The organism is Pseudomonas gingeri (genome assembly GCF_013385425.1).
GTDB classification, from domain to species: Bacteria; Pseudomonadota; Gammaproteobacteria; order Pseudomonadales; family Pseudomonadaceae; genus Aquipseudomonas; species Aquipseudomonas gingeri_D.
Genome location: NZ_JACAQA010000020.1, coordinates 57,672 through 115,342 on the forward strand (window position 1 = coordinate 57,672; position 57,671 = coordinate 115,342).

General features: G+C 63.4%; 47 protein-coding genes (2 of these 47 cut by a window edge). 29 read left to right on the plus strand and 18 right to left on the minus strand.

The features are described from left to right. Both HX830_RS23330 and xthA read right to left on the minus strand, forming a co-directional pair. Nucleotides 1-403 carry the beginning of a substrate-binding domain-containing protein gene (locus HX830_RS23330; protein WP_177102891.1) on the minus strand. It extends 932 nt beyond the left edge of the window, so the window shows 403 of its 1,335 coding nt (coding positions 1-403); the start codon lies at nucleotides 401-403; its stop codon lies beyond the left edge, outside the window. A 75-nt stretch (nucleotides 404-478) separates the two neighbouring features. Next, nucleotides 479-1,291 carry an exodeoxyribonuclease III gene (xthA, locus tag HX830_RS23335; RefSeq protein WP_103497093.1) on the minus strand — a complete coding sequence of 271 codons (813 nt, stop codon included), beginning with the start codon at nucleotides 1,289-1,291 and terminating at the stop codon, nucleotides 479-481. 135 nt (nucleotides 1,292-1,426) lie between these two features. Between xthA and HX830_RS23340 the strand changes: the two genes are divergently transcribed. The 3 genes from HX830_RS23340 to HX830_RS23350 all read left to right on the plus strand — a co-directional run bounded on the left by HX830_RS23340 (nucleotide 1,427) and on the right by HX830_RS23350 (nucleotide 7,543). Beyond that, nucleotides 1,427-2,077, plus strand: a complete 651-nt coding sequence (locus HX830_RS23340) for a GNAT family N-acetyltransferase (RefSeq protein ID WP_103497092.1) — start codon at nucleotides 1,427-1,429, stop codon at nucleotides 2,075-2,077. A gap of 70 nt (nucleotides 2,078-2,147) precedes the next feature. After that, on the plus strand, nucleotides 2,148-3,875 hold the full coding sequence (locus HX830_RS23345; protein ID WP_177102893.1) for an autotransporter assembly complex protein TamA: 1,728 nt from the start codon (nucleotides 2,148-2,150) through the stop codon (nucleotides 3,873-3,875). Beyond that, entirely contained in the window at nucleotides 3,872-7,543 is a 3,672-nt protein-coding gene (locus HX830_RS23350; RefSeq protein ID WP_177102894.1) for a translocation/assembly module TamB domain-containing protein, read from the plus strand. Before HX830_RS23345 ends, HX830_RS23350 begins: the two co-directional genes overlap by 4 nt. A gap of 151 nt (nucleotides 7,544-7,694) precedes the next feature. On the opposite strand, the gene HX830_RS23355 is transcribed toward HX830_RS23350, so the two are convergent. Then, complete coding sequence (locus tag HX830_RS23355) at nucleotides 7,695-8,690, minus strand: aldo/keto reductase (RefSeq protein ID WP_103494823.1); 996 nt, start codon at nucleotides 8,688-8,690, stop codon at nucleotides 7,695-7,697. Nucleotides 8,691-8,795: 105 nt separating this feature from the next. Here HX830_RS23355 and HX830_RS23360 point away from each other — a divergent pair, with 105 nt between their 5' ends. After that, complete coding sequence (locus HX830_RS23360) at nucleotides 8,796-9,707, plus strand: LysR family transcriptional regulator (protein WP_103494822.1); 912 nt, start codon at nucleotides 8,796-8,798, stop codon at nucleotides 9,705-9,707. 340 nt (nucleotides 9,708-10,047) lie between these two features. Next, complete coding sequence (locus HX830_RS23365) at nucleotides 10,048-10,236, plus strand: hypothetical protein (RefSeq protein WP_100943910.1); 189 nt, start codon at nucleotides 10,048-10,050, stop codon at nucleotides 10,234-10,236. A gap of 2 nt (nucleotides 10,237-10,238) precedes the next feature. On the opposite strand, the gene HX830_RS23370 is transcribed toward HX830_RS23365, so the two are convergent. Then, the gene (locus HX830_RS23370) at nucleotides 10,239-10,646 is read right to left on the minus strand and encodes a fe2+ zn2+ uptake regulation protein (protein WP_103494821.1); all 408 of its coding nucleotides are present in this window, start codon (nucleotides 10,644-10,646) and stop codon (nucleotides 10,239-10,241) included. Between the two features lie 320 nt (nucleotides 10,647-10,966). Here HX830_RS23370 and pvdQ point away from each other — a divergent pair, with 320 nt between their 5' ends. Beyond that, nucleotides 10,967-13,291 carry a bifunctional acylase PvdQ gene (gene pvdQ, locus HX830_RS23375; protein ID WP_177102896.1) on the plus strand — a complete coding sequence of 775 codons (2,325 nt, stop codon included), beginning with the start codon at nucleotides 10,967-10,969 and terminating at the stop codon, nucleotides 13,289-13,291. A gap of 128 nt (nucleotides 13,292-13,419) precedes the next feature. Here the strand turns inward: pvdQ and HX830_RS23380 are convergent, their stop codons facing one another. Next, on the minus strand, nucleotides 13,420-14,421 hold the full coding sequence (locus HX830_RS23380) for a FecR family protein (protein WP_177102898.1): 1,002 nt from the start codon (nucleotides 14,419-14,421) through the stop codon (nucleotides 13,420-13,422). Between the two features lie 230 nt (nucleotides 14,422-14,651). Here HX830_RS23380 and HX830_RS23385 point away from each other — a divergent pair, with 230 nt between their 5' ends. Beyond that, nucleotides 14,652-15,578 (plus strand): carbon-nitrogen hydrolase family protein, encoded by a 927-nt coding sequence (locus HX830_RS23385; protein WP_152736924.1) that lies wholly within the window; start codon nucleotides 14,652-14,654, stop codon nucleotides 15,576-15,578. On the opposite strand, the gene HX830_RS23390 is transcribed toward HX830_RS23385, so the two are convergent. Beyond that, nucleotides 15,579-16,121, minus strand: coding sequence for a GNAT family N-acetyltransferase (locus HX830_RS23390; protein ID WP_177102900.1), 543 nt, complete (start codon nucleotides 16,119-16,121; stop codon nucleotides 15,579-15,581). 158 nt (nucleotides 16,122-16,279) lie between these two features. On the opposite strand from HX830_RS23390, the gene HX830_RS23395 reads away from it, so the two are divergent. The 5 genes from HX830_RS23395 to zapE all read left to right on the plus strand — a co-directional run bounded on the left by HX830_RS23395 (nucleotide 16,280) and on the right by zapE (nucleotide 20,238). Then, nucleotides 16,280-17,053 (plus strand): OmpA family protein, encoded by a 774-nt coding sequence (locus tag HX830_RS23395; RefSeq protein ID WP_177102902.1) that lies wholly within the window; start codon nucleotides 16,280-16,282, stop codon nucleotides 17,051-17,053. Nucleotides 17,054-17,068: 15 nt separating this feature from the next. Then, nucleotides 17,069-17,710, plus strand: a complete 642-nt coding sequence (locus HX830_RS23400; RefSeq protein ID WP_177102904.1) for a hypothetical protein — start codon at nucleotides 17,069-17,071, stop codon at nucleotides 17,708-17,710. A 233-nt stretch (nucleotides 17,711-17,943) separates the two neighbouring features. Continuing rightward, a complete protein-coding gene (locus tag HX830_RS23405; RefSeq protein WP_103494815.1) occupies nucleotides 17,944-18,660 on the plus strand; it encodes a helix-turn-helix transcriptional regulator in 717 nt (238 codons plus the stop codon). 55 nt (nucleotides 18,661-18,715) lie between these two features. Beyond that, nucleotides 18,716-19,057 carry a nuclear transport factor 2 family protein gene (locus HX830_RS23410; protein ID WP_177102906.1) on the plus strand — a complete coding sequence of 114 codons (342 nt, stop codon included), beginning with the start codon at nucleotides 18,716-18,718 and terminating at the stop codon, nucleotides 19,055-19,057. 50 nt (nucleotides 19,058-19,107) lie between these two features. Then, the gene (zapE, locus tag HX830_RS23415; RefSeq protein ID WP_177102908.1) at nucleotides 19,108-20,238 is read left to right on the plus strand and encodes a cell division protein ZapE; all 1,131 of its coding nucleotides are present in this window, start codon (nucleotides 19,108-19,110) and stop codon (nucleotides 20,236-20,238) included. On the opposite strand, the gene HX830_RS23420 is transcribed toward zapE, so the two are convergent. After that, nucleotides 20,210-21,463, minus strand: a complete 1,254-nt coding sequence (locus HX830_RS23420; protein ID WP_177102910.1) for an MgtC/SapB family protein — start codon at nucleotides 21,461-21,463, stop codon at nucleotides 20,210-20,212. The genes zapE and HX830_RS23420 overlap by 29 nt on opposite strands. Before the next feature lie 257 nt (nucleotides 21,464-21,720). On the opposite strand from HX830_RS23420, the gene HX830_RS23425 reads away from it, so the two are divergent. Then, nucleotides 21,721-22,635 carry a universal stress protein gene (locus HX830_RS23425; protein WP_177102912.1) on the plus strand — a complete coding sequence of 305 codons (915 nt, stop codon included), beginning with the start codon at nucleotides 21,721-21,723 and terminating at the stop codon, nucleotides 22,633-22,635. Nucleotides 22,636-22,692: 57 nt separating this feature from the next. Here the strand turns inward: HX830_RS23425 and HX830_RS23430 are convergent, their stop codons facing one another. Both HX830_RS23430 and fnr read right to left on the minus strand, forming a co-directional pair. After that, the gene (locus HX830_RS23430; RefSeq protein WP_103494812.1) at nucleotides 22,693-23,256 is read right to left on the minus strand and encodes a GNAT family N-acetyltransferase; all 564 of its coding nucleotides are present in this window, start codon (nucleotides 23,254-23,256) and stop codon (nucleotides 22,693-22,695) included. A gap of 111 nt (nucleotides 23,257-23,367) precedes the next feature. Continuing rightward, nucleotides 23,368-24,123, minus strand: coding sequence for a fumarate/nitrate reduction transcriptional regulator Fnr (gene fnr, locus HX830_RS23435; protein ID WP_103494811.1), 756 nt, complete (start codon nucleotides 24,121-24,123; stop codon nucleotides 23,368-23,370). A 183-nt stretch (nucleotides 24,124-24,306) separates the two neighbouring features. On the opposite strand from fnr, the gene HX830_RS23440 reads away from it, so the two are divergent. Further along, entirely contained in the window at nucleotides 24,307-25,209 is a 903-nt protein-coding gene (locus HX830_RS23440) for a universal stress protein (RefSeq protein ID WP_152736919.1), read from the plus strand. 54 nt (nucleotides 25,210-25,263) lie between these two features. Here HX830_RS23440 and HX830_RS23445 read toward each other — a convergent pair whose 3' ends face one another. Further along, on the minus strand, nucleotides 25,264-26,337 hold the full coding sequence (locus HX830_RS23445) for an NAD(P)-dependent alcohol dehydrogenase (RefSeq protein WP_103494809.1): 1,074 nt from the start codon (nucleotides 26,335-26,337) through the stop codon (nucleotides 25,264-25,266). A gap of 281 nt (nucleotides 26,338-26,618) precedes the next feature. Here HX830_RS23445 and HX830_RS23450 point away from each other — a divergent pair, with 281 nt between their 5' ends. After that, nucleotides 26,619-27,539, plus strand: a complete 921-nt coding sequence (locus tag HX830_RS23450) for a universal stress protein (RefSeq protein ID WP_177102914.1) — start codon at nucleotides 26,619-26,621, stop codon at nucleotides 27,537-27,539. Between the two features lie 60 nt (nucleotides 27,540-27,599). Further along, nucleotides 27,600-28,487, plus strand: coding sequence for a universal stress protein (locus HX830_RS23455; protein WP_152736917.1), 888 nt, complete (start codon nucleotides 27,600-27,602; stop codon nucleotides 28,485-28,487). A gap of 73 nt (nucleotides 28,488-28,560) precedes the next feature. Here HX830_RS23455 and HX830_RS23460 read toward each other — a convergent pair whose 3' ends face one another. Next, entirely contained in the window at nucleotides 28,561-30,036 is a 1,476-nt protein-coding gene (locus tag HX830_RS23460; RefSeq protein ID WP_218171374.1) for a basic amino acid/polyamine antiporter, read from the minus strand. 260 nt (nucleotides 30,037-30,296) lie between these two features. Here HX830_RS23460 and HX830_RS23465 point away from each other — a divergent pair, with 260 nt between their 5' ends. From HX830_RS23465 to nudC, 8 genes are all read left to right on the plus strand, one after another. Next, complete coding sequence (locus tag HX830_RS23465; protein WP_177102916.1) at nucleotides 30,297-30,788, plus strand: GNAT family N-acetyltransferase; 492 nt, start codon at nucleotides 30,297-30,299, stop codon at nucleotides 30,786-30,788. A 156-nt stretch (nucleotides 30,789-30,944) separates the two neighbouring features. Beyond that, nucleotides 30,945-35,780 (plus strand): dermonecrotic toxin domain-containing protein, encoded by a 4,836-nt coding sequence (locus HX830_RS23470; protein WP_177102918.1) that lies wholly within the window; start codon nucleotides 30,945-30,947, stop codon nucleotides 35,778-35,780. 89 nt (nucleotides 35,781-35,869) lie between these two features. Continuing rightward, nucleotides 35,870-40,660: a hypothetical protein gene (locus HX830_RS23475; RefSeq protein WP_177102920.1), complete on the plus strand. Its 4,791-nt coding sequence runs from the start codon at nucleotides 35,870-35,872 to the stop codon at nucleotides 40,658-40,660. 115 nt (nucleotides 40,661-40,775) lie between these two features. Next, nucleotides 40,776-41,756 (plus strand): phosphogluconate dehydrogenase (NAD(+)-dependent, decarboxylating), encoded by a 981-nt coding sequence (gene gnd / locus HX830_RS23480; protein WP_103494802.1) that lies wholly within the window; start codon nucleotides 40,776-40,778, stop codon nucleotides 41,754-41,756. Beyond that, on the plus strand, nucleotides 41,753-43,276 hold the full coding sequence (gene zwf / locus HX830_RS23485) for a glucose-6-phosphate dehydrogenase (RefSeq protein ID WP_177102922.1): 1,524 nt from the start codon (nucleotides 41,753-41,755) through the stop codon (nucleotides 43,274-43,276). The genes gnd and zwf overlap by 4 nt, the downstream gene beginning before the upstream one ends. After that, the gene (locus HX830_RS23490; protein ID WP_152736912.1) at nucleotides 43,273-44,097 is read left to right on the plus strand and encodes an HAD family hydrolase; all 825 of its coding nucleotides are present in this window, start codon (nucleotides 43,273-43,275) and stop codon (nucleotides 44,095-44,097) included. The genes zwf and HX830_RS23490 overlap by 4 nt, the downstream gene beginning before the upstream one ends. 253 nt (nucleotides 44,098-44,350) lie before the next feature. After that, entirely contained in the window at nucleotides 44,351-45,163 is an 813-nt protein-coding gene (locus tag HX830_RS23495) for a crotonase/enoyl-CoA hydratase family protein (protein ID WP_152736911.1), read from the plus strand. A gap of 17 nt (nucleotides 45,164-45,180) precedes the next feature. Then, entirely contained in the window at nucleotides 45,181-46,011 is an 831-nt protein-coding gene (gene nudC / locus HX830_RS23500) for an NAD(+) diphosphatase (protein ID WP_103494798.1), read from the plus strand. Between the two features lie 147 nt (nucleotides 46,012-46,158). Here nudC and HX830_RS23505 read toward each other — a convergent pair whose 3' ends face one another. Both HX830_RS23505 and HX830_RS23510 read right to left on the minus strand, forming a co-directional pair. Then, the gene (locus HX830_RS23505) at nucleotides 46,159-46,938 is read right to left on the minus strand and encodes a TSUP family transporter (protein WP_177102924.1); all 780 of its coding nucleotides are present in this window, start codon (nucleotides 46,936-46,938) and stop codon (nucleotides 46,159-46,161) included. 148 nt (nucleotides 46,939-47,086) lie between these two features. Further along, the gene (locus HX830_RS23510) at nucleotides 47,087-48,328 is read right to left on the minus strand and encodes an acyl-CoA dehydrogenase family protein (RefSeq protein WP_177102926.1); all 1,242 of its coding nucleotides are present in this window, start codon (nucleotides 48,326-48,328) and stop codon (nucleotides 47,087-47,089) included. A 402-nt stretch (nucleotides 48,329-48,730) separates the two neighbouring features. On the opposite strand from HX830_RS23510, the gene sfnG reads away from it, so the two are divergent. The 4 genes from sfnG (at nucleotide 48,731) to HX830_RS23530 (ending at nucleotide 52,742) form a co-directional block, all read left to right on the plus strand. Beyond that, the gene (sfnG, locus tag HX830_RS23515) at nucleotides 48,731-49,831 is read left to right on the plus strand and encodes a dimethylsulfone monooxygenase SfnG (RefSeq protein ID WP_103494795.1); all 1,101 of its coding nucleotides are present in this window, start codon (nucleotides 48,731-48,733) and stop codon (nucleotides 49,829-49,831) included. 167 nt (nucleotides 49,832-49,998) lie between these two features. Beyond that, nucleotides 49,999-51,222: an SfnB family sulfur acquisition oxidoreductase gene (locus HX830_RS23520; RefSeq protein ID WP_177102929.1), complete on the plus strand. Its 1,224-nt coding sequence runs from the start codon at nucleotides 49,999-50,001 to the stop codon at nucleotides 51,220-51,222. A gap of 4 nt (nucleotides 51,223-51,226) precedes the next feature. Then, nucleotides 51,227-51,892 carry a methionine ABC transporter permease gene (locus HX830_RS23525; protein ID WP_177102931.1) on the plus strand — a complete coding sequence of 222 codons (666 nt, stop codon included), beginning with the start codon at nucleotides 51,227-51,229 and terminating at the stop codon, nucleotides 51,890-51,892. 79 nt (nucleotides 51,893-51,971) lie between these two features. Then, nucleotides 51,972-52,742, plus strand: a complete 771-nt coding sequence (locus HX830_RS23530; protein WP_103494792.1) for a MetQ/NlpA family ABC transporter substrate-binding protein — start codon at nucleotides 51,972-51,974, stop codon at nucleotides 52,740-52,742. Nucleotides 52,743-52,755: 13 nt separating this feature from the next. Here the strand turns inward: HX830_RS23530 and soxR are convergent, their stop codons facing one another. Next, entirely contained in the window at nucleotides 52,756-53,217 is a 462-nt protein-coding gene (soxR, locus tag HX830_RS23535; RefSeq protein WP_103494791.1) for a redox-sensitive transcriptional activator SoxR, read from the minus strand. A 94-nt stretch (nucleotides 53,218-53,311) separates the two neighbouring features. Between soxR and HX830_RS23540 the strand changes: the two genes are divergently transcribed. Next, complete coding sequence (locus HX830_RS23540) at nucleotides 53,312-53,677, plus strand: antibiotic biosynthesis monooxygenase (protein ID WP_103494824.1); 366 nt, start codon at nucleotides 53,312-53,314, stop codon at nucleotides 53,675-53,677. Here HX830_RS23540 and HX830_RS23545 read toward each other — a convergent pair. The 4 genes in view from HX830_RS23545 to msuE are tightly spaced (at most 9 nt apart) and all read right to left on the minus strand, a layout consistent with a single transcriptional unit that may run on beyond the window. After that, nucleotides 53,674-54,777 carry a sigma-54 interaction domain-containing protein gene (locus HX830_RS23545; RefSeq protein WP_103494790.1) on the minus strand — a complete coding sequence of 368 codons (1,104 nt, stop codon included), beginning with the start codon at nucleotides 54,775-54,777 and terminating at the stop codon, nucleotides 53,674-53,676. The genes HX830_RS23540 and HX830_RS23545 overlap by 4 nt on opposite strands. 8 nt (nucleotides 54,778-54,785) lie before the next feature. After that, nucleotides 54,786-55,973 carry an acyl-CoA dehydrogenase family protein gene (locus HX830_RS23550; RefSeq protein ID WP_177102933.1) on the minus strand — a complete coding sequence of 396 codons (1,188 nt, stop codon included), beginning with the start codon at nucleotides 55,971-55,973 and terminating at the stop codon, nucleotides 54,786-54,788. A gap of 3 nt (nucleotides 55,974-55,976) precedes the next feature. Next, nucleotides 55,977-57,125, minus strand: a complete 1,149-nt coding sequence (gene ssuD / locus HX830_RS23555) for an FMNH2-dependent alkanesulfonate monooxygenase (protein ID WP_152736906.1) — start codon at nucleotides 57,123-57,125, stop codon at nucleotides 55,977-55,979. A gap of 9 nt (nucleotides 57,126-57,134) precedes the next feature. Continuing rightward, nucleotides 57,135-57,671 carry the 3' portion of an FMN reductase gene (gene msuE / locus HX830_RS23560; protein WP_103494787.1) on the minus strand. 27 nt of this gene lie beyond the right edge of the window, so 537 of the gene's 564 nt are visible here — the last part of the coding sequence; its start codon lies off the right edge, out of view; the stop codon is at nucleotides 57,135-57,137.

Here is a 57,671-nt window from a genome sequence, read left to right on the forward strand (position 1 = left end):
CTTGCTCGGCGTCGGGGCTTTTCAGATCGCCGAGGCTGGCGAGGTCCGCCAGTTCGGCGTCCTTGATCGGACGGGAAGAAGCGGCGAGGTCGGCGGTACCGGCTTTCAGGGCGCTGAAGCCGGTGCTGGAACCATGGGCGGCGACTTCGATCCGGACCCGGCGGCCTTGCTCGGTGGTGGCGAGCACGCGCTGCTCGTTGTCCTTGCCGGTGTTGGCCAGGTGCACGCCGTGCAGGCCCTGTTCCTCGAGCCAGCCCTTGACCAGCGCCGGTCCGAGGTCGGCACCGATGGTGTTGGAACCCTGGATGCGCAGCGCCGGGCCGTCATCGGGCGGCGCGGGCAGGGCCGCCAGGGTCAGGGCGGGGAGGCCGCAGAGGATCAACAGTGAGAGTGCGCGCAGCATGGGGCCTGCACCTTTTGTGGGCCGGAGTGCTGCAAGAATAAGTCAGTCAGGTTTCAGTTAAATGACGGCGCGTGATCAGCCCAGCTCCAGCCAGATCGGTGCATGGTCGGAAGGCTTTTCCATGCCGCGCAATTCATAGTCGACCCCACCGGCCTTGACCCGTGGCAGCAAGCCATTCGAGGCCATGATCACATCGATCCGCAGGCCACGCTTGGGCTCGTCTTCAAAGCCACGGCTGCGGTAATCGAACCAGCTGAAACGGTCATTCACCTCAGGGTGCAGATGCCGGAAGCTGTCCACCAGCCCCCAGTTCTTCAGGCGTGCCAGCCATTCGCGCTCTTCCGGCAGAAAGCTGCACTTGCCGGTTTTCAGCCAGCGCTTGGCATTGTCGGCGCCGATACCGATATCGCAGTCCTCCGGGGAAATATTGATATCGCCCATCACCACCAGCGGCTGGTCGTGCTGGAACCGGCTTTCCAGCAACTGCTGCAGGTCCTGGTAGAAGCGTTCCTTGGCCGGAAACTTGGTCGGATGGTCGCGGCTTTCGCCCTGGGGGAAATAGCCGTTCATGATGGTTACCGGCGTGCCGTTTTCATCGGCGAAGGTGCCCCAGATAAAGCGCTTCTGGGCTTCCTCATCGTCGCCCTCGAACCCCTTGTGCAGGCTCAGTGGTGCCTGGCGCGACAGCAGCGCCACGCCGTAATGGCCTTTCTGACCGTGGAAATGCACGTGGTAACCCAGGGCTTCGACTTCAGCCTGTGGAAACTGGTCGTCGGAGACCTTGGTTTCCTGCAGGCCGATCACATCCGGCTGGTGCTTCTCGATCAGCGCCGCCAACTGATGGGGCCGGGCGCGCAGGCCGTTGATGTTGAACGAGACGATTTTCATGGGCGGCAATCCTGGCAAAACAGCGATGCTAGCCGACAAGTCCGGCGACGGCCAGCGTGGCGGGAGTGTCGATGCACTGCTAACGTTCTCTCAGATCGTTGCGGCAACGCGCCGCGGCCAGGGAGGTTGACCCCCATGCCGGAAATGCCAGAGATCACGGCCCAGATCCATCTGCTCGACGGTGGTTATTCTCGCGAAGCACGCTCGCTGTTGTACCAGGCCTATCGGCATGAACCGACGTTCGCCTATCTGTTCGAGGCTGAACGCCCGGGCTACGAACAGCGGGTCCGGGCCACGGTACGCGAGCGGGTCAAGCAACACTTTCTCGAGGATCTGCCGGCCATCGGGCTGCTGGTCAACGACCGCCTGATCGGCATTGCGCTGATCGCTCCGCCCCAACGTCGACTGGACATTACCGAGAGCTGGGTCTGGCGCATGCGCATGGTGCTGAGCACCGGCTTTCGCTGTACCCGCCGTTACCTGGAGTACCAGCAGGCGGTGCTCGCCTGTCTGCCGTCGAATTCGGTGCACGTGCTGCCGTTGCTGGGCATCCACCCGCAGTTCCAGGGCCAGCACTATGGCGAGCAGTTGCTGATGGCGGTGCACAACTGGTGTGCCGAAGACCCGCATTCCCAAGGCGTGGTGCTCGATACCGGTAACTCGCGTTACGTTGAGTTCTACAAGCGCCAGGGTTATGAGGACATCGGTGAGGTAGCGGTGGGACCGATCCGCGAGCACGTGTTTTATCACGCCAACCCCCTGATGTTACAAACAGCAATGGCTTGACTGTCGAACTTTCCGGTCGGTTTCGCGTTCTATGACGGCCTTAACCCAGCCCGTGATAGCATCCGCGCCTATGATGTTTTCTATAAGATTGACCAGCGGTTTGCTCCTGCTCTGTTGCAGCATGGCGGCCCTGGCGCAAAGCGAACTCGATGTACGGGTCAAGCCGGCGAACGACGAGTTGAAGGCCAATGTGGAAGGCTACATTGGCAGTCTCGGCAATCGTGGTGAAAATGCCCTGCGGCGTTTCAGCCGCGGCGCGCAGGAGCAGGCACGCAAGGCCGCCCAGGCGCTCGGCTATTATCAGCCGCAGATCGAGACCGAAGTCGAAGCCGGCAAGACCCCCAAGCTGATCCTGACCATCGATCCCGGCGAACCGGTGCATCTGCGCAATGTCACCGTGCGCATCGAAGGCCCTGCCGCCAGCCTCAAGGCTTTCCAGATCCCCAGGAGTGATGCCCTCAAGCCTGGTGCCGTGCTCAACCATGGGCACTACGAGGATACCAAGCGCCTGATTCTCAACCGGGCCTCGCGCTACGGATTTTTCAGCGGCCACTTTATCAGCCAGAAGTTGATCGTCGACCCCAAGGCGGGCATCGCCGATATCGAGCTGATCTATGACAGCGGTCCGCGCTATTCCCTGGGACCGGTGCATTTCGCCGGCGACACGCCCTTCGACGAAGACCTGCTGCACCGCATGGTGCCATTCAAGGCCGGTACCCCTTACGATTCCGAACTGATCGCCGAGCTCAACCAGGCCCTGCAATCGAGCGGCTACTTCGAAGGCGTGCGGGTGGATGCGGCACCGCTGGCGGCCAAGGACCGGGTGATCCCGGTCGAGGTCCAGCTCGATACCCGCAAGCCGCGCACCATGGGCCTGGGCTTGGGTTATTCGACCGACGTCGGGCCCCGGGTCAAGGCCAATTGGACCCGCCACTGGGTCAATGCCCAGGGCGATAGCTACGGTATCGAAAGCGAGGTGTCCGCGCCCCGGCAGAATATCGGCCTGTGGTACGACCATCCGCTGGACCCGCCGCTCACCGACAAGCTGCGCTGGGCCGCCGGCTACCAGTACGAGGAAATCGCCAACACCGACAGCCTGAGCAAGCTGTTCACCATCGGCCCGGAATGGCACAGCAAGCTGCCCAGCGGCTGGCAGCGGGTGATCTCGCTCAAGTGGCAGCGCGAGGAATATCGCCTCGGCGACGACTCGGGCCTGAGTACCTTGCTGATGCCGGGCATCAATTACTCCTATCTGCGCAGCGACAACCGCATCGATCCGCACAACGGCTATCGCCTGGAGTTCGACAGCAAGGTCGCCAAGGAAGGCCTGGCCTCGGACAATAACCTGCTGTACGGCACGGCGACGCTCAAGGGCCTGACCACGGTCTGGGATAATCACCGTTTCCTCGGCCGGATCCAGTTCGGCGGCAGTGCCACCAATGGCTACCGGAACGTGCCGCCGTCCCTGCGCTTCTTCGCCGGCGGCGACCAGAGCGTGCGCGGCTACGACTACCAGAGCCTGTCCCCGGAAAACTCCGAAGGGGATCGGGTCGGTGGGCGCTACATGGTCGCCGGCAGCCTTGAGTACCAATATTCCATCGCCGAGAAATGGCGGGTCGCGACCTTCGTCGACCAGGGCAACTCGTTCAATACCCTGGAGTTGCCGAGCCTCAAGACCGGCGTCGGCATCGGCGTGCGCTGGATCTCGCCGGTGGGGCCGATCCGTCTCGACCTGGCCCATGCGCTGGACGATCCCGGGGGTATCCGTTTGCACTTTTCCATGGGGCCTGAGTTGTGAAGCGTGGTTTGAAAATACTCGGCCTGGCGCTTGTCGCGCTGATGCTGTTGTTGCTGGTGTCGTTGGGTCTGCTGCTGGGCACCCAGGCCGGCAGTCGCTGGGCGTTGGCACAGGTGCCGGGCTTGAGCGTGGAAAATTTCCAGGGTCATCTGGGCGGGCAGTGGAGCGCCGATCATCTGCTCTGGCAGCAGGGCGGCAATCGGGTTGAATTGCAGCAGCCGCGCTTCAATTGGTCGCCGCTGTGCCTGACGCACTTTGTGCTCTGTGTCGATCAGTTGGAAGTCGAGCGGGTCGACCTGCGCTTTGAACCGAGCGCGCCGGCCGAGAGCGGGCCGCTGAGCTTGCCGACGCTGAAACTGCCGGTGGCGATCGAGTTGCGCCAGGTGCGTATCGGCAGCCTGTGGCTCGATGGCAGCGAGCAGCTCAAGGAATTGCAACTGGCCGCGCACTGGACGGCGCAGGGTTTGCAGATCGATACTGTGCATCTGCAGCACGACGACCTCAGCCTGGACCTCTCCGGGCTGCTGCAACCGAGCGGCGACTGGCCGCTGGCGGCCGAGGGCAAGCTGCTGTTGCCGGCCCCGGGCGGCGAGCCCTGGGCCCTGGCGCTGGAGGTGCAGGGCGATCTGCTCAAGACCCTCAAGCTCAAGGCCAACAGCAGCGGTTATCTGCAGGGCCAACTGACGGGCGAACTGGAGGCCCTGGCCGAGCACCTGCCGGCCCGGGTGCGGATCACTGCCGATGGCTTCAAGGCCAGCGCCGAACTGCCGGATACCCTGCAACTCAATCAGCTTGAACTCACCGGCAGCGGCAACCTGAAAGACGGTTACCAGCTCCAGGGCAAGGCCGTGCTGCCGGCCGAGCAAGGTCCCGTCGACCTCAACCTGCAAGGCCGGGTCGATGCGCGGGGCGCGCAGATCGCCGCGCTGGACCTGACGGCCGATGCCAAACAGCGGCTGAAACTCAGCGCCGAACTGGACTGGCAGAAGGGCTTCGCTGTCGACGCCAAGGTCGACTGGCTGGACTTTCCCTGGCATCGCCTGTACCCGTTGATCGAGGAACCGGCGGTCAAGGCGCGGACCCTGGTCGGTGAGGTGCATTACCGTGACGGCAACTACCTGGGTTTCGTCCAGGCCGATCTCGACGGCCCGGCGGGCAAGTTCAGGCTGCTGACGCCGTTCAGTGGCGACCTGAAACAGATCGCCCTGCCGCAGCTCGAACTGAGGGCGGGGCAGGGCAAGGCCAGCGGTTACCTGAAGTTGCAATTCGCCGATGGCATCGCCTGGGACACCGCACTGGACCTGAGCGCGCTCAATCCGGCTTACTGGCTGGCGGAGTTGCCCGGGACCCTGGCCGGGCCGCTGCGCAGCAAAGGCGAGTTGAAGAACCAGCAGTTGAACCTGGAGGCGAATATCGACCTCAAGGGCAAACTGCGCGGGCAACCGGCAGTGTTACAAGCCAAGGCCAGCGGTAGAGGCGAGCAATGGACCCTGGGTGCCCTGGACATTCGTTTGGGCGATAACCGTATCCAGGGCAGCGGCAGCCTGCAACAACGCCTGGCCGGGCAGCTCGACCTCAACCTGCCGCGCCTGGGCCAGCTCTGGCCGCAGTTGCGCGGACAAGTCAAAGGCCGGGTCGATCTCGCCGGCACGCTGAAGGCGCCGCAAGGCAAGGTCAGCCTGCACGGCCAGCAGTTGGTATTTGCCGATAACCGTCTGCAAAACCTCAGTCTCGAGGCCAACCTCGATAGCGCCCAACGTGGGCAACTGGATCTCGAGGGCGAAGGTATCCAGGCCGGCGAAACGGCCCTGGGTACCCTGACCTTGCACGGGCAGGGCGATCTCAAGCGCCAGCAAGCGCAGCTCGATCTGCAAGGCCCGCTGTTGAAACTGGCCCTGGGCCTGGACGGCGGACTCGACAAAGGCAACTGGCGCGGGCGCCTGGTTTCCGGCGATGTACAGACCGGCGGCCAGGACTGGAAACTGCAGAACCCGGCCAAACTCGAATACCTTGCCGATGGCCGATTGAATTTCGGCAGCCACTGCTGGCTGTCGGGAGAGGCCAGCCTGTGCGGCGAGGATCAGCGGTTGATGCCCGAACCGCGCTTGCGTTATCACCTCAAGCAATTCCCCCTGGAAAGCCTGGGGCAATGGTTGCCCCGCGACTTCGCCTGGCAGGGCCGGCTGAATGCCGACCTGCAAGTGGACCTGCCGGCCAGCGGCCCCAAGGGCCAGATCATAATCGATGCCAGTGGCGGCACCCTGCGTATTCGCGAACGACGCAGATGGCTGGACTTCCCCTACGAGACCCTCAAGCTGACCAGCAACCTGACCCCGCGGCGGGTCGACACGGTCCTGGATTTTCGCGGTGGCAAGCTTGGCGAACTGATGCTCCAGGCGCAGATCAATCCCCTGGCGAAGAACAAACCCCTGACCGGCGATTTCCGTCTCAGCGGCCTCGATCTCAGTGTGGCCCGGCCTTTCGTGAGAAAGGTCGAGACCCTGGCCGGTCGCCTGGATGGCAGCGGGCGTTTGTCCGGCGGCTTGCTGGCGCCCAAGGTCAACGGCAACCTGACCTTGAGCGGTGGCGAGGTCTCCGGCTCGGAAGTGCCGACCACGGTCAAGGACCTGCGGGTGCAGGCGCAGATTGCCGGGGAAAACGTCCAGCTCAACGGCACGTGGACCGGCGGTGATGCCGGACACGGCAGCCTGACCGGGCACATCGACTGGAGCGATGCGCTACAAGTGGAATTGGCGATCAAGGGCTCGCAGTTGCCGGTCAGCGTCGAGCCCTATGCGACCCTGGAGGTGGCGCCGGACCTGACGGTGTCGATGCACGGCGACAAACTGGCGATTGCCGGCAAGGTGCATGTGCCCAAGGGCGCGATCGTCGTGCGCGAGCTGCCGCCGTCGACGGTCAAGGTCTCGGACGACACGGTGATCGTCGGCCAGCAGACCGAGGAGGGCAAGGCGCCCCTGGCGATGTCCATGGATATCGAGGTACTGGTGGGGGAGGACAAGCTCAGTTTCAACGGTTTTGGCCTGACCGCCGACTTGCAGGGCCAGGTGCATATCGGTGACAACCTCGATACCCGGGGTGAGTTGCGCCTGAATGACGGGCGCTACAGCGCCTATGGCCAGCGCCTGACCATTCGCCGGGCGCGCTTGCTGTTCGCCGGGCCCATCGACCAGCCGTACCTGGATATCGAGGCGATTCGCCAGACCGATGATGTGATTGCCGGTATTCGCCTGAGCGGCAGTGCCGAGCAACCGACCACGCAGATCTTCTCGGAACCGGCCATGAGCCAGGAGCAGGCGTTGTCCTACCTGGTGTTGGGACGACCGTTGAGCACCACTGGCGAAGACAGCAATGTGCTGGCCCAGGCGGCGTTGGGCCTGGGTTTGATGGGCAGTGCCGGGTTGACCGGCGACCTGGCGAAGAACCTGGGCATCGAGGATTTTGCCCTCGATACCCAGGGCAGCGGCAGCACCACATCGGTGGTGGCCAGCGGCAAGATCACCGAGAAGCTGAGCTTGCGCTACGGGGTGGGGGTGTTCGAACCGGCCAATACCATCGCCTTGCGTTATATGTTGAGCAAGAAGGTTTACCTGGAGGCGGCGAGCGGCGTGGCCAGTTCCCTGGATATCTTCTACAAGCGCGATTTCTGAGGAATGACACTCCTCTGCGGTCACGCACGATCCTGTAGGAGCAGGGCTTGCCCGCGAAGGCGTCCTTGAGGGCGCCAAAAGCTTCGCGGGCAACCCCTGCTCCTACAAGGTTCCGTTGTGTGCCTGGGATCAGGGTTCGGCAGTCGAGTCTTTAGCGATTCAGGCCCTGCATCACCGCTTCCGGATAGCGCAGCCCGGCCGTGGCACCCGCCGGGAAAATCGCCTCCAGGGCCTGCAATTCGGCGGGGCTCAGCTTCACCTCCAGGGCCGCCACGTTCTCTTCCAGGTATTTGCGTTGTTTGGTCCCGGGAATCGGGATCAGGTAGTCGCCCTGGGCCAGGACCCAGGCCAATGCCAGTTGCCCGGCCGTCACGCCTTTTTCCGCGGCCAACCCTTGCACCTGCTCCACCAGCCGCAGGTTGCGGGCGAAGTTCTCGCCCTGGAAGCGTGGGCTGAAACGCCGATAGTCATCGGCGGCGAAATCGTCCGGGCTCTTCAAGGCGCCGGTCAGGAAACCACGGCCCAACGGGCTGTAGGGCACAAAGGCGATTCCCAGGCGTTGGCAGGCGGCCAGGCAGCCGTTGTCTTCCTGATCACGGCTCCACAGCGAGTACTCGCTTTGCAAGGCGCTGATCGGATGCACCCGATGGGCCCGCTCCAGGGTTTCGGCCGAGGCCTCGCTCAAACCCAGGTAACGAACCTTGCCGGCCTTGACCAGCTCGGCCATGGCGCCGACGGTTTCCTCGATGGCCACTTCCGGGTCGATACGGTGCTGGTAGTACAGGTCCAGGGTCTCCACGCCGAGGCGCTTGAGGGTGCCGTCGATGGCCGTGCGGATGTACTCCGGTTTCCCGCTGACCCCACGGTACGCCGGCCTGGCCGGGTCACGGAGGATGCCGAACTTGCTGGCCAGGAACACCTGGTCGCGTTTGCCGGCGATGGCCTGGCCGATCAGTTCTTCGTTGCTGTGGGGGCCGTACATATCGGCGGTGTCGAGCAGGGTTACGCCCAGTTCCAGGGCCCGATGCAAGGTCGCGGTGGCTTCGCGGGTGTCGCTGCCGGTGGTGTAGAAATCGGTCATGCCCATGCAGCCGAGGCCGATGGCGGAGACCTGTGGGCCGTTCTTGCCGAGTTGACGGGTGTGCATGGTGTGGCTCCTGTGGGATTTCATGCAGTGTGAACCTCGACAAAAGCGCGATAAACCGGCTAAAAGCACTATCACTATTCGTAAAATCCCAATAATGGAGGGCCGATGGATCGCTTCAATGCCATGCGGGTCTTTACCCGGATCGTCGAGCTGGGCGGTTTTGCCAAGGCCGCCGACAGCCTGCAAGTACCCCGGGCCTCGGTGACGGTGCTGGTCAAGCAACTGGAAGCGCACCTGGGGGTGCAACTGTTGCACCGCACCACCCGCCAGGTCAGCACCACCCTCGACGGCGCGGCCTATTACCAGCGCTGCGTGCAACTGCTGGCGGACCTGGAGGAGACCGAAGCGGTGTTTTCCTCTGCCCGGCGCAATCCACGGGGGACCCTGCGGGTCGATATGCCGGCGGGCATCGGGCGTTTGATCGTGATTCCGGTATTGCCCGAGTTCAGCGAGCGTTATCCGCTGATCGACCTGGAAATCGGCCTGAATGACCGGCCCGTGGACCTGATCCGCGACGGTATCGATTGTGTGTTGCGGGGTGGCGAGGCCCTGGACGAATCGCTGGTGGCCCGGCCGCTGGTGCTGGTCGAGCAAGTGACCTGTGCCAGTGCGGCCTATATCGAGCGCATGGGGTTGCCGACGTCACTGGCGGACTTGGCGGGGCATCGGATGGTCGAGTATTTTTCCAGTGTCAGCGGCAAGCGCTTCGGGCTTGAGTTCCAGCAGGGTGGCCAGTTGCAGGCGATCGACCTGCCCAAGCGTCTCTCGGTCAGCAGTGCCGACGGTTACCTGGCGGCGTGTGAAGCGGGTTATGGGTTGGTGCAGATTCCCTATTACCACGTGGTCGAACAACTGCGCAGCGGCCAATTGTGCGAAGTGCTGGGCGATTATCCACCCCCCGGATTACCGCTGAGCGCAATGTATCCGCCCCATCGACAGATGTCGGCGCGGGTGCGGGTGTTTGTCGATTGGCTGGTGGAAATCTGTGCCCGACCGGGTACCGGGTTTAGGCGATGAGGGGACGGTCGATCACCGTCCCCGACAAGAGCGATCAGCGACGGTAGTAGCCACCCCCATCATAGTAACGATGGTCATGATCGTGCCAGCCTCCGCCACGGGGAAAAATGAAGCAACCGCTCAGAGACAAGATGATCAGCAGGGGAATCAACATCGTGATTCGACGAAACATGGATAAATCCTCATGGGTGAAGCCGGGAAGATAAAACCTTTCCCCGGATATACTATGGGACCCCGTTTGCGTCGTTTCATTCATCGGCCTTTGTAGGGCTTTGGTATGGATTCAGATACAAGTCGGATACATTTGTCGTTTCAAGTTTTAACTATTCAGGAATAGGTAATGACTCAATCGCAGCGTCTGAAGTACTCGATTCTGATTTCCCTGGTGGTACTGGGGATCATGTTCGGCCTGTCCTATCTGCAAAACACCGGGGTCATCAGCGAGAAGCTGTTCCAGTACATCGCCATTGGCGTGGCGGTGCTCGTGGTGGTGATCAACGGTGTGATGCGGCGCAAGGTCAAGCCCTGAACTCAGTCGCCGATCTGCGCGCTCTGCGGCATGGAGTCCTGTAACTCCAGGGCCGCGGTCGCATCCGGGTGCAGGCTGTAGCTCTTGTCCGCGTTGAGCACCACGACGCCCTCGCTGCACAGGCGCTTGAGCACCTCGCGCACGCTGAGAAAGGACAGGGGAATGCCCAATTCCAGCAAATGACTGTGAACCCCGCGCACACCCAGCCGGCGCTGATCTTCGTCGGCGCTCAGCAGGGCGTCGATGACTTTGAGTCGGATCAGGCTGGTGCGCAAACCGAAGTGTTTGAGCAACTGACGGATGCGGTTATTACCGCTGCGTTCGGCAGGTTTGGCCAACATGGCGCCCGAGCTGTAGGAAGGATCGCGTTGCAAAGAATTACCGTCCGTTGACCTGTGCTGGTCGTACATGCAAAAACTCCTTTTCAGAGCCTGATCAGGAATGTGATGTCGGCTCTCCTTGATAAGGACGAGCGAGACGGATAAATCATGAAGCCTCGAATGTAGAAAATTTGTCGGTATCAAGTCGCAGACAGGTGATAGCACCTGGATATCCCTCAAGTTTCATGTTCAGACGCCTGTATATCCCTAAATTTTCATATTCAGACTCGTCTTTCATGGGCAGGCATCGGCCGTCCCTTGTTTATTTCCCTCGGTGGCCGCTTTTCCGGGTTGCCGTTCGCTGTTGCACATGCGGTCGCCTGGTGTTCGATATTCCATCAGGAGTCAGTGTGATTATTACCCGCTCGCTATCCAGGCTGTGCCTGGCGACGTTGTTGATCGGCCTGGGCAGTCACGCCCAGGCCCGCGAGGCTGGCGACGCGAGTCGCGAGCTGAACGCCGAGATCCGTCGTACCACCTTTGGCGTGCCGCATATTCGCGCCAGCGACGAGCGCGGGCTGGGCTACGGCATCGGCTATGCCTATGCCCAGGACAATCTGTGCCTACTGGCCAACGAAATCGTCACGGTCAACGGCCAGCGCTCGCGCTACTTCGGCCCCGAACAGATGACCGTCGAACGGCGTGACAACCTCACCAGCGACCTGTTTTTCAACTGGCTCAATACGCCCGAGGCGGTGGCGGCTTTCTGGCAGGCGCAAACCCCGCAGGTCACGCAATTGATCGAGGGTTATGTCGCCGGTTACAACCGCCAGCTCGGCGAGCGCCAGGCCGGGGGCTTGCCGGAGCAGTGCCGAGGGCAGTGGGTGCGGCCGATCACGCCGCAGGACCTGGTCAGGTTGACCCGGCGCCTGCTGGTCGAAGGCGGTGTCGGGCCGTTCGCCGAAGCCCTGGCCGCCGCCACACCACCGCGGCAGACTGCCCAGGTGTCGAGTGCGTCGTTCCAGCTGGCGGCCGAACGCCTGCAACGTTTCGCCCTGGACCGCGGCAGCAATGCGCTGGCGGTCGGCGGCGAGCGTTCGTTCAACGGCCGTGGCCTGTTGCTCGGCAACCCGCATTTCCCTTGGGTCGGTGGCCTGCGTTTCTACCAGATGCACCTGACCATTCCCGGTCAGCTTGACGTGATGGGGGCGGCCTTGCCGGGTCTGCCGATGATCAATATCGGTTTCAACCGGCACCTGGCCTGGACCCACACGGTGGACACGTCCAGGCATTTCACCCTGTATCGGCTGCAACTCGATCCCAAGGATCCGACCCGTTACCTGCTCGACGGACAATCCACGGCGCTGGACAAGCGCCTGGTCAAGGTCGAGGTCAAGCAGGCCGATGGCAGCACCAGGACCGTTGAACGGGTGCTCTACAGCTCGGTGTTCGGGCCGGTGGTGCAATGGCCCGGCAAGCTCGACTGGAACCGTGACGTGGCGTTCAGCCTGCGCGATGCCAACCAGGACAACGACCGGGTGTTGCAGCAGTGGTATGCGATGAACCATGCCGACAACCTTCAGGCGTTGCAGGCATCGGTGCAGCGGATTCAGGGCATTCCCTGGGTCAACACCCTGGCGGTGGATGACCAGGGGAAGGCGCTGTACCTGAACCTGTCGGTGGTGCCTTACGTGGATGCGGCCAAGCTGGCCTTGTGCAGCGATCCCCATGGCAGCGGGCCGCTGGTGGTGCTCGACGGCTCGCGCGCCGCCTGTGCCTGGAACGTGGCGGCGAATGCCGCGCAGAAGGGTATCTTCCCGGCGGACCAGTTGCCGCAACTGGAGCGCGGCGACTATCTGCAGAACTCCAACGATTCGGCCTGGATGGTCAATCCGCGGGCGCCGCTCACGGGCTTTTCGCCGCTGGTCAGTCGTGAGGGCGAGCCCCTCGGGCCACGGGCGCGCTTCGCCCTTGAGCGCCTGGCACGGCTGGATCGGCCTGCGGCGATCAAGGTTGCGGACCTGCAGGCGATGGTGATGGACGATCAGGTGTACCTGGCCGGATTGGTGCTACCGGACCTGCTGCGCTTCTGCGCCGGCGACCTGGGCAGCGATGCGGCGACATTGGCACCGGTGTGCGCCAGCCTCAAGGACTGGGACGCTCATGCGAACCTGCAAAGCGGGCTGGGCATGGTGCATTTCCAGAACATCATGGCGCACTTGTCCGAAGGCGAGAATTTCTGGAGGGTCAGGTTTGATCCGGCTGATCCGCAGCACACCCCGCGCGGCCTGGCCTTCGAGCAGATCAAGGTGGCCAGGGCGCTGCACGGAGCGATGCTGGCGTCGCTGGAACAGGTGAAGGCGGCGGGACTGACGGCCTCCAGTCACTGGGGCGATGTGCAGCAGGTCAGCCGGGGCGGGCAGCCGGTGCCGGTGCATGGTGGCCCGGCGACCCTGGGCGTGTACAACGCGATTCAGAGTGTGCCGGGGGAGGGCGGCAAGCGCGAAGTCGTCGGTGGCACCAGCTATCTGCAGGTGGTGAGTTTTGACGACAAGGGGCCTCAGGCGCTGGGGTTGCTGGCGTTTTCGCTGTCTACTGATCCGGCATCGCCGCATTTCCGCGACCAGACCGAAGCGTTCTCGAAGAAGCAATGGAGTGTGTTGCCGTTCACCGAACAGCAGATCAGGGCGGATGCCGAGTATCAGGCGCAGGTGATTCGCGAACCGCAGAAGTAACATTCGTGGTGAGGCTGAACGCGGTCCCTTGTAGGAATCGGCTTGCCGGCGATGGCGTCCTTCAGGGCGGCAAAAGCTTCGCTGGCAAGCCAAGCTCCTACAGGTTTCACGGTGTTTTCAAGATCCCGTCAGCCCTTCGGGGTATCCTGTGGGATCGCGTTGATCACCGCCTGGCCTTCCTTGTTCTGCGTCAGGTACACCGGCAGCACCTTGGGCAGGGAGGTCAGCAACCGCTGCACTTCCCCGGTGCTGTAGATCCCGCCAATGCGAATCGTCCCGGTGTTCTTGTCGGCCAGCAGCGCCGGGCGCTCAAGGTAGCGGTTGATCAACGGCAGGGCATCGCTCAGCATCAGGTTATCGAGGACCAGTTTGCCATCGCGCCAGGCCAGGTTGGCGTCTTGCGCATAGGTCTGGCTGATCTGCGGCTCATGGTCGCCGGATTTGTAGCGCGCCTGCATGCCCGGGTCCAGGCGATAACCGTCACCAGGGTGGGTGGTATTGCTGCTGACCAGCACCGAGCCTTGCAGCAAGGTCACGCGAACCTGATCCTGATACATCCACACGTTGAACTGGGTCCCGGTGACCCGTACCTGACCCTCGGCGGCCTTCACCACGAAGGGGTGCTCGGCGTCGTGGCGCACCTCGAAATAGGCTTCGCCCTTTTTCAAGGTCACCCGACGCTGATCCTTGTAGTTGCTGTAGGTCAGCTGCGTTCCCAGGTTCAATTCCACCTGGCTGCCATCGGCCAGGGTGACCTGGCGCAACTGGTTCGAAGTTTCGAAGCTCTGGTAGGCATTGGGAATCCAACCGAGGCTCCAACCCAGGTAGCCGACGACGGGCACGGCCAGCAGGCTGATGGCCGCGGCCATGGCGTAGCCTTGCCAGCGACGGCGCTTCGCTATCAGGGTCACCACCTGGGGCGCGGCCGTCGGCGGTAGTTGATCGGCCACGTCCCAGATTTCCAGCATGGCCTCGTATTCGACGGCATGCCGCGGGTCGGCCTTGAGCCAGGCGGCGAAGGCTTCGCGTTCGGCGCTGGTGCAATCCTCTTCATGCAGCCGCATGCACCAATGCGCGGCAGCGTCGGTGATGGCGTCGTACTCGGCTTCTGAAAGGATCGGTTCGCTCATGAATTCTTCCCTGGTTTCGGCCATTCTAACCCTCGGCAGTCTCTGTCGAGAACAGTGGATGGCAAACAGATCAATTTGAGAGCGCGCACTGGGCTTCGAGGATCCTGGAACAGGTTGAGACGTCCGGGTTCGATATTTATTTGGTTAATATCATTCAGTTCCGAAGGTGGCTTTATTCATGATGTCGGCCGGCATGACAATCGGCAGCACACTTTCATGGAGTTCACGTCATGCCCAAGTCCATCGTTGCCGCGTTACAAATCGGTTCCCTGCCGGGGGGCAAGGGCGACACCCTGGAACAGATCCTCGGCTATGAGCGCGCGATCATCGAGTCCGGCGCCTGCCTGGTGGTGATGCCCGAAGCCCTGTTGGGTGGCTATCCCAAGGGCGAAACCTTCGGCACCCAGTTGGGTTATCGGCTGCCCGAGGGCCGTGAGGCCTTCGCCCGTTATCACGCCAATGCCATCGATGTCCCGGGCGCCGAGACCGACGCGCTGGCGCAGTTGTCCGCTCGCACCGGGGCGAGCCTGGTGCTCGGGGTCATCGAACGCGCGGGTTCTACCTTGTATTGCACGGTGTTGTTCTTCGAACCCCAGGGCGGGCTGGTGGCCAAACACCGCAAGCTGATGCCCACCGGTACCGAGCGGCTGATCTGGGGCAAGGGCGATGGTTCGACGTTGCCGGTGGTGGAAGGCAAGGCCGGGCGGATCGGTTCGGCGGTCTGTTGGGAAAACTATATGCCGCTGCTGCGCACGGCCATGTACGCCAAGGGCGTTGAGGTCTGGTGCGCGCCGACGGTGGATGAGCGGGAGATGTGGCAGGTGACGATGCGCCATATCGCCTGTGAAGGCCGCTGCTTTGTGATCAGCGCCTGCCAGGTCCAGCCCTCGCCGCAGGCACTGGGCGTGGAGGTGGTCAATTGGCCGGCGGAACGTCCGCTGATCAACGGTGGCAGCCTGATTGTCGGGCCCATGGGCGAGGTGCTGGCCGGGCCGTTGGTCGGCGAGGCCGGCCTGCTGACCGCGCAGATCGACACCGAGCAACTGGTCCGCGCCCGTTATGATTTTGACGTCACCGGCCACTATGCCCGCCCGGATGTGTTCGAGTTGCAGGTCGATGAGCGAGCCAAGCCAGGCGTGCGTTTTATCCAGGACTGATCAGCGCAACCGCTGCCACTCTTCGCGGGTGATTTCCCAGATATCACAGGGTAAACGCCCGCTGACGAAATCCCGTTCCTCGCTGTGCAGCAGGCGCATGCCCTCACGTTCCGAGACCCGCCGCGAGGCCAGGTTGGAGGCGGCCTTGGGCACGCGCATCCGCTCGCGGCCGAGGGTCTCGAACCAATACGCGGTGACGGCGGTACTGGCTTCGCCGATCAGGCCCTGGCCCTGCCATTGGGGAGCGAGCCAGAAGCCGCGGTTGTTGTCGGCTTCGTCCATCAGGCTGATGGCGCCGATCATCTGTTCCGGGGCCGCGCGCAGGCGGATCGACCAGTGCCATTCCACGCCGCGTTCGACAGCGGGCAGGGCGACGTCGCGCAGATAACTCAGGGCGCCATCTTCGGGATAAGGCCAGGGCACCCGGGCGTTGAGAAACCGCACCACTTCCCAGTGGGGAAACAGTTGCTGGATGGCGGCGGCATCATCCTGTTGCAAGGGTCGTAGCAGTAGTCGTTCGGTACTGAGTTCGGGAGTGTTCATAAGGGTTTCGGCTTCCTTGTCGAGTGGGACATTAGTTTGACATATTGGCTGGAAATTGCCGTTATATTGACGGTCCGCCACTATTACCTACACTTGAATATCACCTGCTACAGCATTTTTCGCAGTCCGTTAGTTTTTCTACGTTAAGGAGAAGACAAATGGCTCGCTCGAAAAACTGGTGGTGGGGTTTGCCGTTACTCGCTTTGCTGTGGTTGGCCGCTCTTTGGATAACAACGCCTGAAGTCGAACAGGATTTGCAGACCCGCGTGGGGAGTGCAACCGATAGCGCTCCCATTGTTGTCGCCGGACGTGACGTGACCCTGCCCAATGCAACATCACAAAACCGCAACGCGGCGGATCAGACGTATGGTGTCAGACAGGTTGTCGGTACCCTGGCCGACCAGCCGGTGAAACCGGCCGATAGTGAGATCGGCACTCCTCCCGAAGTTGTCCCTCCCGCGCCGGTGGCACCGACGCCGCCTGTTGTCGATGAGTCCCAGGCCAATCCACCGAGTTCGGCCGGCGTTATTGATGCCAAGGCCTGCGAGCAACAGTTCGATGCGGCCCTGAATCAATACAAAGTGCTGTTCGACACCGCCCAGGACATCTTGTCACCGGCTTCGCAAACGGCGCTGGATGCACTGGTGGCCACGGCCAAACAGTGTCCCGACGAGCAGTTTGAAGTCGATGGCTACACCGACAATACCGGCAACGCCGCCTTCAACCTGGGACTGTCCAAGCGCCGGGCCGACGCCGTGGTCAGTTATCTGGCCGAACATGGCGTGACCCGGGAACATCTGAAGGCTGCGGGATTTGGCGAGGCTGATCCGGTGGCGTCCAACGATACGCCGGAAGGCCAGGCACAAAATCGTCGGATAGAAATAAAGGTAACGGATGACAACCCTGTGCCCGCCCCGACTGACGCTAAATAACCAGGAGCAACCATCATGAGTTATTTACTTGAACAGTATTGGGGCTGGATGTTGGTGGCCGGGATTCTCGGTTTGCTGGTGGGCTGGATTGTCACTCAGACCGAACGTCATGTCCGTTGGGTCGCCGGTTGGTTGCATGGGGCGTTATGGCTCTTTGCCATCGGCATAGTGGTCGCCGTGCTCAAGTTGTTACCGGGGCGCGCCGGCTTGTGGCTGGAAACGGCCTTGCTGCTGTTTGCCGCTTACCTGGTCGGTTGCTGGCTCAGCGCCTGGATTCGCTCGATGCTGGCGGCCGATGCCGCCATCAGCACCACGGGCTCGCAGCCTGGAACCCGGGCAGCGGCCACCGATGCCGCCGGGGTGGGCAGTCGTCCGCTGGTCATGGAGCAACCCACCGGCCCCCTCGATAACCTGAAGTTGATTTCCGGGGTAGGCCATAAAAATGAAGCCGTGCTGCACGAGCTGGGCATTTACCGGTTTTCCCAGATTGCCCAGTGGACGGAGCCGCAGGTGCACTGGATCGAGCATTACTTCAGCTTTCCGGGACGGGTCGAGCGCGAGGATTGGCGAGGTCAGGCGCGGATACTGGCGCAAGGTATCGAGACCGAGTTTGCCAAGCGGGTGAGACTGGGTGAAGTCGATACGTCTGAAGATTGAGGCTCCGATACCCGGTCGCCCGGTGCTTAAGAACACTTGAGGGGCGAACGCGGTCTTGTGGCGAGCGGGCAAGCCCGTTCGCTGCAAGACTGTTTTCGCTTCAAAATTCGGGTATCTGGCCTTGCTCTGCAATGCCAGCGCGCCGACTTCATCCAGGCCGCTGCGCTACTGACAATTTCTGACAGGGGGCTCTGCTAAGCTGCGGCCCTTGATCCGGCCAGAGGTCGTCCACCGTGTCCCGCACTTCGCGTTTACTCACCTTGCTCCAGGTATTGCGCGCCAAAAGCCGCCCGGCCACCGCTGCGGCCCTGGCCTGCGAGCTGGAGATTTCCGAGCGCACGGTCTATCGCGATATTGCCGAACTCACCGCCCTCGGTGCGCCGATCCAGGGCGAGGCGGGCGTCGGCTACGTCCTGCGCAGCGGTTTGTTCCTGCCACCGCTGATGCTCAATGCCGATGAAACCGAGGCCATCGTCCTCGGCCTGCAATATGTCGATCAACGGGGTGACGAGGTGTTGAGCAAGGCCGCTTCCGATGCCCTGGCCAAGATCGCCGCGGTGCTGGCGCCGGCCGCCCAGGAGGCCCTGCGCAATCCGACCCTGCTGCCGGGGCCGCGGGGTTATGGCTACCCGGACAATGCGGTGCCGTTGAATGTGTTTCGTCAGGCCATCCGTGACCAGGCCAAGTTGCATATCGACTACGCCGATGTGAACAGGGTGCCCAGCCAGCGGCTGATCTGGCCCCTGGCCCTGGGCTTTATGAACGAGGCGCGGGTGGTGGTCGCCTGGTGTGAGTTGCGCCAGGCCTTCCGGACCTTTCGCACCGACCGCATCGCCACGGCCCGGGAGCAGGGCGAGCGTTATCCGGGCCGGCGCAGCGACCTGCTAAGGCAATGGCGCAAGCTGTTCGACCAGGACGAACACGAGCGCTTCACTCCTGACAAGAACTGACGGAGCCCTGTTCTAGGATGGCTCCACCTTCTACCAGCAAGGAGCTGTGAACAGCATGACCACTCAAACTTCGGTGCTCGCCCCGGCCATCGAGGCCTATATCAGCGCTGCCAATGCCCGCGACAGTTCGGCGGTGGCGAGTTTCTTCGCCGAAGACGCGAACGTCTTCGATGAAGGCCATCATCGCGTCGGCACCCTCTCCATCGCCCAATGGATGGATGAGACGGCGCGTAAATACCAACCCCGGGTCGAGGTCCTCGACGTCGCGCAACGCACCGGCAAGGTGCTGGTCAAGCAGCTGGTCTCGGGGACGTTTCCCGGCGGCTCGGTGGAGCTGCGCTACGTGTTCCGGCTCAATGAGCAGGGCAAGATCGCGCGGTTGGATATTTCCCTCTAGGACAAGCTGGCATACTGCACGGCTTCCCGGTTGCGAGCCTGCCCGACGCCATGACTGCCGATTCTCCCCTGAGTGCCTACCGCGCTGCCGTCGAGCAGCGCGGCTTTCTCCACGACCAGGCCCAATGGCAGGCGGTGCAGGCCTTGCAGCGCTGCCACGAGGCGCTGCACCAGGGCCTGGTGCCCAAGGGCGTTTACCTCTGGGGGCCGGTCGGGCGCGGCAAGACCTGGCTGATGGATCAATTCCACCAGACCTTGCGCGTGCCGTCGCGGCGCCAGCATTTCCATCACTTCATGGGCTGGGTCCACCAGCGCTCGTTCCAGCTCAGCGGTATCGCCGACCCGCTGCGGGCCCTGGCCCGTGAGCTGGCCGGGGAGGTCCGCGTGCTGTGCTTCGATGAGCTGTTCGTCAGCGATATCGGCGACGCGATCATCCTCGGACGGCTGTTCCAGGTGATGTTCGACGAGGGCGTGGTGATCGTTGCCACCTCCAACCAGCCACCGCGACAGCTCTATGCCGATGGCTTCAATCGCGAGCGTTTCCTGCCGGCGATTGCCGCCATCGAGCAGCATATGGAGGTGGTGGATGTCGACGGCGGCGAGGACCACCGCCTGCATCCGGGGGCCGGCGTGCAGCGTTACTGGGTCGACCTCGAGGGGCAGTCGGCGGGGCTGGTCGAAGCGTTCAAGGTGCTGACCGCCGGGCAGCCGCTGTCCGCTGAACCGGTCGCCATGGGTTATCGGACCCTGGCGGTGGTGCGGGCCTCGCCGACGGTGCTCTGGTGCCGCTATGCCGAGCTGTGCGAGCAGCCCCTGGCGGCCATGGATTTCATGGCGCTGTGTGATCGTTACACGGCGATTTTCTTGAGTGAGGTGCCCAACCTCAGTGCCCGCCAGCGTCCCGGGCGGATCGCCCGCGGCACCGAAGACGCGGCGCGCCGCGTCGATGCCGGTGACCGTGAGTTACCGCAGCTGTCGGTCCATGACGATAGCGTCCGGCGCTTTATCGCCCTGGTGGACGAGTGTTACGACCGCAAGGTGCCGCTGTACATCGCCGCTCAGGTGCCGTTGGAGGCGTTGTACACCGAAGGCTACCTGGCATTCCCGTTTCGCCGCACCCTCAGTCGTTTGCGCGAGATGCAGTTGCAGCGCTTCACCCCGGTATCAGCCTGCCCTGAATAAAAGCGCCGGCCGCCAAGGCCAGCAGGATCAGTAATAGCGCCGGCACCACCCGGCGGGCGAAGGCGCCGCCGCCGCTGGACCAGGCCATGACACACTTGGACAGGGTATTGCTGGCGAGAATCGCCAGAATCGGCAAGCGTGCGTTCTCGGCCGACAGTTGGCCGGCTTTGACCAGGGCGGCCACCGACGCCGAAGTCGCATGGGCATCGGCCAGGCCGCCCAGTATCGACGCGGTAAACAATCCGGAGAGGCCAAATCGGGCCTGCATGGCGCTGGTCACGAGAAACAGGCTCGAGATGCCGGCGGCCACCATCAGCGTCAATTTGAGGTTGAAGGCATGGCCGATATTGATCGGCGGGCTCGTGTCCGCGGGAGGGCGTTTCATCAGCCGCAGTGCGTAGGACGCGGCCACCGCGCCGCCCAGCATGAGCGGCAGGCTGAGCTGGACCAGGGTCGCAGGGCTGATGGCGCCGAGCACCAGGCCGAGGAGGATCAGCGTCGCCAGGTTCGACAGGATCGCGGCACTGGCGGCCTGTGGCAGGAGCCCGGGTTGCTGGCGGGCGCGGTTGCCCATGGCGGCGATGGTTGCGACGCTTGAGACGAAGCCGGAGGCGAATCCGGCCAGGCTCAACCCGTTCCGGACGCCCAGGACCCGGATGGCGATATGCCCCAGGGCGCTGACCCCCATGATCAGCACTGTCAGCAGGCAGATCGAGCGGGGGTTGATGGCCTGATAGGGACCGATAAAGGCGTCGGGCACCAGGGGCATGATTACCAGTGCGGCGGTGGCCAGGATCAGCCCATCCTTGACTTCGGTTTCGCTCAGCTGGTTCAGGGCAAACCGGTGCAGGCTTTGCCGGAAGTTCAGCAGCACGGTCAGAATCACCGCCAGGGCCACCGCCAGTACTGCCTCGCTGTTGCACAAGGCCCCGAGCAGCAGGACCAGCAGCAGTGCGACCCCGGTGGTCATGCCGGGGTTCTGGCTGCGCCGCTTGAAGTAGGCCACGCCAGCGAGCATGGCCAGGGCCACGGTCAGGGTACTGAGCAGCATGGGGCCGCCCAGCAGCAGGCCGACGTAACCGAGCAGGGAGGTCAGGGCGAAGGTCCGCAGGCCGGCGAAGTGGCGGTTCGCTCCCTCGCCTTTCTTGCGCTCACGCTCGAACCCGACCAGCAGGCCCAGGCCCAGGGCCGAGGCCAGGTTGGTTGCGTGAGTGATGGTTTCCATGGTGCGCATCCCGCAGTGTTGTCTCAGGGTGAGGGCTGTCGGGCGTCGGGCATTTGATATGCATCAAGGCGGGTGAAGCCCAAGGGAGCCTTTGGTTAGGTCCCCGCTGGGGCGGCCTTGACGTATATCAAGCTGGCAGGGCCGGCGCGCCTCATCATGGGCGCAATGTCCCGATCCGCCGATAAAGGCGAGATTTGCCGGGTGGTCTGCAAGTCGTGCCACCCTGGGCCGGGAACCTGTTGCCCCAGAGGTGCGCCATGTCCGACTACCATCGTATTCTTTTGCTGGCTCCCGCCGAGATGAACCGCAGCCCCGCCTTCGAGCGGGCCACCGAGCTGGCCCTGTCCGCCGGGGCCGCCTTGCATATCCTGGCCTTCGATTATGTGCCGACCCTTGATGTGGCCACGCTATTCGACCAGAAAGCCATGACCCAGGCCCGCGAGGGCTACCTGGACCTGCATCGCCGCTGGCTGCACCATGAGACGGATCGCCTGCGGGGCCGTGGCCTGGATGTGAGTTGCAATATTTTCTGGCGTCATCATCCGCTGCAACCGATCATCGAGTACGTCCGTGATCTGAATATCGACCTGCTGATCAAGGATGTCCACCTGGAATCGGGGCTCAAACGACTGTTCGCCACCCCGCTGGACTGGCAGTTGCTACGTGATTGTCCGGTCCCGGTACATCTGGTGGCGGGTTGCAGCCATCCATTGCCGCGTCATGTCCTGGTGGCGGTGGATCTGGGGAGGGAAAGGGCCGAGGAGTGCTTCAACGACACGCTGGTCCAGACCGGGCAGGCGTTTGCCCGGCAATGCGCGGCGACGTTCAGCCTGGTGCATGTGCATGACAAGTCCCGGTCCTATGTCCACGAGATGGGCTGGGGCACCTTGCCGATGGCCGAGGGCCTGGAAATGGCCAGCCGTGCCGATGAGCAGCAGGGGTTCAAGGCCCTGGCGGAGCGCAACGGGGTCGGCAAGAACCTGCGGCATTTCCTCACGGGATCGGTTATCGACACCCTCGGCCAGTTCGTCGAGCACAACGGGGTGGATGTGATGGTGATGGGCACCCGCCATTCCCACGGCCTGGACGGCATCCTCGGCAGCACGGCGGAAAATATCCTCTATCGCAGCACTTGCAGCCTGCTGGCCCTGAGCCCGGAACGTCTTGTCTGAAGGGGAATCTGGCGCGGGCCGCGAACAACGGGCCGCGCCATGGTGGAGCGGGAGGCTTTACAGCGACAGCCGATGAATGACCTGGGTCGCATCGTCGGGGTCGCGTTCGCGGCTGAAGTGCAGGGTGTCGGCCAGTTGGCGCATGTGCACGTTGGAGGCGCTGTCGATGGAATACATCCGGGTGAAATGATTGCGCCGCGCGGCTTCGATCAGGTGTTTCATCAGGACCGTGCCCAGGCCGCGATGTTGCCAGTCGTCGGCAACGGTAATGGCGCACTCGCATTCATTCTCGGCACCCGAGGCGGCATAGCGGCTGATCCCCACTTCACGCAGTTGGCCATTGTCATGGACAAGAGCCACGTAGGCGACGCGGTTGTGGGTGTCGACATTCATCAACTGGTTCATCAGGACGGGGCTGGGATCGACGATTTCACCGAGAAAGCGCTGGTGACGGGATTCCGGGGACAGTCGCTGGATAAAGGCCTTTTCCCGCTCACGGTCCTCGACACGCAAGGGCCGGATCAGGACGTGGGTACCGTCCTGCAGGCTTTCGATCCAGTGTTCGCCTGTCACCGAGGAAAAATCGGGCAGGTTCAGGATGGGGCTATTGAGGTCGGGCATGATCAGAACTCCTCGAACAGGTACGGTCGTGGGCCGGTATCGGTGTTCTGTTTCTACGCCATGGCGGGTGCCCGCGCTTGATTCAAGTCAAACACGGGCACAACTGCCTGGTTACAACGGGTTGCCGTGGTGGCCGCAACCGGCGATCAGCGCCTTCAGCCCCCCCACATCAAGTATTTTCACCTCCCGTGCGTGGACCTCCAGCAGGTTCAATTCCCGCAACCGGGCGATGCCGCGGCTGATGGTTTCCAGGCGCAGGCCCAGGTAGGAGCCGATTTCTTCGCGGCGCATTCTGAGGATGAAAGTGAAGGGCGAGTAGCCGCGCAGGGCCAGGCGTTGCGAGAGATTGAGGAAAAACGCCGCCAGGCGCTCATCCGAGTTCATATTGCCCATCATCAGCAGCAAACTGTGGTCCCTGACGATTTCCCGGCTCATCAGTTTGTTCAGGTTGTGCTGCAGGGAGGGCAGGTCCCGGGACAAGCGTTCCAGCTGCGAGAAATGGATCGGGCAGACTTCGCTGTCCTCCAGGGCCACGGCATTGCAGGCGTGGCGGTCTTCGCTGATGGCATCCATGCCGAGCATTTCCCCGGTCATTTGAAAGCCGGTGACCTGCTCGCGGCCATCCTCCGAGGTCAGGGTGGTCTTGAAAAAGCCCAGGCGTACCGCGTACAGGGCGTGCAGCGGATCGCCCTGGCGGTAGAGCGTGTTGCCTTTCTTGATCTTCACGCGTTGCACGATCAGGTCATCCAGGCGCTTGACCTCGGTATCGTTCAAGCCCAGGGGCAGGCACAGTTCCAGCACGCTGCAATTGGCACACGCTGATTTCAGGCCCGAAGGCCTGAGTTTGAGTGCTTCCTGATTGTTCACGGGAGTTCCTCTGCATTAGTAGGGAGAGGGCATCCAATTCGGGTAGAAACACCGATAAAACAGGGGCCGTCGGACGAGCCTAGCAGGTGTAGCGGGTTGTTTGAGATAAATCAAGCGGTCGTTTTAAAAGCAGGGTGAAGCTAAAGGGTCGATTGTCCATTGTTCCTCCTTGGAGCCCCCGTCATGAGCGACTATCAACGTATTCTGCTGATTACCGATACCCACTGCCAGGCGACCCCCGCCCTGCATCGCGCGGCCACCCTGGCACGCGCCAGCAAGGCGGCTGTGCACCTGGTGCTCTTCGACTTTGTCGAGTCCATCGCGGCGATGACCCTGTTCAATCACGGCGCCGGCACCCTGGCCCGGGAAGGTTACCTGGACAAAAAGCGTGAAAAACTCGCCGAACTGTCCCACAGCCTCACCAACCAGGGCCTGGAGGTGAGCTACGACGTGGTCTGGTCGCAACACCCCCATGCGGCTATTCGCGACTACGTCAAGGACATCGAGGTCGACCTGGTGGTCAAGGACCTGCAGGTCGAGTCGCAGCTCAAATGCGCGTTGCTCGGTCCCACCGACTGGCACCTGGTGCGCCAGTGCAGCAAGCCGGTGATGCTGGTCCGGCACGATGCGCCGCCACGGCCGAAGAATTTCGTCGCGGCGGTGGCCCTGGAGAATGTCGGCGACGGCGAGACGACTCGCGACGATCAGGTGATTCACCTGGCCAGCGAACTGGCGATGATCTGCGACGCGGACCTGGAACTGCTGCACGCCTGCGATATTCTCGCCGGTTATGAGCTGATGCAGGAGTACCCGTGGGATTCGGATGCCGCGGCGGCCCTGCAGAAATTGCGTAGCCAGGCTTTCGACGACTTGGCCAGGGCGCATCAGGTACCCGGCCGCCGCCGCCATTTCCTGCTGGGGCAGGCGATCCAGCGGGTGGAGGAGTTTGTGCGCGAACGTGAGGTGGACACCCTGGTCATCGGTCGCTCCCAGGCCGATGCCTTTCCCTGGCTGGGCAGCTTTGCCGAGTCGCTGCTGTCGCAGCCACCCTGTTCCGTGCTGACCCTCGGTACCGACTCGCTCTGAGCGTTCAATCCGGTGCCCGCCGACCGGAGCGATCCGGCCGGCGGGCACTGTTGTTCACGGGGTGATAGCGATTTTCATTACACCGTCGCGCTGGTGGGCGAACAGCTCATAGGCCGCCTCGATATCATCCAGTTTGAAGCGGTGGGTGACCAGCGGCTTGAGGTCGACGCTGCCGGCGGCCACCACGTCCATAAGCCGGCGCATGCGTTCCTTGCCGCCGGGGCAGAGGGTGGTGATGATCTGCTTGTCCCCCAGCCCGGCATTGAAGGCATCCAGCGGAATCCGCAGGTCGGAGGAGTAGACCCCCAGGCTCGAAAGACAGCCGCCCGGGCGCAGGACCCGCAGGGCGGATTCGAACGTGGTCTGGGTGCCCAGGGCCTCGATGGCGGCGTCGACGCCCCGGCCGCGGGTCAGGGCCATGATCTGCTCGACCGGATCGCCCTGGGTGAAGTCGACGATATGGGTCGCGCCCAGGCGGCGGGCCATGTCCTGGCGGGCCTTGATCGAGTCGACGCCGATGATGGTGCTCGCGCCCTTGAGCTTGGCCCCGGCCACGGCGCACAGGCCGATGGGGCCGAGGGCGAAGACCACCACGCTGTCGCCGATCTGGATCCCGGCCCGTTCGGCGCCGCTGAAACCGGTGGACATGATGTCCGGACACATCAGCACTTCTTCGTCGCTCAGGCCATCCGGCACCGGGCTGAGGTTGGCCATGGCGTCGGGGACCCGCACGTACTCGGCCTGGCAGCCATCGATCAGGTTGCCGAACTTCCAGCCGCCGGTGGCCTTGAATCCGTGGGCGGTGTCCGGACCATCCTGGGACGAGCAACCGCACAGGCAGGCGTAGCTGTGACCGCTGGGGGTGATGGCGCCGGCGATGACCCGCTGGCCCTCGTGGAAACCACTGACCGCCGAGCCGAGCTTCTCGATGATGCCCACCGGTTCATGGCCGATGATCAGCCCCGGCGCCACCGGGTATTCGCCCTTGAGGATATGCACGTCGGTGCCGCAGATCGTGGTGGTGGTGATACGGATCAGCGCATCCAGGGGGCCGATGGACGGGACCGGCTTGTCCTGTAGCACGATCCGGTTTTTTTCGACAAATACCGCCGCTTTCATCATCGCCATGATTTCACTCTCCATGAGCAGGATCGGATTGAAACAGCATGCTGCGACAACCCGCTTGCGGCGGTTTGATACAGATCAAGCCGGGCTTGCCGGCGGGTGGCGATCATTGGTGAGCACGCGGGCAAACCATCGGCACTTGATGTAAATCAAGGGCCTGCCGGCCGGGCACCGCAGAATCGGAGATGACCGATTCTCTTCGGGTGACCCCCTTCAATACTTGTCTCGTGAAGTCGTCGCCCGCTACCCGGTGCGCTCGACAGGGCGTGCCCTGGAGGTGTCCCTTGTCTTCACGTCCACGTTTGCTCCTGGTTGCTCCGTCCGAAATGACCCACAGCCCGGCCTTTGACCGCGCCCTGGCGCTGGCCAAGGCCATGAACGCCACGCTGACCCTGGTGGCCTTCGTCTATCTCGATGGGTTGCAGCAGCTCGATCTGCTTGACGCCGACCGGCAGGCGGAGATTCGCGAGGCCTATCTGCAGCGCTATCGCCAATGGCTGGAACAGGAGGCCGAGGCCATGCGCGGCGAGGGGGTCGAGGTGACGACCGAGGTCAAGTGGGACCAGCCGTCGCTGAGTGCCTTGTCCGGTTACGTGCGTTCGCAGCATCCGGATCTGCTGATCAAGGATGCCCATCAGGAATCGGCCCTCAAGCGGATTTTCTTCACCCCACTGGACTGGCGTTTGCTGTGTGACAGCCGGGCGCCGATCCACCTGGTCACCGCCCAGGGCATGCCCATACCGCGCAAGGTACTGGCCTGCGTCGATGTGTTGCGCGATGACGTCGCGACGCGGGAACTCAACGACCGGATCATCGACCAGGCCGCCCGCTTCGCCACGCACTGCAAGTGCCCGCTGCACCTGCTCGGGGTCTATGACTGGACGGCCCTGTATCTCGCCGATATCGGCATCGGCAAGGTGCCCGTTTCGGTCAGCCCCAGCTATGACGAGCGCAAGGCCAAATTCCTGCACCTGGCCGACAAACATGCCCTGCACAAGGACAACCGGCATTTCATTGTCGGCACGCCGGGAAAGGCCATCGTCGAGTTTGTCGGCCAGGACGTCTTTGATGTGCTGGTCATCGGTACCGTGACCCACCGCTCGCTCAACAAGCTGTTGGGCAGCACCACCGAAAGCCTGTTGTATCAACCCCCCTGCAGCCTGCTGGTGATCAAGCCTGTCGAACTGCCGGATTTCGCCCAGTAAATCGATGAACAGCGAGCGGCTGTCCGGCGCTCCGAACGTCCTGCCCCATGGAGGTGTGTCATGAGTCAATACCAGCGCCTGCTGCTGATCACCGATCAGCACCTGCCCCATTCCCCGGCCGCCAAGCGTGCCGCCGCGCTGGCGGCGGCCAGCGGCGCGGCCTTGCACATCACCGCGCTGGTCCAGCCACCGCCGCGTATCCACCTGATCGAATCGGGCATGGATGAACAGGCCCGCGCGGCGTACACGGATAAATACCGGGTCTGGCTGGAGGGGGCGACCGAAAGTTTGCGCGGTAGTGGCCTGCAACTGACCACCGAAGCGCTGTGGACCACCCAGCCCTTGCGCGACATCCTGGTTCACGCCCGCGAGATCAAACCCGACCTGCTGATCAAGGACGTCTACCTGGAGCCGCTGCTCAGGCGGGTCTTTACCACCCCGCTGGATTGGCAGCTGTTGCAGGAAAGTCCGGTGCCGGTGCACCTGGTCAACCAGATCGCCTCGGCATTGCCCCGGCGGGTAGTGGCGGCTGTCGACACCTCCACGGGGGACGAAGGCATCACCGAGTTCAACCGCAAGATCATCCGTGAGGCCGAAGCCCTGGCGCTGCAATGTGACGCCGAACTGCACTTGTTGTATGCCTATGACTTGTCGCCGGCGCTTATGGCCGACCCCAGTGTCACCGTGATCTGGATCGATGAGCTGCGTGCCGCGCTGCTGGAGCCGTTCACCCGGTTGGCGGACGACTATGGCGTGCCGGCCGAGCGCCGACATTTCCTGATGGGCATGCCGGTGGGGGTGATCGCCGACTACGTGCAGGCCAATGGGATCGATGTGGTGGTGATGGGGGCGGTCCAGCCCAAGGGCCTGGGCAAGCTGATCGGCGATACCACCGAGCGGATCCTGCTGATTCCCGAATGCAGTGTACTGACGGTCAGGCCCGACTGAACCCGGGGTTAACTGAAAAGCCCCTTGCCGGTAACCGGCAAGGGGCTTTTTCATAACGTCGGGGCCGAGCGTGTCAGAGGCTCAGCAGACCCTGCCAGAGCATCCAGGCGGCCACCGCCGCCGCCAGCCAGATCAGCACCAGCAGGCCCTTGGCGAAACCGTTGAGCGGCTTGCGCCCCGGGGTCAGCAGGTAGATCAGCGAGCCGGGGGCGTAGAGCAGGGCACTGAGCAGCAGGTACTTGGGACCGGCGGCGTACAACAGCCAGAAGCAGTAGACGCTGGCCACCAGGGAAATCGCCAGGTCGCGGCCGCTGAGGCTGTCGCGCCCGGCCTGGCCACGGTCCAGCCAGCTGACCTTGAGCGCATAGAGGCCGCTGAACAGATAGGGCAGCAGGATCATCGAGGTGGCCAGGGAGATCAGTGCCAGATAGGTGGCATTGGCATACAACGTGAGGATCAGGAACAGCTGAATGCAACCGTTGGTGACCCACAGTGCATTGGCCGGTACGCCCTGGCCGTTTTCCTTGGACAGGACCTTTGGCATCACACTGGCCTTGGCCGGGCTGAACAGCGACTCGGCCGAGAGCAGGGTCCAGGCCAGCAGGGCGCCGCCCACGGAAACCATCAAGCCGAGGCTGATCATCATGCCGCCCCAGGGGCCGGCGATGGCTTGCAGCACACCGGCGGTGGAGGGGTTTTTCATGGCCGCCAGTTCGGGCTGGCCGAGGATGCCCAGCGACAGCAGCGAGACCGAAATCAGCAACAACAAGGTAATGGCAAAACCGATGATGGTGGCCCGGCCGACGTTGACCCGTTCCGCCGCCCGGGCGGAATAGACATTGGCGCCTTCGATACCGATAAAGACCCAGACGGTGACCAGCATGGTGCTCTTGACCTGGTCGAGAATCGAGCCCAGGGCCGGGGCTCCCCAGAAACCGGCAACGAAGGTGTCAGGATGAAAGGCGAGCGCGGCGCAGCCGACAAACACCAGGATCGGCACGATCTTGGCGATGGTGGTGATGGCATTGGCCCGCGCCGCGGTGCGTATGCCACGCAGGATCATGAAGTGCATCGCCCAGAGCAGCAGCGAGGCGGCAATGATCGCCACCTTGTTGTTACCGTCGCCGAAGGCCGGGAAAAAATAGCTGGCGGCGGCGAACAGGATGACCAGGTAGCCGACGTTGCCGATCCAGGCGCTGATCCAGTAGCCCCAGGCCGAGTTGAAGCCGACGAAGTCGCCGCCCAGGGCCTTGGCGTAGGCGAAGACGCCATTGTCCAGTTCCGGCTTGCGGTTGGACAGCATCTGGTAGACCAGGGCCAGGGACAGCATGCCGACCCCGGTGACCAGCCAGCCAATCAGGATCGCGCCGGCACCGGCACCGGCGGCCATGTTCTGCGGCAGACTGTAGGCGCCGCTACCGATGATGGAGCCCACTACCAGGGCGATCAACAGGCTCAGGGACAGGCGCGCCGATTGTGCCAGCGTCGCCGGTTTCAATGAGGGTGTGGTCGTGCCGGGGGATGAGCTCTGTTGCAAGGGCGTTGCCATGATGACACCTCCAGGGTCGGGACGGGACGTTCGGGTGCACCGATCAGCAAAGGCGGTACGGTCTGAACGCATAGGGTGAATGTCTGCGCATGGGGCCCTGGGGCTGTTGATTTTTATCAAGACTTGAATGGATAGGCGTTCTGGTCTCCTGCAGTAGAGGTCGACGCATGAATTTTCTTCCTTTCCCCGCGTCGGGCATGGTTACAATCGGGGCTCCTGACACGCAAGAGCTCCCTTTAATGGTTTCGCCGAGGACTGACATGGACGTTGCAGACATACTGGTATTGCAAGCGAGTTACACCAACCCGGTACACGCCGAGGCGATTGGACTGGTGCTCAATCACTATGCCGAAGACCCGATGGGCGGCGGCCAGAGCCTCGCGCCGGATGTGCTGCAACAGCTGCCCGGCGAACTGGCCAAGCGGCCCCACGCCTTCAGCGTACTGGCCTTTGTCGGCGGCGAGCCGGCCGGGCTGGTGAACTGCTTCGAAGGCTTTTCCACCTTTGCCTGCCGACCCCTGGTGAACGTGCATGATGTCTCGGTGGTGAGCAAGTTTCGCGGCCTCGGGCTGAGCCAGAAGATGCTGCAGAAGGTCGAGGACATCGCCCGTCAGCGCGGCTGCTGCAAGATCACCCTGGAGGTGCTGGAAGGCAACGGCGTGGCCCGGGCCTCCTACAAGAAATTCGGTTTCAGTGGGGCGCAGCTCGATCCGGAACACGGCCAGATGCTGTTCTGGAACAAGTCCCTCTAGTCCCGTTGCACCACCCATGGCCCTCTGCCGGAGAGGGCCTATCCATCTACCGCACACGATGCCTGCCGGGAGGTTTGAATCCTCCCGGAGTCGTGGCCGGCAAACCGATGCACCCGGTAACGACTCGTTCCTATCATTCGAACGAGGACGTCAACCATGTCAACGCAGTCGCCGGTTCCGGACAGTCAACCGATGGATCCGACTTCGGTCGCCAAGGCACTTTTCGCCGATCGCCCCAGTTTGCTCTCGGTCGCGACACCGCTGGTTCAGGCGGTGTTGGACGAGCACTATGGCGAATTCGAACTGTCGGCCGAGCGGGTACGCCTCGCCGTGCCCTATTGGGTCTTGGCCCAGGGTATCGACGGTGCCCCGGCAGGGCATAACTATTACCGCCTCAGCGAGGTCATGGTCGAGCGCTTCGCCCTGCGGGTTCCGGTCTGGGGGGCTTCCAGGAGCCCGCGCCTGGAAACCCATAACCTGCTCTGGCGCGAGCAGCCACCGGCCGCGCGGAAACCCCTGGCGATCGATCTCGACGGGTTGCTCAAGCGCCTGGACCAGGCGGCGCGATCACGGCTGCTGGAGAACCTGAAGCAGCAACTGATCGAGCGCTGGAATCAGTCGCCGGAGGGGCACGGGCCGAGCCGTTGGGCGCGGCTGGCGGCGGCGATCGGACGCTTGCTCGTTCCGGGACAGACGCCTGGCCGCAGAGGGCTCCCCGACCTGAGTCGCCTGCCGTTCTACATGGGTTATGCGCCTGGCGATGCGCAGGGCGAAAGCCCGACCCTGGATATTCGCGCCTTCGAGACCCGGGTCTTCAGCGTGGATGCCCAGGGCCGACGCTACCCGGAGCTGTTTCCGGTGATCGACTTCCTGCGCTATGAAGAAAATCTACAGCCATTGCCCTATCCGCTCTATTTCCATCCGGGAGAGGGTGGCCTGCGCCAGGGCAAGATGGACAGTGCCGAGCTGGTCGCGATGCTGATCGGCAGCCGGACCGCCGGGCGCAATCTGGAAATAAGGGAGTCGCTTGTCTGGCGCTGGAATGAACCGGCCGAAGTCATCGGCGACAGCCTGGCAAAAGGCTTGCTCGAATATCAATTGCAGGCGCTGAGCGCGACGCCGCCGGGCGACTGGGAGGCCAGGGCGCATCTTCAGCGTTGGGTGGACGATATTACCGATCCGGGCAAGTGGTTCGCCGTGCCCGCGAGGACCCAGGATGCCAGTCGTTTCCAGGTGCTCAGGCAGGAGCGCTGCGGCCCGGCGGCCCTGGGGCTGACCAGCGAATCGCTGCCCGACTGGTTGCTGGGGGCCTCGCTTGCCGATCGTTCAAGCTACAGCGCTTTGCTGCGGGAGCTGGCACGTCAGCAGTGTGAGTCTGGAGGCCGGCATTTCCTCGAAGACATCGGCACCCTCAATGAATTCGCCGCGCGGCGATTGCAGGCGCTGATGCTCCAGGACTATCCCGGGACCCGTGTCATCGACCCGAATGTAATCAAGCTCACTATCGACAAACTCGACTATAGCGCTACCCAGACCCTTGACCCGCAACAGGCGCAGGTCACGGTGCCGGTCGATATGACGCTGGTGGAACTGGCGTTGGCCAACCTGGGGGGCATGCGCCATACCGGTATGCGGATTCGCATCGAGGTGCGCGGGTTGCCGGAGCCCGTCCCGCGGTGGATGACTGCGGATTACCTGCGCGGCCTGGTGACCCGCGCCGACATCGGCCAGGCCTACCCGGACCTGCTCAAGGAGCATTTGATCACTGATGTCGCCGAGGCCCGGCGGCGCGAGGCGTTGTTCGTTGCGCAGTGGCGGGTGCGTTTGCCGCTCCAGGCCCTGGAGTTGAAGATCAAGGGAGCATCGGGTTTCAGCCTCGACGGCTTTCGTTACGTGCAGGCGCTGGTCCAACCGGCGGGTCCGGGGCGCTTTGTCGATACCGTGGAAATCGTCCTGCGGCCCCTGGCGTTCAAGGCCAGGGACGACTGGCAGGCGGACGAGGTGCAGGCGATGTTCCTGATCGGTCCACGGGATATGAGCCGCGGCCCGTTGATCCTGTACCGCCCGTTGTTCCTGCAACAACCGCTGCGCCAATTCGAAACCCGCCAGGCGTTGCTCGCCGCGATCCGCCAGCCCGGCGATCTGCAGCGCAGCGTCTTGACCTGGATGAGCGAAACGGCACGACAGCGTTATGACCATGGCGGTTTCGATGCAGCGCATATCGAGCAATTCCTCGGCGGCGACGAGTTCGCGCCGGCACCGTCCAGGCCCGTCCCCACAACGCTCGCCGAGGGCATCATCGAAGGTGACTATCTGCCGGCGATCTTCGCCGCCATGGTCAAGGCCCAGGTCGAGCAGGCCGACCGGCAGTCGGTGTCCAATGCCGAGCAGCGCTGGGCGGACTGGAAGGAGGGCGCCTGGCGGGTGCTGCTGGGCATCACCCAACTACCGTTTGCCGGCCTGCTGCCTTATGTCGGGCGTCTGGTGGAGGTGCTCGGCTGGCTGGTGGTCCTGAAGATCGGTCACGACGATCTACGGGCACTGGACAGCGACAATCGGGCGGAACAGTCGGCGGGAGCGGCGGACCTGTTGTTCAATCTCGCAGCCTTGCTGCTGCACTATCGCGCCGCTTCCGCCCCGGGTGAAACCGAGGCACCGCCGTTGCCCAGGCCTGCGCCGCCGCGCACGGAAGCGTTGCCCGCGCCGACCATCGCGCGGGCGCCCGACTTGCCCCGAGTCGAATTGAGTGCGTGGTCGATGTCGGGCTGGCCAATCCCCGATTCGCTGATGAGGCGGGTTCGCGCCTATCGTCTGCGTGCGTTTGACAAACCGGTATCGGCCTTGGCCGAACTGGGTCGTGTGGCGGACTCGGGGCCGGCTCGGGGATTGGTCCATATCGAGGATGCCGGCAAGGGCAAATGGTGTGCATTGATCCAGGGTGATCTTTACGAGGTGGCCTGGGAGGCCGACGAGGAGGGCATCAGAGTCGTCGACGAGCACGGCAATGCCGGACCCTGGGTGCGCAGCGACGAACAGGGGCGCTGGAGCCTGGATATGCGTTTACGCGGTGGCAGTCCGCCCAAGCGGGCCCAGGCCGGTGGAGGGCAAAACCTCGTCGAGGCGCGCGAGACACTGATAGCACTCAACCAGCAGACCAAGGATAGCGAGCCGTCGATCAGCAGCAGTGTCAAGCGCTGGAGGCTGGCGACCGAGGGCGAGACGGCCAAGCGGGTCACCTACGAGCGTCGAACCGCACTGCTTGGCGAGATGACCGCCTTGCTGGAGGAAAATCTGCAGAACTACCGCCAACAACTGGACCTGAGCAAAAAGTTGATGGCCGATACCCGGCTGATCAAGGCTGCGCGGCCCTTTCAGATCAATGCGCTGGACAACGGGGTGATGGGACTGCAGACCTTGCTCCATGCCCAGCAGACCTGGTTGTTGGAACGACTGGGTATGCCCTATTCGAGGGCTTCCCAACTGCCTGAAGCAGAGCAGTTGGCACCGGCTTTGGTCCAGGCCGAGTGGGAGCGTGATGCCACGGCCACTGATAAGGCGGTCGACTGGGCCCTTTGGCAGAAGGACTGGCTCGATCAACTGAGACAGATACGCGACGGCCGGGAGAATTATCAGCGGCTGATTAAAACGGTCGGCTGGGGCTCCATCGAGGTGGAAGTGCGCGCCTGGAAGATTGCGCAGTTGAAGAACCGTTTTGCCCTGGGCGAGCTGACGCCCGAGCATCTCGGGCAGGAAATGTTTGAGGACATCTGGGATCAGATCCATCGCTCGTATGTGTCCTATTACTCCTCTCTCGATGCCCTTGATGAGGTCAAATTGTTGACCGGCGAGCGTATCGAGCTGCTGGAGTCGGTTGTCGAGCAATCCAGTGATCTACAGGAAAAGCTCGAGTTCTATCTGGCGACCTTGGTCAGTCGTCGCTTGCCCACGGAAAAACTCGACCAGGTGCTCGCGGCACTGAAGGCACTCGGGCAGGAGACCCGGGAAGATCTGCGCCTGTTGCTGGGCCAGGATGATTGGGAGCTGCCGCCGATGCCTGTTGCTGGCCCATCGGCCAAGAAGACCACGAGAAAAGTCATCCGTACGCGCCACCGGCAACTGTTGTCCGGTGAGGTCCAGGCACCGGCGTCGGCGGATGGCGAAGAGACCGTGCAGGTCAGCGATGTCTATGGGCAGGTGATCGAGACCTATCGGAAAAATACCGCTGATGGGCTCTGGGAAGCGGTCGTCGCCCCGGACAAACCGGCCAGGCCGGCGGTGATCAGGCCCGAGGTCGGACTGGAAAAACGGGTGTCCAACGCGCGCCAACTGCTCAACGACGAAGCGTCGGCGATCGATCGGGTCATGCGCCAGGCCGTGCGCTCCAATGCGCCCAGGGCGCAGGAGGACATCCTGCGCTTGCAGGCCGAGGCGATGGAGCACCAGGCCACGGAGATCGACAAGCTCCTCGGCGTGGCGCAAACGCCGCCGCGCAATCCGGAGCGGGTCAGGAACGCCCTGGCGGTGGTGCGGCAACTGCGTGACGCGGCCCCGAGATTGCGGGCTTCCGGGCAGTACGCACGGATCCTCGCGATCAAGGCCAATCCACCGGAAATGCCGCGTATCGACTACCTGTTGGGGCTGGGCGAAGTGAGCATCCGCAAGGAAGGCGAGCGGATCCCGCTCGGCAAGAATGATTTCCTGCAGGAGTATGCTTTGCTCGACAAGGACGGCAAGCCGCTGTGGTACGCGCACTTTCATTACCCGAGCCTGTCGGCACTCGACTCGGCCTTCGGTGCCGCCCACTTGAAAACCCTCGAGCAGCGCAAGCTCGGCGGCAAGTACCAGTCGCTGGAGCAGGAAAAGGCCTTCAAGAAGATCCAGACGGGGAAGGGGGGCAGTGCCAACCTGGCGTTGCAGATCTATCGCAGCCGGATCGACCTGGCGGCGGCGCAACAGTATTTTTTCCCGGTGCCCGCGAACCCGGTTGATTGAACCGCGTGACGCGGTATAGCCCGCTACCGCGCGAGGGCTGACAGGTTCCTGTTAGCTGGCCGCTTTCCCATGTCAAGGATTGCGGCCTCATGATCTCCCTGCCGACCTCGCTGGAGACTTCACTTCAACACTACCGAAACACCGCCCGCACGCTTTTCGCCGCTCGACCGACACTGTCGTCGGTGGTGGACTCGCTGGTGCAGGCGGCGCTGGACCAACAGGCTCCCGACCTCAGGGTTCAGGGGCAACGGATCCAGGCTGAAACCCTCTGGCTCGGAGAGCGGGAGCCGGCCTCCCGCTATCGATACAGCGGCTTGTCCGAAGTCCTGTTGCGGCGCTTCAGCGAAGGCTGGAGCCCGCGTTATGACGCTCCCGATTCGATACTGGTGAGTCGGGCACCCGGCTCGCCGGTCGAGGTTGCGGTCACGACGGTGGACCTGAAACGGTTGGGCGCGGCGCTCGATCAGTGGGGCGATGCCCTGCTCGAAGTGTTCAAGGCACAACTGGTTGCGTTCTGGAATGAACCGGTGCCCGACTGGGCGGGCAAGGTCCCGGGCTCGGACGCCTGGGTGCCTGGTTGGGATCGACACGCGCCGGAGATTCCCAGCCGTTGCGCGGCCCTCTCGAACCTGCTGTTCGTTTCGATGTACGGCGCCGGCAGCATGCCCAATAGCCAGGCGCTCCAGGCCAGCCAGATGTTGCCCAAGGCGCTGGTCAGCGAAGACCAGTCGATCCGTGACAGCCTGCTGGGCAAGAATGCCCTGGCGGCTTATCTGCTGCATGCCAAGGGCCGGCGGCAACGGCTTGGCGTCACGCCCGTCGCGGTGGTTTTCGCCCGCCAGCTGTCAGCCTCGGACTTTGCCTATTTCCTGCTCCGCCCGGGTCATGACGTACAGCGCTTGCAGCCAGTCGATGAGCTCTGGACGCTATTGCGTGGTCAGGTGCCGGACCCCGGGAAGGTCGACCTGATCCCCTCGCAGCTGAATGTCTTCGACAACCTGGCCGGGGCCTTGCTGGAAAACCAGTTGCGCGCGCTGGAGCGTTTGCCGCGCGGCGTTACGCAGGGAGCTGGCGAGTCCTGGTCGGCGCGCGTCGAGCGCATCACCGATCCGGGAGACTGGTTTGCTACGCCCGCACCCGTGCCGCTCACCCCTCTGCAACGGCGGGTGCGCGAGGTGGCGCCGCTGTGGCTGCTGAACGCCGCAGAGGCGGACCGGCGCGGTTATGCCGGGTTGTTATCGACCTTGGTCGCGGCACTGGGCAAGTCTTCGTCCCACAGTATTTTCGACGAGGTGGCTTCGCTGTCGCGCTTTAGCCGACAGGCGCTGAGGTCGGCCATGGCGCGGCGGCATCCGCGGATGCCGGAGATCCGCATGCAGGACATCCTCCTGACGCTGGAGAAGTACCGGCGCAAGCCGCTGTTGCCGGACGTGCTGGGTGAGTTCGAGGAAGTCCAGTTGACGCTGCCCGAACTGGCGCTGGAAAACCTCGATGATTTTCGTTTCGGCGCGACGCGGATGCGTGTCCGGCTCGCCGCTGATGTGCCGCTGCCGGACTGGATGACGGCCGACTATCTACTGGAACTGATCGCCGAGGTGGATATCGGTGCCGGCTACCGGGCTTACCTGCGGCAGCGGCTGTTGGACGATACGCGGTATGCGGTGTTCCGCCAGCAACGCTTTTTTCACCAGATCCAGGCCCAACTGCCCTTGGCGGCATTGGAGCTCAAGCTCCGAGGCGAACAGGGTATGACCGAAATGGGCTATCGGCTGGTCAGGGCGATGTTGGCGTTCGACGCCCGTGATCGCCAGGTCGACGGCCTGCCGATCGTGCTCCGGCCGCTGGCCTTTCTGGCCAGTCCTGGGGCGAGCCCGGACAAGGCTGCGGGCATGTTTCTTATCGAACCCCGGGATACCCGCCGGGGCCCGCATCTGCTTTACCGTCCGCTGTTCGACCCGCCCCTGGGCGAGTATGTCTGCCGGCCGGCGCTGCTGGAGGCAGTCGGGCAATCGGGAGCCTTGCAGGACAGTGTGTTGGCCGGGCTCCCCGCCAATCGACGTGCGGTGTATGCCAACGGCGGTTTCCGTCAGCCCCATCTCGGCTCGGTCCTGCCGGGTGATGAAGCCGCGCCGTTGCCGGCACCGGCGGCACCGGCAACCCTGGGCGACGAGGAAGTCGCCGAGGACTATGTCCACCATCTGTTTCATGCCTGCATCAACGCGGTGATCCGCCAGGCCGATATGCAGTTGTGGTCGAATGCGGAAAAACGTTGGGCGCGCTTGAAGGACAGCGGATGGCAACTGTTCAGCTCAATGCTGATGTTTGCCAGCGGCCCGTTGACCCAGGCCAGCTGGTTGATCATGCTCTACCGGGGTATTCGCCAGGACCTGCCGGGGTTGCAGGGCGACGACGAGGATGCCCGGGCCCAGGGCTGGGCCGATATGCTGAGCAACCTGGCGGCGGTTCTGTTGCATGAGGTGACGGCGGATGAGCGCGAGCCGTTGCCGGAGTCGTTTACCACCCCGGAGTCGGCGGATCAGCACGAGCCCTTGGCGATCGAGGGGGAGGTGTCGCTTGAGCGGATCACAGCGCCTCCGACTTCCGACGATTCGCCACCACTGCCTTTCGACTTGTCCTGGTCGAATCCGCGCCAGGCCCTGTCGATGGCCTCGCGCAAAGCCCTGGAGAAGTTCAGTGTCAGGGGCTTCGACACGCCGCCGCGACTCGATAGCCTTGGTTCGGTTTCCGCAAGCGGTCCGAACAAGGGACTGGTGCATCTCGGGGGCCCCGGGGACACGGGCTGGCACGCGCTGATCGAGAATGCCCTGTATCAGGTCGCGTGGAGTGATGACGGTCCCCGTGTGGTCGATGCTTCGGGCGTTCCGGGGCCGTTTCTGGAGCGCGATGAGCAAGGTCGCTGGCGCTTCGATCTGCGTCTGCGCCTGCGCGGTGGCAGCGGCCGCGAAACCGTGCAGGCGCGCCTGCAGCGCAAGCTGCGCGACCGGGCGAGCGCGCTGCACGAGCAAATGACCCAGGCTTCGGCGCGCGTCGGCACCCTGTTGAACGAGGCCGAAATACTGCGCAAGCGTCTTGAGACCATGAGCGAGGGCAAGACCGCGAAGAACTTCAGCGACCGGCAACGCAGTGACAAACGTCGCGAATACCTGGGCAAGCTGGAGGGCTTGCAGGTGGCCCTCGAAGAAAAGATCCGCCTTATCAAGGCGTTCAATGACAATCGCCAGGTGGTGCCCAAATCGGCGACGCTGGTGGCCGCCTTGGCCGACAGCGTGCGCAATTGCCGGACATTGTTGAACCTGTCCCTGGCGGTGGGCCGCGAAGGCAGCCTGAGTGCCCGGGAGATCAACGAGATGATCGCCGCCGACTCGGATGCCCGTTATGCCCAGGTCGTCGCCAACCTGAAGAACAATGTCGAGATCACCGACAAGCAGATCCTCTGGAGCACCCGGGAATATGCCGCGCTCGATGAGTTGCGGGCGCTTCCCGAACTGGGGCCGGCGCAAGCCGCCGCACTGCAGCAGGCACCGGTGCAGCCGTTCACCCCGTTGGATTGGCAGGCGGTGCAACTGTCGACCCTGCTGGCCTTGACCCTGGACGAACTGCCCTTGCAGATCACCTTGCAAATGGACGATCAGATTTTCGCGGCCATCAAGCACAGCGCCGAGCAAACCCGGTACGTGACCAACACCATCAATCGCCTGAGTGCCGAAGATCCGCGCCAGGACCGCATCGATGCCTTGCTGACGGCCGTCAATCGCTACGATGAGACCCACGACTTGCTGAATTATTTGCAGGGCCTGATGCCGCAACAGCGCCTGCTCGAATACGCCACGCGCCTGTCGAGGCTGCTGGCGCAGTTGCGTGAAGGGGCGCTGAACAGACTGTTCGAATTATGGGAAGAGGCCGCGCCGGCCGAACCCGATCCCGTGCCCAGGCCCGCTCCGGTGGCTGGCGGCACGCGCAAGAAGTTTATCCGCACCCGCAACCGTGAAGTGTTTGTCGGCCGGGTATGCGAGCGTACGCCCGAACAGGAGGATGAGATCGTCGAGATCACCGATCCCAACGGCGCACTGGTGTCGGCCTTCAAGGAGAACAAGGAGGATGCCCGGGACACCTTCTGGGAGGAAGTGAAGGCCGAGCCGGCACCGCCGATCCCGCGCAAGGTCGGACTGTCCCGGCTGGTGACCCAGGGTCAGGCCGAGCGCGAGGGTGTCGAGGCCTTGATTCGCCAGGTGATGGCGTTGACCGGAACCTCCAAGGACCCCCGCGACCTGCAAGGTATCCTGGAGCTGAAGGCGCAGAAACTGAACGCCTTGGCGGACGATATCCAACAGGCCCTCACTGAGAGCGGCGGGACATCGGCGCCCATGAAAACCGCTCAAACGCTCAAGGACAGCTTGCGCCGCGAAGCCGCCGGGCTGATCGCCGAAGGGCGTCAGGCGCGTATCACCGCGATCAAGCGCAATCCCCCGCGGTTGGCGCGCCTGCAGTATCTGAAAGAGCAGGACCAGGTGGATATTCACCGCGCCGGCGGGCGACAGGCGCAGGAACAGGGCGGTTTCCTGCAAGAGTATGTGGTCAGCCACAAGGATGGCCGCCCCCTGTGGTACGCGCATTTCCATTACCCGGCAGCCACCACGGCGGATGCCGGGTTTGTCAGCGCGCATCTCAAGACCCTTGCGCAACGGCGCCTGGGCAGCAAGGCCCAGGCCACGGCCCGGCACCGGGCGGCGACGAGGATCGAGGCCGGGCAGGGCGGCCGGGCGCAGTTGACGCTGGATATCCACCGGGGCCAGATCCTCGACAAGCCTGTGGCCCAGGCGCTGTTTTTCAATACTGGCGAAGTGGATAGAGCCACTTGAAAACAGGCCGCTTGGCGTCTGCAATCAGTGTCCCGACCGATATCGAGACAGACATCCGCCTGCCGCTGGGCTAAGGTGTGTCAGAGCTTTTTCATCGATATCGGGAGTACCCTGCATGCAACTGGGAATCATCGGACTGGGCCGCATGGGCGGCAATATCGCGCGGCGCCTGATGCTTGATGGCCATCAGACAGTGGTGTATGACCGCAATACCGACTTCGTCAGCACCCTGGCTAAAGAGGGCGCCAGTGGCGTCGCCGACCTGTCGGCGCTGGTGGCCGGCCTGGATAAACCGCGCGCGGTCTGGGTGATGCTGCCGGCCGGTGCGCCGACCGAGGACACCATTGCCGAACTGAGTAAACTGCTGGACGCCGGCGATGTGATCATCGACGGCGGCAATACTTTCTACAAGGACGATATCCGTCGCGGCCAGGAGCTGGCGCAAAAGGGCATCGACTATATTGATGTCGGCACTTCCGGTGGGGTCTGGGGCCTGGAGCGCGGTTACTGCATGATGATCGGCGGTGACGCCAAGGTGGTCGAACGCCTCGATCCGCTGTTCGCCAGCCTGGCCCCCGGGATCGGCAGCATTCCCCGCACCCGCGACCGGGTCAGCGCCGACGACCGCGCCGAGCGCGGTTATATCCATGCCGGCCCGCCGGGCTCCGGGCACTTCGTCAAGATGATCCACAACGGCATCGAGTACGGCATGATGCAGGCCTTCGCCGAGGGCTTCGACATCCTCAAGACCAAGAACTCGCCGAGCCTGCCCGAGGACCAGCGTTTCGACCTGAACCTGGGGGATATCGCCGAAGTCTGGCGGCGCGGCAGCGTGGTTTCGTCCTGGCTGCTGGACCTGACCGCCGACGCCCTGGCCAGTGACCCGAAACTCGACGGTTACAGCGGCGCGGTGGCCGACAGCGGCGAAGGGCGTTGGACCATCGAGGCGGCCATGGAACAAGCGGTGCCGGTCCCGGTGCTGTCCAATTCGCTGTTTGCCCGCTTCCGCTCCCGCCAGCAAAGCACCTATGGTGACAAACTGCTGTCGGCCATGCGCTTCGGCTTCGGCGGCCATGTGGAGACACCGAAAAAATGAATGCCTCCCGTAGCAAGCGCAAGGTAGAGCCCCCGCCGCCGACCACGCTGTTTCTGTTCGGTGCCCATGGGGACCTGGTCAAGCGCCTGTTGATGCCGGCGCTCTACAACCTGACCCGCGATGGTCTGCTGGGCGATAACCTGCATATCGTCGGGGTCGATCACAACGCCATCAGCGATGCCGATTTCGCCAAGAAACTCGAAGACTTCAGTCGCGCCGAAGTCGCGGCCAAGACCGGGGAAGGCGCGGAGACCGCGCTGGATGCCGAACTCTGGAAGCGCCTGGCCAAACACATCAGTTACGTGCAGGGCGACTTCCTCGACGACGCGACCTATGTCGCCCTGGGCGAGAAAATCATCGCCAGCGGCACGGGCAACGCGATGTTCTACCTGGCCACCGCGCCGCGCTTCTTCAGCGAAGTGGCGCGGCGCCTGGGCGCGGCCGGCTTGCTGGAGGAAAGCGACGGGGTGTTTCGTCGGGTGGTGATCGAAAAACCCTTCGGTTCCGACCTGGCCACCGCCGAAGCCTTGAACGCCCGCCTGCTCAAGGTGATGAGCGAGAAGCAGATCTATCGCATCGACCATTACCTGGGCAAGGAAACCGTGCAGAACATCCTGGTCAGCCGTTTCTCCAGCGGTCTGTTCGAAGCGTTCTGGAACAACCATTACATCGACCATGTGCAGATCACCGCCGCCGAGACCGTCGGCGTCGAGACCCGTGGCAGTTTCTACGAACACACCGGCGCCCTGCGGGACATGGTGCCCAATCACCTGTTCCAGTTGCTGGCGATGGTGGCGATGGAGCCACCGGCGGCGTTCGGTGCCGATGCGGTACGCGGTGAAAAGGCCAAGGTGGTCGGCGCGATCCGTCCCTGGACGGTCGAGGAGGCCCGGGCCAATTCGGTGCGCGGCCAGTACCAGGCCGGCGAACTGGGCGGCAAGGCCGTGCCCGGTTATCGTGAAGAAAGCAACGTGGCGCCCGAAAGCAACACCGAGACCTATGTCGCGCTCAAGGTGATGATCGACAACTGGCGCTGGGTCGGCGTGCCGTTCTATCTGCGCACCGGCAAGCGCATGAATGTGCGCAACACGGAAATCGCCATCTGCTTCAAGCCGGCGCCCTATGCGCAGTTCCGCGACACCGAGGTCGAGCGCCTGCAGCCGACCTACCTGAAGATCCAGATCCAGCCCAACGAAGGCATGTGGTTCGACCTGCTGGCCAAGCGTCCGGGGCCGGCACTGGAAATGACCAATGTCGAGCTGGGTTTTGCCTACAAGGACTTCTTCGAGATGCAGCCGTCCACCGGCTATGAAACCCTGATCTACGATTGCCTGACCGGTGACCAGACGCTGTTCCAGCGCGCCGACAATATCGAGAACGGCTGGCGGGCGGTGCAGCCGTTCCTCGATGCCTGGGGCGAGGACGATCAGGTGCAGGGCTACAAGGCCGGGGAAAATGGCCCGGCTGCCGCCGACGAACTGCTGGCACGTGATGGCCGTGTCTGGCGCAGCCTCGGATGAAGGCGGTGGTGCGGTATCCGATCCGTTTGCTGCTCAGCGATATGGACGGCACCTTGTTGGGGCCCGATCACAGCCTCAGTCCGCGCACGGTCGAGGCCGTGGAGGCGTTGCGCGCGGCGGGGGTGTTTTTCAGCCTCGCCACCGGACGCCCGCCGCGGGCCATGCGCCAGCAGATCGAGGCGCTGGGGGTGGATATTCCCACCGCGGCGTTCAATGGCGGCACGCTGGTCAACCCCGACGGCAGTTACCTGGTGACGCATTACATCCCCCGCGAAGCGGCGGTGACCACCCTGGAGTTGTTGTCGCGGCATGAGGAGGTTGAGGTCTGGGTGTTTGCCGACAACCATTGGCTGCTGCGTAACCCCCACGGCACCATGGTCCCTCGGGAGCAGCATGCACTGGGTTATGCGCCGACGGTGGTGGACGATTTCACGGCGTACCTCGACCGCATCGACAAGATTGTCGGCGCCAGTGGCAACGGACAATTGCTGATTGACCTGGAGTCGGTGTTGCAGCCGTTGGTGGCGGAGCAGGCGCTGGCCAGTCGATCGCAGCGTTCCTACCTGGATATCACCGCGATGCAGGCGAACAAGGGCGAGGCGTTGCTGACGTTGGCCAAATACCTTGGCGTGCCCTTGGAGCAGACGGCGGCCATCGGCGATGGCGGCAACGACCCGGCGATGTTCCACCGGGCGGGGTTGGCGATTGCCATGGGGCAGGCGGAGGAGGTGGTCAAGCGTCAGGCGGATGTGGTCACTGGTAGCAATAGCGAGGATGGTGCGGCGCAGGCCATTGAGCAGTTTATTCTGGCCAGGCGATAGATCAGCTGTGGATGGCCGCCTCTGGCGGTTCGCGGGCAAGCACCGCTCCCACAATGTCCGAGCCGCTCCCGGTTTTGCGTACGACGAAAAACCTGTGGGAGCGGTGCTTGCCCGCGAACCGCCGCAGGCGGCCATTCCCCTCCCGAGCCGAAGAACTGCCCGGTCCTGCTTTTGGCACATCCGCTTCCTCCAGCCACACCTGCCTGCTTGCTATAGTTCCAACCTTTCCAGTGCCCTGCCAAGGATGCCCGTCATGTCCGAATACCAAGCCTTCCACGTCGAACTGGTAGACAACATCGCCCATGTCCGGATCAATCGCCCGGAAAAGATCAACTCGATGAACGCCGCCTTCTGGAGCGAAATCATCGAGATCTTCCAGTGGATCGAAGACACCGACGCCGTGCGTGTGGTGGTCATCAGCGGCAACGGCAAACACTTCTCCTCCGGGATCGACCTGATGATGCTGGCCTCGGTGGCCAACGAACTGGGCAAGGATGTCGGCCGCAACGCCCGCCTGCTACGGCGCAAGATCCAGGAGTTGCAAGCATCCTTCAATGCTGTCGACAACTGCCGCAAGCCGGTCCTGGCGGCGATCCAGGGTTACTGCCTGGGCGGTGCCGTCGACCTGATCGCCGCCTGTGACATGCGCTACTGTGCCGAGGACGTGCAGTTTTCCATCAAGGAAGTGGATATCGGCATGGCCGCCGATGTCGGCACTCTGCAACGTTTGCCCCGTATCATCGGCGACGGCATGCTCCGCGAGCTGGCGTATACCGGTCGCCACTTCGGTGCCGACGAAGCGATCCGCATCGGCCTGGTCAATCGCGTCTACCCCGATCAGGCGGCCTTGCTCGACGGTGTGTTGGGCATTGCCCGGGAAATTGCCGCTAAATCGCCGATTGCCGTCACCGGAACCAAGGCGATGGTCAGCTATATGCGCGACCATCGGATCGATGACGGTCTGGAATACGTTGCCACCTGGAACGCCGCCATGTTGCAATCCACTGACTTGCGCGTCGCCATCGCCGCGCACATGAGCAAGCAGAAAGCCGAATTCCCTGATTGACGCCTAGGACTCTCCCGATGACTCAACGCTGGACAACCGCAGTACTGGATATCGAGCAGACCGGCGGCTGGGCCGTGGTGCATAGCCCCGCCGGTTTTCTGCTGGACGACAATGGGGTGCTGTTTCCTCGCGAGTGGCTCAAGCGCCAGGACCTGTCGCTGTTGGCCGAGCATGGCATCGGGCATCTGGACGGCGAACCGGTCTACCTGCTGGAGCTGAAGTCCGGCTTCGAACTACCGGGCGGTCGCTGGCAGGGCCTGCGGACATTTATGCTCGAGGGCGATCACACGCTCTATCGCATGCTCGGTTATGCCGCGCAGATCGCTACCTGGGCCCGCGAGCACCGCTTCTGCGGCAGTTGCGGCCAGGCCATGACCCAGGTGCCTCTGGAGCGGGCGATGTTCTGCCAGTCCTGTGACTTGCGCAGTTACCCGCGGATTTCGCCGAGCATGATCGTGCTGGTGACCCGGGGCGACGAAGTGCTGCTGGCCCGTTCGCCGCGTTTTGTGCCCGGGGTCTACAGCACCCTGGCCGGTTTCGCCGAGCCGGGTGAGTCGGCGGAGGAATGCCTGATTCGGGAAGTGCGCGAGGAAGTGCAGGTCGAGGTGAAGAATATCCAGTACATGGGCAGCCAGTGCTGGCCGTTCCCGCACTCGATGATGCTGGGGTTTCACGCCGAGTATGCCGGTGGCGAGATTGTTCCCCAGGCGGATGAGATCGAGGATGCGCAATGGTTCAGCATCCACGATATGCCGCCGTTGCCGGCTTCGCGTTCAATCGCCCGTTACCTGATCGACCTGTACCTGGCCAGGCGCCTGGGGTATGCGGAACCGCTGCTGCCGGTCTAGCCTTACACCGCTCAATTCATGGCCATGCACCGTCCTTGTAGGAGCCGGCTTGCTGGCGATGGGATCTGATAGCCGACATCATCGTCGCCTGGAAAATCGCTATCGCCAGCAAGCCGGCTACAACAGGTTATGGGGTGTTCTCTGGATTCAGGCCACGCTGAACCAGTGTTGCCAGGCCAGGCGTACGGTCAGGCCGAGGACCACGGTGATAAACACCGGGCGGATAAACTTCGCGCCGCCGCTGATGGCGGTGCGGGCACCGAAGAAGGCACCGACCATCACCGATATGCCCATGCACAGGCCGATCACCCAGTCCACCTGGCCGGAAAACACGAACACCGAGAGTGCGGCGGCATTGCTGACGAAGTTCAGGCTGCGGGCCACGCCGCTGGCCTTGACCAGGTCGATGGGGTAGAGCAGCAGGCTGCTGACGGTCCAGAAGGCACCGGTGCCGGGACCGGCCACGCCGTCATAGAAGCCCAGGGCGAGGCCCTGGGGCAGTTGTCGTTTCTTTTTGATCGGCGCGTTGCTGTCCAGCGGCACCTTGGGCGTGCCGCCGAACAATAGGTACAGGCCGCAGGCGAAGACGATCACCGGGAGCATCTTGTTCAGCCAGTCGGCGGGCATGAAGTGCGCGGTCACGGCACCGATCAGCGCGCCGACGAAGGTGCCGAGAATCGCCAGTTTCCATTGCCCCGGCTGAAACAGCTTGCGCCGATAGAAGGTGAAACCGGCGGTGGCGGAGCCGAAGGTCGAACTGAGTTTGTTGGTGCCCAGCACCAGGTGCGGTGGCAGTCCCGCGGTGAGCAGGGCCGGGGTGGTGAGCAGCCCGCCGCCGCCGGCGATGGCGTCGATAAATCCGGCGATAAAGGCAACGACGGTGAGAATGGCGAGGGTGGTCAGGTCTACGCTGAGATCGAAAGGCATGGGGTCGGCTTACTATCGGCAGGTGGCGCGGCAGGGCCGCGCCGAAAGGCCGTCATCTTACCCATTACCGAATGTTGCCGCGACCTTATCCCATGGGGTGCTTGTTCTGACGCCTTCGCGGCGGTGGACCAGGCACCACAAATGTTGACTATGACTTTGATTGCGGGCCGTTACCGATCTGCCAATCATAGGGCGGCTCAGTCCCGTTGATCCGCCAATCCCCGACAATCCTTGCCTTGTAGATCGCCGGATTGTGCGACGACACCGTCCGCGCATTGCGCCAGTGTCGGTCCAGCGCCTTGCCCTGGCGGATATCCGAAGCCCCCAGGGCATTGAACAATTCACTGGTGGCCCGCTGGATCAACTCGGACACCACCACCTGGGCGGTGGCGGACTCGATTTCCGCGTCCACATTGGCTTGCCGTTCAGCCTCAGTGTCAGCACCGAACCGGGCAATATAAGCCCGTTGCGCCGGATGCGCGGCCCGCACCGCACTGGCTTCGGCGGCATACACCAGGGCGGCGACTTCGCCCACCACCTGCTGCACCTGGGCGTCGCCACTGACATGGGGGGCATTGCCATGGCTGTAGATCCGTTTGCGCTCGCGGACCTGATGCGCCACATCCTTCAACGCCGCCCGGCCGATCCCGGCGAGGGTCGCCAGCAACACTAACTGATAGAACGCGGTCTGGTATTTGAAGCGGGTGGCGAAGTCGATCACATGCCCGGCTTCCACCGGGGCATCGATAAAACGCGAGGTCCCGCTGCCGGTGGTGCGCTGGCCGAAACCATCCCAGTCGTCGCTGTGTTCGACCCCCGGCTGGCGTGCGCGCACGGCGGCGATGACATTGCCACCGGTGTCGCTGCGGCGGGCGTAGACGTCGATCCAGTCGGCAAAAATGCTCCCGGTGCTGTAGAACTTCTCGCCATTGAGGCGCCAGTGTTCGCCGTCCGGGGTGACTTTGGTGCCGACATCGCCAATCACCACATTGCCGATTTCGGTCCAGGCGCAGCCGACGATATCGCCGTCGACGAAGCGCTTGAACCACAGGTCGCGATTCGACCCGGGCGCGGCATTCAAGCGGTCCTCGGCAAAGGCGAAATGTCCGCGCAAGGCCTGGGGCACGTTGGAGTCGGCTTCGGCCAGTTCGATCAGCAGTTGGAACAGCTGGGGCAGGGAAGCACCGCCACCGCCATATTCCACCGGCACCCGTACGGCGCCAAAACCGGCCTGCTTGAGCCACTGGATCGGCTCGTGGGGCAGGTTGCGCGATTGCTCCCGTTCCAGCGCCCCGGCGGCGATACGGGCGAAGATCGGCCGAAAGCGTTCGGCCAGGGGTTCGTAGTCGACGCCAAGGGATAGCGGGTTGATCACCTGGTGTTCGGTCATGGGACAGCTCCTTGAGGGCAGGCAGAGAAAAATGCGATTGCCAGGAGCGGTTGCAGGGTCCATGCCGAGAGCGCCAGGCCCGGTGGCGCGGGCGATTGCCGTGGGCGGGTGAGGGACAACTGTTGCCTGATGCACAGCGCTTCAACAAATCGTCCGCCAGGCCACAGCGCCCGGGGTGTATCGATCCCGTGTGGGTAGCGCGCTTTTGTGGGAGAGGAGCTTGCCCGCGAAGCTCTTGGCGGCCTTGAGTACGCCTTCGCGGGCAAGCTCCGCTTCCACATAAGCGTCGCTCCCGCATAAACACTTCCTCCACTGAGGCCTCTTTCTGCCAGGAGGGTTCCCGGTCACTGGCACGCTTGCTGCTCTGACCCTCTGACATTCCCCGGTCCGAGGTCAGATACCATGAGTCAGCAAGCCGTAAAATTCGCCTACTGGGTGCCCAATGTCAGCGGTGGGCTGGTGGTCAGCAAGATCGAACAGCGCACCCGTTGGGATATCGACTACAACCGCAAGCTGGCGCAGTTGGCGGAAGAGGCCGGGTTCGAATACGGCCTGACCCAGATTCGTTTCACCGCCGGCTACGGCGCCGAATACCAGCATGAGTCGGTCGCCTTCAGCCATGCCCTGCTGGCCGCGACCACCAGGCTGAAGGTGATTGCCGCGATCCTGCCCGGCCCCTGGCAGCCGGCGTTGGCGGCCAAGCAACTGGCGACCATCGATCAACTCACCGGCGGCCGGATCGCCGTCAATATCGTCAGCGGCTGGTTTCGCGGTGAGTTCCACGCCATCGGCGAACACTGGCTGGAACACGACGAGCGCTATCGCCGCTCCGAAGAGTTCATCCGTGCGCTGAAAGGTATCTGGACCGAAGAGCAGTTCACCTTCAAGGGCGACTTCTACCGCTTCAATGACTACAGCCTCAAGCCCAAGCCCCTTAGCCAGCCGCATCCGGAGATCTTCCAGGGCGGCAGTTCCCGGGCGGCGCGGGATATGGCGGCGCGGGTCTCGGATTGGTATTTCACCAACGGCAACACGCCCGAAGGGATCAAGGCCCAGGTCGATGATATTCGCGCCAAGGCGGCCGCCAACGGCCACTCGGTAAAAGTCGGGGTGAACGCCTTTGTCATCGCCCGCGACACCGAGGAAGAGGCCCGTGCGGTGCTGGCGGAAATCATCGACAAGGCCGACCCCGAGGCCGTCGGCGCCTTTGGCGATGCGGCGAAACAGGCGGGCAAGTCGTCGCCGGAAGGCGAGGGCAACTGGGCCAAGTCCAGCTTCGAGGACCTGGTGCAATACAACGACGGCTTCAAGACCAACCTGATCGGCACGCCGCAGCAGATCGCCGAACGGATCGTTGCCCTGAAAGCCGTGGGCGTGGACCTGGTGCTGGCGGGGTTCCTGCACTTCCAGGAAGAGGTGGAGTACTTCGGCAAACGGGTGTTGCCGCTGGTGCGGGAGCTGGAAGCGAAGAAGGTCGCAAGGGCGGAGGAAGCGCTGGCCTGAGGTCTCGTCCAGGTGTTCACCCAGCAACAGTGAAGCGGCATTGTGTTCTTCTGCGTGCGCCGCGCTGTTGCTGGGTAAACGCCATAACCCTATGAAAATCAACAAATAATAATTCAGGCACAGAAGCTGCAATAACCCAGGCAACACTATTCGCCCGAGAGCGTTCCATGTCGTCCTTGCCTGAATCCGCCGTTTACCCGATCCATTCCCCCAACGCCCACTTGATCCGTGACGAGGCCGAAGCGCTCGCGGTTGCCCACGGCGTTGCCGCTTATCTGCTGGAGCACGACGCAGAGCGTGATCGTACCTGCCAGGTGCCCGCCGAAGTGGTGGATCGCTATTCCAACAGTGGTCTCTGGGGCATCAGCGTGCCGCGCGAATTCGGCGGCGCCCAGGTTTCCTATGCGGTATTGGCCGAAGTGATTGCGATCATCTCGGCGGCCGATCCGTCTCTGGGGCAGATCCCGCAGAACCACTACTGCCTGCTGGAAGACATCCGCCTGCAAGGCACCCCCGAGCAGCAAGCGCATTTCTTCGCCCTGGCCCTGCAGGGCCATCGATTTGCCAATGCCCTGTCGGAAACCGGCGGCAAGAATGTCCAGGACATCCAGGCGACGATTCGTCGTCACGGCGACGGGCATGTGATCAACGCTCGCAAGGGTTACTGCACCGGCTCGTTGTACGCCCACTGGCTGGCGGTACTGGCCCTGGATGACGAGCAGAAAGGCCAACTGGCGTTTGTTCAGCGCGGTACGCCGGGCCTGGTGATCGTCGATGACTGGGACAGCATCGGCCAGCGCACCACTTCCAGCGGCACGGTGCTGGCCGAGGATCTGAAGGTGCCGGCCTTCAACCTGTTCCCCACGTATCGCTCCTACGAAAGCCCGACCCTGGCCGGGCCTTTCGCCCAACTGACCACCGCCGCCATCGATGCCGGCATTGCCCGCGCGGCTCTACGCGATACCGTGGCTTTTGTACGCGAATACGCCCGTCCGTGGATCGACGCGGGGGTGGACAAGGCCAGCGAAGACCCCCTGACCATCATTCAGATCGGCGGCCTGGAGATCCGCCTCGAAGCCGCCGAAGCCTTGCTCGAACGGGCCGGCAAAGCCCTGGATGCCGCACGTCCCGCTCCCGATGAAGACAGCGTCGCGCGGGCTTCGTTGGCGGTGGCCAAGGCCAAGGTGCTGACCACCGAAATCGCCATCGAGGCCAGCAACAAGCTCTTCGAGCTGGGCGGCACCCGTTCGACCTTGAAAAAGCACAACTTCGATCGCCACTGGCGCAATGCCCGGGTTCACACCCTGCACGACCCGGTGCGCTGGAAGTACCACGTGGTCGGCAACTGGTTGCTCAACGGCATCAAGCCACCGCGTCACGACTGGTCCTGAGTCCATGGCTGAATGGTTGAAAAATATCTACTGGGCGGACATCGCCCAGGCCTGCCTCGATACCCTGAGCATGCTCGCGGCGGCCCTGGGTTTCACCGTATTGCTGGGCCTGCCCCTGGGCGTGCTGCTGTTTCTCACCGGCAAGCGCCAGTTGCATGAAACCCTGCTGGTGTACCGCGGCTTGTCGGTGCTGGTGAATACCCTGCGTTCGCTGCCGTTCATCATCCTGCTGATCGTGCTGATTCCCCTGACCACCTTGCTGGTGGGCACGTCCCTCGGGGTGCCGGGGACCATCCCGCCGCTGGTGGTGGGCTGCACGCCGTTTTTCGCCCGGCTGGTGGAAACCGCCTTGCGCGAAGTCGACCGTGGCGTGGTCGAGGCGACCCAGGCCATGGGCGCCAGCACCTGGCAGGTGATCCGCCACACCCTGTTACCCGAAGCCCGCGCGGGTTTGCTGGCGGCGGTGACGGTGACCGCCATCGTGCTGGTGGACTACACCGCCATGGCCGGAGTGATCGGCGGCGGCGGACTGGGGGACCTGGCGATCCGCTACGGCTACCAGCGTTTCCAGACCGATGTGATGGTGGTCACCGTGATCCTGCTGCTGGTCCTGGTCCAGGGCCTGCAAATGACCGGTGATCGTCTGGTGGCCCGCTACAGCCATCGTTGAATTCATTACCCATAACCCTGAACAACCCAGGCCCAACGTCCGCCACACGCCGGCCCCTTTTGCCTCTCTGGAGCACAGCATGAAAAAGACCCTGGCCATCCTGGCTGCCCTGATGTCCCTGGCGGTTCACGCCAATGAAAAACTGATTGTCGGCGCCACCCCGGTGCCCCACGCGGAGATCCTCGAGTTCGTCAAACCGGAACTGGCCAAGGAAGGCGTGGACCTGGAAATCAAGGTGTTCAATGACTTTATCCAGCCCAACCAGCAGTTGGCGTTGAAGAACCTGGATGCCAACTACTACCAGTACCGGCCGTTCCTCGATGACTACAACAAGACCCGCCACACCAACCTGGTGCCGGTGGTCGGCGTGCATATCGAGCCGTTCGGGGCTTACTCGACCAAGATCAAGCATATTTCCGAGCTGAAGGACGGTGCCTCGGTGTCGATTCCCAATGATCCGGTGAACACCGGGCGGGCCTTGGTGCTGCTGCACGAAGCGGGTTTGATCAAGCTCAAGGACCCGAGCAATACCCTGGCGACCCAGCACGATATCGTCGAGAACCCCAAGCACCTGAAGATCCGCGAACTGGAAGGGGCGATGCTGGCCCGGTCGGTGAGCCAGGTGGATCTGGCGTTCGTGTTTGCCAACTACGCGCTGGAAGCCGGGATCGACACCAATAGCGCGTTGATCGTCGAGAAGGGCAAGGACCTGTATGTCGAGTTCCTGGTGGCGCGGCCGGACAATATCAATGACCCGCGTATCCAGAAACTGGCCAAGGCGCTGAATTCCGATGCCGTGCGGCAGTTTATCCTGACCCGCTACAAGGGTCAGATCGCCCCGGGGTTCTGAACCATGGACAGGCTCACCGCGGCTCCAGCAGCCGCGCGCCTGTCCCATGGGCACCCAACATATCGCCATAGTTGCGCAGCGGGCAGTTCTCCATCGACAGGCAACCACAGCCGATACATCCGTTGAGCTTGTCCCGCAACCGGGTCAACTGGGCGATGCGTTCGTCCAGTCCGCTCCTCCAGTTTTCCGACAGGCGCTTCCAGTCTTCGGCCGTCGGCGTACGGCCTTCGGGCAGGCTCTGCAAGGCCTGGTGAATCTCCGCCAACGGAATGCCCAGGCGCTGGGCGACCTTGATCAGGGAGACCCGGCGCAACACCTCGCGCGGATAACGACGCTGGTTACCGGCATTGCGATAGCTCTGGATCAGGCCTTTGGATTCATAGAAGTGCAGGGCGGTCACCGCCACGCCGCTGCGGGCCGCCAGTTGGCCGACCGTCAGGGCCTTGTCCGTGGGCAGGGGTTTTGGCGTTGCCATGGCGAGAAATCTCTTGACCTTGAGTTAACTGGAGGTTTTACCCTGCGTGGCCTCGGATCACAAGATCCTGTCTGACTTCACGGGGAACCTTTTCATGCCGTCGACAGAACAAAATCGCAGTTTTACTCAATTGATCCAGTTCGAGATCGAGCCTGTCCAACTGGAGGCGCTGGTCTCTGCCTTGTCCAGGCAGACCGAGCGACTGGCCCGGGTCGAGGGTGGCTTTATCAGCGGCACGGTGCAGGCCAGCGACGATGGTCGGCGTGTGCTCAACACACTGCAATGGCGTTCCAGGGAAGATGGCGAAGCGGCATTTGCCCGTTTCGAAAGCGGCGAAGAGGATTTCTGGGCACTGATCCGCGCCCACCACGCCAAGGCGGTGAGCTTCGATTCGTTCCAGGTGCTGCGCAGCATCGAGCGCAGCCAGGACGACGCCTTGCAGTGTGCCCTGGTGGGCTAGATGGACAGTTGCAACATCCGGTCACCCTGGACGTTTTCGCCTGCCCGGCGCTTGTTCACCGCCAACTCGCCGATCTTGATCAGCCGCGTGCGTGTCACATTGCGGCTCAGGCCCAGCAGGGCGGCGGTGTGCACCTGGTTGTAGTGGCTGAAACGGTAGGCGGCGCGTAGCAACGCATCCTCGACCTTTTCATGCAACGCGCCGGCCTGCTCCTCGAAGAGTTTCTGAAAAGCCCGGTTGAGCAAGGCCTCGGCCGAGTCATCGAGAGCGCTGCCGCTGTCGTCCTGGCGCTCGATGCGCAGGTTCGACAGACGCAGGTCGTCGCGCTCGATCACGCCGTCATGGCAGATCAGCAAGGTGTGATGAATGACGTTTTCCAGCTCACGGATATTGCCTGGCCAGCCGTAGCTCCTGAGCTTCTGTTCGGCACCGGGGCTGATGCGGATATCGCCATAACCCAGGCGCTGGCTGTAGCTCTCGATAAAGTGCCGGGTCAGCGGCAGGATATCGCCGGGGCGTTCGCGCAGGGGGCTGAGCTCCAGGCTGACGACGTTGAGGCGGTAATACAGGTCTTCGCGAAAGTGCCCGGCGTTGATGGCTTTTTCCAGCTGCACATTGGTGGCCGCCAGCACCCGCACATTGATCGGGATGCTTTTGCGCGAGCCCAGGCGCACCACTTCGCGTTCCTGCAGGACCCGCAACAGCTTGACCTGGATCGGCATTGGCAGGTCGCCGATCTCGTCGAGGAACAGGGTGCCGCCGTCGGCCTCTTCGAACCAGCCGGCCTTGGCGCTGAGGGCGCCGGTAAACGCGCCTTTTTCATGGCCGAACAGCTCGGCTTCCACCAGGGATTCGGAGAAGGCCCCGCAGTTGACCGCGACAAACGGGCGGTTACGCCGGGCGCTGAGGTTATGGATATGCCGGGCCACCAGCTCCTTGCCGGTGCCGGTTTCACCGATGATCAGCACGCTGGCTTCGCTCGGCGCCACTTGTTGCAGGTGGGCGAGCAGGGCCTGGGACTTGGGGTCTTCGAAGACCTGGGCGGTGGCGCGGATGGAGGTGGCCAGGGCCGGCGAGGGCGGTAACGTTAGCAGCTGCATAGGCTTCTCTAGGAATAAAAAGTGGGGATCGGCAGCGTCTGGTTCAAAGCCCAGTCGCCGAGTTCCTGGAGTTTGTAGTCCAGCGGGTCGTGCAGGCTCTGGGTCCGCAGGTTGCGCCAATGGCGGTCCAGGCGCAGGGAGGCATGGGTCGAGCGGGCACCGGTGACTTCGAACAACTTGCTGCACAGGGCCAGGCCTTCGCGGTTGGCGGCGACCTTGGCCGTGGCGATGGCGATGGCCAGGTTGCCGCGCTCCTCGCCGCTGAGGTTCTGGCCCTTGGCCCAGGCCTGGTCCAGTAACCCGGCGGCGCGCTCCACCAGCAGGCGGACACCTTCGAGGGCGACCCAGAAGTCGCCGTAGTGGTTGAGCACGTAAGGGTCCTGGCGAATATCCCGGGCGGTGGATTTGAACCAGGGCCGGGTTTCGTCGAGGGTGTATTGCCGAGCCTCTTCGAAAGCCCCTTCGGCAATGCCGAGGAACATATGGGTCAGGGTCAGTTGCGCGATCAGGGGCCGCAGGCAGGCGAAAGGTGTGCTCAAGGGGCCGGGGTCGAGCAGCAGTTCGGATTCCTCGACCCGCACCCGCTCGAAGCTGGCGCTGCCGCTGTCGGTCTGGCGCTGGCCCATGTTGTGCCAGTCGTCATGCAGGGTGATGCCACTGCGCCCGCTGGGAATGGCGGCGATCAGCAACTTGCCGCCGGCGCTTTCGTCCACTGCCGAGGCGATCAGCATCTGCGAGTCGCTGGCGCCGGAGCAGAAGCTTTTCTTGCCGGAGAATTCGCGCCAGCCGCCGAGATTGCGCACCACCGTGCGGGTGTCCAGGGGATTGAGGGCATTGCCCCAGAACCAGTTCTTGCGTGCGGTCTGTTCGAACCAGGGTTGCCATTGTTCGGGACGGGAGAACAGGCGCACGGTGGCCAGCATCAGGTGATGGAAGCCGAAGACATGGGCAATCGAGCTGTCGACCTTGGCGAATTCGCGGACCACGTCCAGTGTCTCGCTCCAACGGCCGCCGAGGCCGCCGTACTGGGTGGGGATGCTCAGGGCCAGCAGGCCGCTGTGGCGCAAGGCGTCACGTTCGGCTTTTGGCGTGCCGCCGCGTTCGTCGCGCTCGACGGCGGTCAGGGCAAAATCGGCGGCCAGTTGCCGGGCGGTTTGCAGAGGGCTCAACAGGGCGTTGCGTGGCTGGGCAGTCACGGTTCAGGATCCTGTGGCTTGGGTTGGCAACACATCGTTGGCGATCATTTCGCCAAACGGCCCGGTCAGGTTGGTGATGCCGCGCCCGGCCAGGCTGGCGTAGGGCTCGGGCAGCAACGGGAACACCAGCTCGGCGAAGCGATAGGCTTCTTCCAGGTGCGGGTAGCCGGAGAAGATGAAGCTCTCGATCCCCAGGTCGGCGTATTCCTTGATGCGCTCGGCCACCTGCTGTGGATTGCCGACCAGGGCCGTCCCGGCACCGCCACGGACCAGGCCGACACCGGCCCACAGGTTCGGCGCGATTTCCAGGTTGTCACGCCGTCCGTCATGCAATGCCGCCATACGCCGCTGGCCTTCGGAGTCGAAACGCGAGAAGGATTTCTGCGCGGCGGCGATGGTTTCGTCACTGATATGTTCGATCAGTTTGTCCGCGGCTTTCCAAGCGTCTTCCGCAGTTTCCCGGACGATGACATGCAGGCGAATGCCGAAGCGCACGGTGCGACCCTTGCGGGCGGCGCGCTCACGCACATCGGCCAGCTTCGCCGCCACGGCGGCCGGCGGTTCACCCCAGGTCAGGTAGACATCGACCTGATCGGCGGCCAGGTCGTGGGCGGCGTCGGACGAACCGCCGAAATACAGCGGCGGGTAAGGTTTCTGTACCGGCGGGTAGAGCGCCTTGGCGTTCTGCACCCGCAGGTGCTTGCCTTCGAAGTCCACCGCCTCGCCTTGCAATACCCGGCGCCAGATCTGGAGGAATTCGTCGGTCACTTCGTAGCGTTCGCCATGGTCGAGAAAGCTGCCGTCGCCACGGTTCTCGTCGGGATCGCCGCCGGTCACCACGTTGATCAGCAAGCGGCCGTTGGACAAGCGGTCGAGGGTCGCGGCCATGCGTGCCGAGACCGTCGGCGAGATGATCCCGGGACGGATCGCCACCAGGTAACGCAGGCGTTCGGTCAACGGCACCAGGGCCGAGGCGATGACCCAGGAGTCCTCGCAGGAGCGTCCGGTGGGAATCAGCACGCCGTGGTAGCCGAGGTTGTCTGCGGCCTGGGCCACTTGTTTCAGGTAGTTGAGGGTGACCGGGCGCGCGCCCTGGGTGGTGCCCAGGTAATGGCCATCGCCGTGGGTCGGGAGAAACCAGAAAACATCCATGACAGTGCCTCAGGCGATTTTCAGCAGGGGTTTGGCGTGCACGCCGAACAAGGCGGTGGCGCGGTCGGCAGCCAGGCGGATGCGCGCCCTCAAGGGCTCACTGGTGATCTGGTAGTTGGCGAAGTCGGCCTCGGTGGCGTAGACGCCGATGGGCAGGGTCAGGGCCTGGAAGAAACTGAACAGCGGGCGCAACTGGTGATCGAGGACCAGGGCATGGCGTTCGCTGCCGCCGGTGGCGGCCAGCAGCACCGGGGTGTCGATCAGGGCGTTGAGGTCGATCAGGTCGAACAGGTGCTTGAGCAGGCCCGGATAGGAACCGCGATAGACCGGCGCGGCGACGATCAGCAGGTCGGCGTTCTCAATGGCCTGCAGTTCGGCTTCAACCTCGGCGCTCAGTTCGCTGCGGGACAGCGCCGAGCCTAGGGGGCGGGCGATATCGCCCAGCTCGATCAGGTGGCTTTCGATGGGCAGTTGCTGCGTCAGTTCGGCCAGTATGGCCTGGGTCAGCACCAGGGTGCGGGAAGGGCGGTAGGTACCGCCGGACAG

Coding starts and splice junctions, on each gene's coding strand:
- xthA (WP_103497093.1), bottom strand. CDS start 1,291: ATGAAAATCGTCTCGTTCAACATCAACGGCCTGCGCGCCCGGCCCCAT.
- HX830_RS23340 (WP_103497092.1), top strand. CDS start 1,427: ATGCCGGAAATGCCAGAGATCACGGCCCAGATCCATCTGCTCGACGGT.
- HX830_RS23345 (WP_177102893.1), top strand. CDS start 2,148: ATGATGTTTTCTATAAGATTGACCAGCGGTTTGCTCCTGCTCTGTTGC.
- HX830_RS23355 (WP_103494823.1), bottom strand. CDS start 8,690: ATGCACACCCGTCAACTCGGCAAGAACGGCCCACAGGTCTCCGCCATC.
- HX830_RS23360 (WP_103494822.1), top strand. CDS start 8,796: ATGGATCGCTTCAATGCCATGCGGGTCTTTACCCGGATCGTCGAGCTG.
- HX830_RS23365 (WP_100943910.1), top strand. CDS start 10,048: ATGACTCAATCGCAGCGTCTGAAGTACTCGATTCTGATTTCCCTGGTG.
- HX830_RS23370 (WP_103494821.1), bottom strand. CDS start 10,646: ATGTACGACCAGCACAGGTCAACGGACGGTAATTCTTTGCAACGCGAT.
- HX830_RS23380 (WP_177102898.1), bottom strand. CDS start 14,421: ATGAGCGAACCGATCCTTTCAGAAGCCGAGTACGACGCCATCACCGAC.
- HX830_RS23385 (WP_152736924.1), top strand. CDS start 14,652: ATGCCCAAGTCCATCGTTGCCGCGTTACAAATCGGTTCCCTGCCGGGG.
- HX830_RS23390 (WP_177102900.1), bottom strand. CDS start 16,121: ATGAACACTCCCGAACTCAGTACCGAACGACTACTGCTACGACCCTTG.
- HX830_RS23395 (WP_177102902.1), top strand. CDS start 16,280: ATGGCTCGCTCGAAAAACTGGTGGTGGGGTTTGCCGTTACTCGCTTTG.
- HX830_RS23400 (WP_177102904.1), top strand. CDS start 17,069: ATGAGTTATTTACTTGAACAGTATTGGGGCTGGATGTTGGTGGCCGGG.
- HX830_RS23410 (WP_177102906.1), top strand. CDS start 18,716: ATGACCACTCAAACTTCGGTGCTCGCCCCGGCCATCGAGGCCTATATC.
- zapE (WP_177102908.1), top strand. CDS start 19,108: ATGACTGCCGATTCTCCCCTGAGTGCCTACCGCGCTGCCGTCGAGCAG.
- HX830_RS23420 (WP_177102910.1), bottom strand. CDS start 21,463: ATGGAAACCATCACTCACGCAACCAACCTGGCCTCGGCCCTGGGCCTG.
- HX830_RS23425 (WP_177102912.1), top strand. CDS start 21,721: ATGTCCGACTACCATCGTATTCTTTTGCTGGCTCCCGCCGAGATGAAC.
- HX830_RS23430 (WP_103494812.1), bottom strand. CDS start 23,256: ATGCCCGACCTCAATAGCCCCATCCTGAACCTGCCCGATTTTTCCTCG.
- HX830_RS23440 (WP_152736919.1), top strand. CDS start 24,307: ATGAGCGACTATCAACGTATTCTGCTGATTACCGATACCCACTGCCAG.
- HX830_RS23445 (WP_103494809.1), bottom strand. CDS start 26,337: ATGGCGATGATGAAAGCGGCGGTATTTGTCGAAAAAAACCGGATCGTG.
- HX830_RS23455 (WP_152736917.1), top strand. CDS start 27,600: ATGAGTCAATACCAGCGCCTGCTGCTGATCACCGATCAGCACCTGCCC.
- HX830_RS23460 (WP_218171374.1), bottom strand. CDS start 30,036: ATGGCAACGCCCTTGCAACAGAGCTCATCCCCCGGCACGACCACACCC.
- HX830_RS23465 (WP_177102916.1), top strand. CDS start 30,297: ATGGACGTTGCAGACATACTGGTATTGCAAGCGAGTTACACCAACCCG.
- HX830_RS23470 (WP_177102918.1), top strand. CDS start 30,945: ATGTCAACGCAGTCGCCGGTTCCGGACAGTCAACCGATGGATCCGACT.
- HX830_RS23475 (WP_177102920.1), top strand. CDS start 35,870: ATGATCTCCCTGCCGACCTCGCTGGAGACTTCACTTCAACACTACCGA.
- gnd (WP_103494802.1), top strand. CDS start 40,776: ATGCAACTGGGAATCATCGGACTGGGCCGCATGGGCGGCAATATCGCG.
- zwf (WP_177102922.1), top strand. CDS start 41,753: ATGAATGCCTCCCGTAGCAAGCGCAAGGTAGAGCCCCCGCCGCCGACC.
- HX830_RS23490 (WP_152736912.1), top strand. CDS start 43,273: ATGAAGGCGGTGGTGCGGTATCCGATCCGTTTGCTGCTCAGCGATATG.
- HX830_RS23495 (WP_152736911.1), top strand. CDS start 44,351: ATGTCCGAATACCAAGCCTTCCACGTCGAACTGGTAGACAACATCGCC.
- nudC (WP_103494798.1), top strand. CDS start 45,181: ATGACTCAACGCTGGACAACCGCAGTACTGGATATCGAGCAGACCGGC.
- HX830_RS23505 (WP_177102924.1), bottom strand. CDS start 46,938: ATGCCTTTCGATCTCAGCGTAGACCTGACCACCCTCGCCATTCTCACC.
- HX830_RS23510 (WP_177102926.1), bottom strand. CDS start 48,328: ATGACCGAACACCAGGTGATCAACCCGCTATCCCTTGGCGTCGACTAC.
- sfnG (WP_103494795.1), top strand. CDS start 48,731: ATGAGTCAGCAAGCCGTAAAATTCGCCTACTGGGTGCCCAATGTCAGC.
- HX830_RS23520 (WP_177102929.1), top strand. CDS start 49,999: ATGTCGTCCTTGCCTGAATCCGCCGTTTACCCGATCCATTCCCCCAAC.
- HX830_RS23525 (WP_177102931.1), top strand. CDS start 51,227: ATGGCTGAATGGTTGAAAAATATCTACTGGGCGGACATCGCCCAGGCC.
- HX830_RS23530 (WP_103494792.1), top strand. CDS start 51,972: ATGAAAAAGACCCTGGCCATCCTGGCTGCCCTGATGTCCCTGGCGGTT.
- soxR (WP_103494791.1), bottom strand. CDS start 53,217: ATGGCAACGCCAAAACCCCTGCCCACGGACAAGGCCCTGACGGTCGGC.
- HX830_RS23540 (WP_103494824.1), top strand. CDS start 53,312: ATGCCGTCGACAGAACAAAATCGCAGTTTTACTCAATTGATCCAGTTC.
- HX830_RS23545 (WP_103494790.1), bottom strand. CDS start 54,777: ATGCAGCTGCTAACGTTACCGCCCTCGCCGGCCCTGGCCACCTCCATC.
- ssuD (WP_152736906.1), bottom strand. CDS start 57,125: ATGGATGTTTTCTGGTTTCTCCCGACCCACGGCGATGGCCATTACCTG.